The organism is Pontibacter toksunensis (assembly GCF_042686245.1).
Lineage (GTDB): Bacteria > Bacteroidota > Bacteroidia > Cytophagales > Hymenobacteraceae > Pontibacter > Pontibacter toksunensis.
The window spans coordinates 286,321-343,991 of the sequence record NZ_JBHUOX010000006.1; the positions used below are offsets into that span (position 1 = coordinate 286,321).

The 57,671-nt window shown below is 47.6% G+C and carries 52 protein-coding genes (2 of these 52 only partly in view); 38 read left to right on the forward strand and 14 right to left on the reverse strand.

Annotated features, from left to right (window positions below; all coding sequences use genetic code 11):
* Nucleotides 1-706, forward strand: the 3' portion of a protein-coding gene (locus ACFS7Z_RS10760; RefSeq protein ID WP_377484279.1) for a nucleoside phosphorylase. It extends 152 nt beyond the left edge of the window; 706 of the gene's 858 nt are visible here — the last part of the coding sequence; its start codon lies beyond the left edge, outside the window; it ends in the stop codon at nt 704-706.
* 108 nt (nt 707-814) lie between these two features.
* Here the strand turns inward: ACFS7Z_RS10760 and ACFS7Z_RS10765 are convergent, their stop codons facing one another.
* A complete protein-coding gene (locus tag ACFS7Z_RS10765) occupies nt 815-1,825 on the reverse strand; it encodes an acyl-CoA reductase (protein WP_377484281.1) in 1,011 nt (336 codons plus the stop codon).
* Nucleotides 1,826-1,936: 111 nt separating this feature from the next.
* Between ACFS7Z_RS10765 and ACFS7Z_RS10770 the strand changes: the two genes are divergently transcribed.
* Together ACFS7Z_RS10770 and ACFS7Z_RS10775 are read left to right on the forward strand one after the other, a co-directional pair.
* On the forward strand, nt 1,937-2,287 hold the full coding sequence (locus ACFS7Z_RS10770) for a 4Fe-4S dicluster domain-containing protein (protein ID WP_115564494.1): 351 nt from the start codon (nt 1,937-1,939) through the stop codon (nt 2,285-2,287).
* A gap of 243 nt (nt 2,288-2,530) precedes the next feature.
* The gene (locus ACFS7Z_RS10775; protein WP_377484283.1) at nt 2,531-5,164 is read left to right on the forward strand and encodes a valine--tRNA ligase; all 2,634 of its coding nucleotides are present in this window, start codon (nt 2,531-2,533) and stop codon (nt 5,162-5,164) included.
* Between the two features lie 67 nt (nt 5,165-5,231).
* On the opposite strand, the gene ACFS7Z_RS10780 is transcribed toward ACFS7Z_RS10775, so the two are convergent.
* Together ACFS7Z_RS10780 and ACFS7Z_RS10785 are read right to left on the reverse strand one after the other, a co-directional pair.
* A complete protein-coding gene (locus tag ACFS7Z_RS10780) occupies nt 5,232-6,125 on the reverse strand; it encodes an FkbM family methyltransferase (protein WP_377484285.1) in 894 nt (297 codons plus the stop codon).
* A gap of 40 nt (nt 6,126-6,165) precedes the next feature.
* Entirely contained in the window at nt 6,166-6,780 is a 615-nt protein-coding gene (locus ACFS7Z_RS10785; protein WP_377484287.1) for a hypothetical protein, read from the reverse strand.
* A 269-nt stretch (nt 6,781-7,049) separates the two neighbouring features.
* Here ACFS7Z_RS10785 and ACFS7Z_RS10790 point away from each other — a divergent pair, with 269 nt between their 5' ends.
* On the forward strand, nt 7,050-7,781 hold the full coding sequence (locus ACFS7Z_RS10790) for an ROK family protein (protein WP_377484289.1): 732 nt from the start codon (nt 7,050-7,052) through the stop codon (nt 7,779-7,781).
* Nucleotides 7,782-8,151: 370 nt separating this feature from the next.
* Here the strand turns inward: ACFS7Z_RS10790 and ACFS7Z_RS10795 are convergent, their stop codons facing one another.
* The 3 genes from ACFS7Z_RS10795 to ACFS7Z_RS10805 form a co-directional block, all read right to left on the reverse strand.
* Nucleotides 8,152-8,667 (reverse strand): hypothetical protein, encoded by a 516-nt coding sequence (locus tag ACFS7Z_RS10795; RefSeq protein ID WP_377484291.1) that lies wholly within the window; start codon nt 8,665-8,667, stop codon nt 8,152-8,154.
* 180 nt (nt 8,668-8,847) lie between these two features.
* Complete coding sequence (locus ACFS7Z_RS10800; protein WP_377484293.1) at nt 8,848-10,224, reverse strand: dihydrolipoamide acetyltransferase family protein; 1,377 nt, start codon at nt 10,222-10,224, stop codon at nt 8,848-8,850.
* A 157-nt stretch (nt 10,225-10,381) separates the two neighbouring features.
* Entirely contained in the window at nt 10,382-11,641 is a 1,260-nt protein-coding gene (locus ACFS7Z_RS10805; RefSeq protein ID WP_377484295.1) for a competence/damage-inducible protein A, read from the reverse strand.
* 197 nt (nt 11,642-11,838) lie between these two features.
* Here ACFS7Z_RS10805 and ACFS7Z_RS10810 point away from each other — a divergent pair, with 197 nt between their 5' ends.
* Together ACFS7Z_RS10810 and ACFS7Z_RS10815 are read left to right on the forward strand one after the other, a co-directional pair.
* On the forward strand, nt 11,839-12,573 hold the full coding sequence (locus tag ACFS7Z_RS10810; RefSeq protein WP_377484297.1) for a DUF4197 domain-containing protein: 735 nt from the start codon (nt 11,839-11,841) through the stop codon (nt 12,571-12,573).
* Nucleotides 12,574-12,716: 143 nt separating this feature from the next.
* Nucleotides 12,717-13,997: an erythromycin esterase family protein gene (locus tag ACFS7Z_RS10815; protein ID WP_377484299.1), complete on the forward strand. Its 1,281-nt coding sequence runs from the start codon at nt 12,717-12,719 to the stop codon at nt 13,995-13,997.
* A gap of 141 nt (nt 13,998-14,138) precedes the next feature.
* Here ACFS7Z_RS10815 and ACFS7Z_RS10820 read toward each other — a convergent pair whose 3' ends face one another.
* The 7 genes from ACFS7Z_RS10820 to ACFS7Z_RS10850 all read right to left on the reverse strand — a co-directional run bounded on the left by ACFS7Z_RS10820 (nt 14,139) and on the right by ACFS7Z_RS10850 (nt 21,614).
* A complete protein-coding gene (locus tag ACFS7Z_RS10820) occupies nt 14,139-15,107 on the reverse strand; it encodes a calcium/sodium antiporter (RefSeq protein ID WP_377484300.1) in 969 nt (322 codons plus the stop codon).
* Between the two features lie 124 nt (nt 15,108-15,231).
* Nucleotides 15,232-15,939 (reverse strand): YebC/PmpR family DNA-binding transcriptional regulator, encoded by a 708-nt coding sequence (locus tag ACFS7Z_RS10825; protein WP_377484302.1) that lies wholly within the window; start codon nt 15,937-15,939, stop codon nt 15,232-15,234.
* 227 nt (nt 15,940-16,166) lie between these two features.
* Nucleotides 16,167-16,799 (reverse strand): ABC transporter ATP-binding protein, encoded by a 633-nt coding sequence (locus tag ACFS7Z_RS10830; protein ID WP_377484305.1) that lies wholly within the window; start codon nt 16,797-16,799, stop codon nt 16,167-16,169.
* Nucleotides 16,789-17,580 carry an acyl-ACP--UDP-N-acetylglucosamine O-acyltransferase gene (lpxA, locus tag ACFS7Z_RS10835; RefSeq protein WP_377484307.1) on the reverse strand — a complete coding sequence of 264 codons (792 nt, stop codon included), beginning with the start codon at nt 17,578-17,580 and terminating at the stop codon, nt 16,789-16,791. Before lpxA ends, ACFS7Z_RS10830 begins: the two co-directional genes overlap by 11 nt.
* Nucleotides 17,577-18,971 carry a bifunctional UDP-3-O-[3-hydroxymyristoyl] N-acetylglucosamine deacetylase/3-hydroxyacyl-ACP dehydratase gene (locus tag ACFS7Z_RS10840; protein ID WP_377484309.1) on the reverse strand — a complete coding sequence of 465 codons (1,395 nt, stop codon included), beginning with the start codon at nt 18,969-18,971 and terminating at the stop codon, nt 17,577-17,579. Before ACFS7Z_RS10840 ends, lpxA begins: the two co-directional genes overlap by 4 nt.
* Before the next feature lie 163 nt (nt 18,972-19,134).
* Complete coding sequence (gene lpxD, locus ACFS7Z_RS10845; protein WP_377484311.1) at nt 19,135-20,163, reverse strand: UDP-3-O-(3-hydroxymyristoyl)glucosamine N-acyltransferase; 1,029 nt, start codon at nt 20,161-20,163, stop codon at nt 19,135-19,137.
* 218 nt (nt 20,164-20,381) lie between these two features.
* Nucleotides 20,382-21,614: an HD domain-containing protein gene (locus ACFS7Z_RS10850; protein WP_377484313.1), complete on the reverse strand. Its 1,233-nt coding sequence runs from the start codon at nt 21,612-21,614 to the stop codon at nt 20,382-20,384.
* A gap of 184 nt (nt 21,615-21,798) precedes the next feature.
* Here ACFS7Z_RS10850 and porX point away from each other — a divergent pair, with 184 nt between their 5' ends.
* The 3 genes from porX to ACFS7Z_RS10865 are packed head-to-tail and all read left to right on the forward strand — an operon-like array spanning nt 21,799 to nt 25,028.
* Nucleotides 21,799-23,361, forward strand: coding sequence for a T9SS response regulator signal transducer PorX (gene porX / locus ACFS7Z_RS10855; RefSeq protein ID WP_377484316.1), 1,563 nt, complete (start codon nt 21,799-21,801; stop codon nt 23,359-23,361).
* Nucleotides 23,354-23,800 carry a tRNA (adenosine(37)-N6)-threonylcarbamoyltransferase complex ATPase subunit type 1 TsaE gene (tsaE, locus tag ACFS7Z_RS10860; RefSeq protein ID WP_377484318.1) on the forward strand — a complete coding sequence of 149 codons (447 nt, stop codon included), beginning with the start codon at nt 23,354-23,356 and terminating at the stop codon, nt 23,798-23,800. The genes porX and tsaE overlap by 8 nt, the downstream gene beginning before the upstream one ends.
* Before the next feature lies 1 nt (nt 23,801).
* Entirely contained in the window at nt 23,802-25,028 is a 1,227-nt protein-coding gene (locus tag ACFS7Z_RS10865) for an alanine dehydrogenase (protein WP_377484321.1), read from the forward strand.
* Between the two features lie 184 nt (nt 25,029-25,212).
* On the opposite strand, the gene ACFS7Z_RS10870 is transcribed toward ACFS7Z_RS10865, so the two are convergent.
* On the reverse strand, nt 25,213-25,440 hold the full coding sequence (locus ACFS7Z_RS10870; protein WP_377484324.1) for a hypothetical protein: 228 nt from the start codon (nt 25,438-25,440) through the stop codon (nt 25,213-25,215).
* A 405-nt stretch (nt 25,441-25,845) separates the two neighbouring features.
* Between ACFS7Z_RS10870 and ACFS7Z_RS10875 the strand changes: the two genes are divergently transcribed.
* The 29 genes from ACFS7Z_RS10875 to ACFS7Z_RS11015 form a co-directional block, all read left to right on the forward strand.
* The gene (locus tag ACFS7Z_RS10875; protein WP_377484326.1) at nt 25,846-26,640 is read left to right on the forward strand and encodes a polysaccharide biosynthesis/export family protein; all 795 of its coding nucleotides are present in this window, start codon (nt 25,846-25,848) and stop codon (nt 26,638-26,640) included.
* A 53-nt stretch (nt 26,641-26,693) separates the two neighbouring features.
* Nucleotides 26,694-29,036, forward strand: coding sequence for a GumC family protein (locus tag ACFS7Z_RS10880; protein WP_377484327.1), 2,343 nt, complete (start codon nt 26,694-26,696; stop codon nt 29,034-29,036).
* Nucleotides 29,037-29,121: 85 nt separating this feature from the next.
* The gene (locus ACFS7Z_RS10885) at nt 29,122-30,429 is read left to right on the forward strand and encodes a nucleotide sugar dehydrogenase (protein ID WP_377484329.1); all 1,308 of its coding nucleotides are present in this window, start codon (nt 29,122-29,124) and stop codon (nt 30,427-30,429) included.
* A 113-nt stretch (nt 30,430-30,542) separates the two neighbouring features.
* Nucleotides 30,543-31,526, forward strand: a complete 984-nt coding sequence (locus ACFS7Z_RS10890) for an SDR family oxidoreductase (RefSeq protein ID WP_377484331.1) — start codon at nt 30,543-30,545, stop codon at nt 31,524-31,526.
* 319 nt (nt 31,527-31,845) lie between these two features.
* Entirely contained in the window at nt 31,846-32,781 is a 936-nt protein-coding gene (locus ACFS7Z_RS10895; RefSeq protein ID WP_377484334.1) for a glycosyltransferase family 2 protein, read from the forward strand.
* A 376-nt stretch (nt 32,782-33,157) separates the two neighbouring features.
* Nucleotides 33,158-33,943: a 3'(2'),5'-bisphosphate nucleotidase CysQ gene (gene cysQ / locus ACFS7Z_RS10900; RefSeq protein ID WP_377484336.1), complete on the forward strand. Its 786-nt coding sequence runs from the start codon at nt 33,158-33,160 to the stop codon at nt 33,941-33,943.
* Nucleotides 33,943-35,715, forward strand: a complete 1,773-nt coding sequence (locus ACFS7Z_RS10905) for an SLC13 family permease (protein ID WP_377484338.1) — start codon at nt 33,943-33,945, stop codon at nt 35,713-35,715. The genes cysQ and ACFS7Z_RS10905 overlap by 1 nt, the downstream gene beginning before the upstream one ends.
* Nucleotides 35,716-35,719: 4 nt before the next feature.
* Nucleotides 35,720-36,328: an adenylyl-sulfate kinase gene (gene cysC / locus ACFS7Z_RS10910; protein WP_377484340.1), complete on the forward strand. Its 609-nt coding sequence runs from the start codon at nt 35,720-35,722 to the stop codon at nt 36,326-36,328.
* Nucleotides 36,321-37,226: a sulfate adenylyltransferase subunit CysD gene (cysD, locus tag ACFS7Z_RS10915; RefSeq protein WP_377484342.1), complete on the forward strand. Its 906-nt coding sequence runs from the start codon at nt 36,321-36,323 to the stop codon at nt 37,224-37,226. The genes cysC and cysD overlap by 8 nt, the downstream gene beginning before the upstream one ends.
* Before the next feature lie 11 nt (nt 37,227-37,237).
* Nucleotides 37,238-38,479, forward strand: coding sequence for a sulfate adenylyltransferase subunit 1 (locus tag ACFS7Z_RS10920; RefSeq protein ID WP_377484344.1), 1,242 nt, complete (start codon nt 37,238-37,240; stop codon nt 38,477-38,479).
* Between the two features lie 19 nt (nt 38,480-38,498).
* Nucleotides 38,499-39,278 (forward strand): polysaccharide deacetylase family protein, encoded by a 780-nt coding sequence (locus ACFS7Z_RS10925; protein WP_377484346.1) that lies wholly within the window; start codon nt 38,499-38,501, stop codon nt 39,276-39,278.
* Nucleotides 39,268-40,128, forward strand: a complete 861-nt coding sequence (locus ACFS7Z_RS10930; RefSeq protein WP_377484347.1) for a sulfotransferase family protein — start codon at nt 39,268-39,270, stop codon at nt 40,126-40,128. Before ACFS7Z_RS10925 ends, ACFS7Z_RS10930 begins: the two co-directional genes overlap by 11 nt.
* Entirely contained in the window at nt 40,125-41,282 is a 1,158-nt protein-coding gene (locus ACFS7Z_RS10935) for a glycosyltransferase family 4 protein (RefSeq protein WP_377484348.1), read from the forward strand. Before ACFS7Z_RS10930 ends, ACFS7Z_RS10935 begins: the two co-directional genes overlap by 4 nt.
* Nucleotides 41,283-41,423: 141 nt before the next feature.
* Nucleotides 41,424-42,422, forward strand: coding sequence for an NAD-dependent 4,6-dehydratase LegB (locus ACFS7Z_RS10940; RefSeq protein ID WP_377484351.1), 999 nt, complete (start codon nt 41,424-41,426; stop codon nt 42,420-42,422).
* Between the two features lie 33 nt (nt 42,423-42,455).
* The gene (locus tag ACFS7Z_RS10945) at nt 42,456-43,619 is read left to right on the forward strand and encodes a LegC family aminotransferase (protein ID WP_377484353.1); all 1,164 of its coding nucleotides are present in this window, start codon (nt 42,456-42,458) and stop codon (nt 43,617-43,619) included.
* Nucleotides 43,616-44,245 (forward strand): acetyltransferase, encoded by a 630-nt coding sequence (locus ACFS7Z_RS10950; protein ID WP_377484355.1) that lies wholly within the window; start codon nt 43,616-43,618, stop codon nt 44,243-44,245. The genes ACFS7Z_RS10945 and ACFS7Z_RS10950 overlap by 4 nt, the downstream gene beginning before the upstream one ends.
* Entirely contained in the window at nt 44,242-45,267 is a 1,026-nt protein-coding gene (neuB, locus tag ACFS7Z_RS10955; RefSeq protein WP_377484357.1) for an N-acetylneuraminate synthase, read from the forward strand. Before ACFS7Z_RS10950 ends, neuB begins: the two co-directional genes overlap by 4 nt.
* Nucleotides 45,264-46,418, forward strand: coding sequence for a UDP-N-acetylglucosamine 2-epimerase (gene neuC / locus ACFS7Z_RS10960; protein WP_377484359.1), 1,155 nt, complete (start codon nt 45,264-45,266; stop codon nt 46,416-46,418). Before neuB ends, neuC begins: the two co-directional genes overlap by 4 nt.
* Nucleotides 46,415-47,302 carry a formyltransferase family protein gene (locus tag ACFS7Z_RS10965; protein ID WP_377484362.1) on the forward strand — a complete coding sequence of 296 codons (888 nt, stop codon included), beginning with the start codon at nt 46,415-46,417 and terminating at the stop codon, nt 47,300-47,302. The genes neuC and ACFS7Z_RS10965 overlap by 4 nt, the downstream gene beginning before the upstream one ends.
* Nucleotides 47,299-47,973 (forward strand): PIG-L deacetylase family protein, encoded by a 675-nt coding sequence (locus ACFS7Z_RS10970; protein WP_377484364.1) that lies wholly within the window; start codon nt 47,299-47,301, stop codon nt 47,971-47,973. Before ACFS7Z_RS10965 ends, ACFS7Z_RS10970 begins: the two co-directional genes overlap by 4 nt.
* A 1-nt stretch (nt 47,974) precedes the next feature.
* A complete protein-coding gene (locus ACFS7Z_RS10975) occupies nt 47,975-49,021 on the forward strand; it encodes a nucleotidyltransferase family protein (protein WP_377484366.1) in 1,047 nt (348 codons plus the stop codon).
* Entirely contained in the window at nt 49,022-49,708 is a 687-nt protein-coding gene (locus ACFS7Z_RS10980) for an acylneuraminate cytidylyltransferase family protein (RefSeq protein ID WP_377484367.1), read from the forward strand. It abuts the gene before it with no gap.
* Nucleotides 49,701-51,500, forward strand: a complete 1,800-nt coding sequence (locus ACFS7Z_RS10985) for an ABC transporter ATP-binding protein (RefSeq protein WP_377484370.1) — start codon at nt 49,701-49,703, stop codon at nt 51,498-51,500. Before ACFS7Z_RS10980 ends, ACFS7Z_RS10985 begins: the two co-directional genes overlap by 8 nt.
* Before the next feature lie 481 nt (nt 51,501-51,981).
* A complete protein-coding gene (locus tag ACFS7Z_RS10990; RefSeq protein ID WP_377484372.1) occupies nt 51,982-53,139 on the forward strand; it encodes a hypothetical protein in 1,158 nt (385 codons plus the stop codon).
* A 105-nt stretch (nt 53,140-53,244) separates the two neighbouring features.
* The gene (locus tag ACFS7Z_RS10995) at nt 53,245-53,985 is read left to right on the forward strand and encodes an FkbM family methyltransferase (RefSeq protein ID WP_377484373.1); all 741 of its coding nucleotides are present in this window, start codon (nt 53,245-53,247) and stop codon (nt 53,983-53,985) included.
* 164 nt (nt 53,986-54,149) lie between these two features.
* Nucleotides 54,150-55,046, forward strand: a complete 897-nt coding sequence (locus tag ACFS7Z_RS11000; protein WP_377484374.1) for an SP_1767 family glycosyltransferase — start codon at nt 54,150-54,152, stop codon at nt 55,044-55,046.
* A gap of 171 nt (nt 55,047-55,217) precedes the next feature.
* Nucleotides 55,218-56,309: a glycosyltransferase gene (locus ACFS7Z_RS11005; protein ID WP_377484376.1), complete on the forward strand. Its 1,092-nt coding sequence runs from the start codon at nt 55,218-55,220 to the stop codon at nt 56,307-56,309.
* 29 nt (nt 56,310-56,338) lie between these two features.
* Entirely contained in the window at nt 56,339-57,181 is an 843-nt protein-coding gene (locus ACFS7Z_RS11010) for a glycosyltransferase family 2 protein (RefSeq protein ID WP_377484377.1), read from the forward strand.
* Nucleotides 57,135-57,671, forward strand: partial view of a glycosyltransferase gene (locus tag ACFS7Z_RS11015; RefSeq protein WP_377484378.1) — the beginning only. Its footprint extends 579 nt past the window's final position; only the first 537 of its 1,116 coding nucleotides appear in the window; the start codon lies at nt 57,135-57,137; its stop codon lies beyond the right edge, outside the window. Before ACFS7Z_RS11010 ends, ACFS7Z_RS11015 begins: the two co-directional genes overlap by 47 nt.

Here is a 57,671-nt window from a genome sequence, read left to right on the forward strand (position 1 = left end):
GGTGGCCGTGGCGAAGCGCGAGTTTGTAACCCACACCGGGTACTACAAAGGCAAGCGGCTGACTGTTATTTCCACTGGTATGGGCACCGACAATATTGATATCTTCATGAATGAGCTGGATGCGCTGGTGAATATCGATTTTCAGTCGCGGGAGCCCAACGAGGAGAAGATAAAGCTGAACATCATCCGGATAGGGACCTCAGGTGCCTTACAGGAAACGGTGCCTCTGGGAAGTCACCTAGCGTCTCATACGGCAGTAGGCCTTGACACGCTGATGCAGTTTTACCCGTTGGAGCAAAGCGTGGAAGAAGCTGCGCTTGTGCAGGCACTGCAGGATGCGCTGGGCATAGGCTTCAGGCCTTATTGTGTGAATGGCTCTGCAGGCCTGATTAAGAAAATAGCCTATGATATGATTCCGGGAAACACGCTTACCTGCCCGGGCTTTTACGCACCGCAGGGCCGGGTACTGCGGGCCGGGCTGCGTAACCCAGACCTGCTGCAACAATACCACAACTTCCGGCTGAACGATTTTAAGTTCACGAACTTTGAGATGGAAACCGCAGGCTACTATAGTATGGGGCGCCTGCTGGGCCACGAGGTGCTGTCGTTAAACGCCATGGTGGCCAACCGTGTATTACATACCTTTGCTGCCAACGCAGACGAGGTGATTGATGACCTGATTGTGAAAGTGCTGGAAAGAGTGTAGACTTGGTTTCTACTCTACAAAAACAAACAGCCTCGGCAGTTTGAATGCCGGGGCTGTTTGTTTTTATTGTTCTTCTTCTAACAGTAGAAGCAGTTTGAATTTGCGTTGTTACAGTTTCTGCAAAAAAGCAAGCGTATCTACACCATCAGCGTAATTCCACACCATCGGGCGTTGCGCTTCGCCAAAAGGAATGCTTCCTTCCAGCCAGCCATGCGCGGATACTACCACCTGCGTCTTGTCTTTTATGCTCTTTAGCTTCTGCCGTAAGTCAACCAGTGTACTAAAGGTATCATAAAATAGTACGGAAATAGGAGAGACCAGCGCCTCGCTCTGCTGCACCAGCATAAAGCCGTTGTCGAAATGCGGCACGCGATTTACCAGCAGTATAGACTTGTTGTAGTCGTAGTTGTTCTGGTATTTGTGGTGATCCAGCAGGCTCTTGCGTTCGGCGTTTGCCTCAAAAAACTTATCAAAGGTATAGCCTTCCGGCACAAATACTTTGGATACGTTGCGGCAGCCGAGGCCATAGTAGCGGAAAACGTCTTCTCCCAAAGCCTGCAGATCGTCTTTCTCTTCGTGTCCGGTGAGCACGCCAATGCTGCTGCGGTTCTTGCGGATAATGTGCGGGCGCTTCCCAAAGTAGTATTCAAAATAACGGGCGGTATTATCGGAGCCAGTGGCGATGATAGCATCAGCCTCTTTTAAAAGATTTACAAACTCAAATTGATTCGCAAAAGCAGGCTCAATACCTACCAGCATATCAGCAAGGCGCTTGATGAGCGGTTCATCATTGGTACTTAGCTTTGCCAGGAGGTAGTGTCCGCTTAGCAGCACCGCCAAAAAGTCGTGGAAGCCCACCATCGGGATGTTGCCTGCCATCACCACGCCAACCTTTTTTGGTGTAACCTGTTTAAGGTGGTAAGGGTAAAGCCATTCACGGAGGTATTGTTCCTCCAGCATCTGTATGATGCCATTTAAAGCACAGGAAACATTTTCTTCGGTAAACCAGGTATTGCGTGACATGGCCGCCTGCGCCCATGCCTGCCGGTCTTCCGGGGTTAATTTTCGCAACTGTTTCCCAAGTTCTACGAAAGCCTCAATCCTGTTCTCTAAAGTCATGGCAAATACGTGCGTTGAAAATTTATTTGATAGGGATACTTAATGTTCCTAATTTTGTTGTTGAAAAGAATAAGATATACAAAAGTATAAAAAAATACAGGAGATACGACTATGGCGATAATGATAACCGATGAGTGTATAAACTGCGGAGCCTGCGAACCGGAATGCCCAAACACTGCTATCTACGAAGGTGGCATGGATTGGACATGGGGCGGCGGTACCGAACTGAAAGAGGTGGAAATCGACGGAGGCGAAGTCATTCCGGGTGATGCACCACAGCAACCTATTTCGGATGAGTTCTACTACATCGTTTCAGATAAGTGTACAGAGTGTATGGGCTTCCATGAGGAGCCCCAGTGCGCTGCTGTCTGTCCTGTGGACTGTTGTGTCGATGACCCGGACTACCGTGAGACAGAGGAAGAGCTGTTGGCTAAGAAAGACTGGCTGCACCAGGTGGCCTAAGAATTAGCCGCTAAAAGCTGAAAAGCCTGCCTCTCCCGGCAGGCTTTTTTTGTCTGAATCAGGATTTCCAGGATTGGAGAGATGAACAGGATTTGAAATTCCACAATTGAAATCCTTTGTCAACTATACTGACAAAGGATTTCTGTGTATACTCCATATCCGGTAAATCCTAACTCAGACAAGCAACAATTGACACAAATTACCTAATTTTGAATTCCCAAACTCACAGGAAAACTGTATACGATGTCGATTTCAACGAAATATAATCCCAAAGAAATAGAGCAGAAGTGGTACGACAGCTGGATGCAGCATGGCTTCTTCCACTCTGAGCCTAACCCGAACAAGGAGCCTTATACCATCGTGATTCCGCCGCCGAACGTGACCGGTGTGCTGCACATGGGGCACATGCTCAACAACACGATACAGGATGTGCTTATTCGGCGCGCGCGCATGCAGGGAAAAGAGGCCTGCTGGGTACCAGGCACCGACCACGCCTCTATTGCCACAGAGGCAAAGGTGGTGGCGATGCTGCATGAGCGCGGCATCAGCAAAAAAGACCTGACACGGGAGGAGTTTCTCACCTATGCCTGGGAGTGGAAAGAAAAGTACGGCGGCATTATTCTGGAGCAGTTGAAAAAGCTGGGTGCTTCCTGCGATTGGGAACGTACCCGCTTCACGATGGAAGACAGCATGAGTGCTGCCGTGATTGAGGTGTTTGTAGACCTTTACCGCAAGGGCCTCATTTACCGTGGCGTGCGGATGGTAAACTGGGACCCGAAAGGCGGCACAGCGCTGTCTGATGAGGAAGTGCTTCCAAAGGAAACGATGGCGAAGATGTATCATCTGCAGTACGAGGTGGTAAATGGTCCCACCTCGGAACCAATGTATATCACCGTGGCCACATCCCGCCCCGAAACAATTATGGCCGACGTGGCAGTGGCCGTTAACCCGAAAGACCAGCGCTACACACACCTGCACGGCAAGAGCGTACGCATTCCGCTGCTGGGCAAAGAGATTCCGGTTATCCTGGATGAGTATGTTTCCATTGAGTTTGGTACGGGAGCCCTGAAGGTAACGCCTGCCCACGACCTGAACGACTATGAACTGGGGCAGAAGCACCGGCTGCCTATCATTGATATCCTGAACGACGATGGGACGCTAAGTGAACAGGCGCAGCTGTATGTGGGCCAGGACCGTTTTGCCGCCCGCCGCAACATTGTAAAGGACTTGCAGGAGGCAGATTTGCTGGTGAAGATAGAAGAGTACCAGAGCGTGCTGCAGACGTCAGAGCGTACGGGTGCCGTTATTGAGCCGCGCCTGTCTATGCAGTGGTTCTGCAAAATGGACGCCATGGCGAAGCCTGCGCTGGAGGCGGTGATGAACGATGATATTCGCCTGCACCCGCCCAAGTTCAAGAACATGTACCGCTCCTGGATGGAAGGCATCCGTGACTGGTGTATTTCACGCCAGTTATGGTGGGGTCAGCGTATTCCGGCTTACTACCTGCCTAATGGATCGCACGTAGTGGCTACTACCGCGGAGGAAGCACTTGAGCTTGCCCGCAGAGAAAGCGGAGACGAACAGCTACAGTTGACAGACCTGCGTCAGGATGAAGATGTGCTGGATACGTGGTTCTCTTCATGGCTGTGGCCGATTTCGGTGTTTGATGGCTTTAAAGATCCAGACAACAAAGACATCCTGTACTACTACCCAACCAACGACCTGGTAACGGCGCCGGAGATTCTGTTCTTCTGGGTGGCACGTATGATCATGGCCGGTTACGAGTTCCGAAAGGAAATGCCATTCAAGAATGTATACCTGACAGGTATCGTGCGTGATGCTCAGGGCCGTAAAATGTCTAAGTCGCTGGGTAACTCCCCGGACCCGCTGGACCTGATTGAGCAGTTTGGTGCAGATGGTGTGCGCGCCGGTATGCTGTTTAGCTCACCAGCCGGTAACGACCTGCTGTATGATGAGAAACTGGTAGAGCAGGGGCGTAACTTCACAAATAAAATCTGGAATGCTTTCCGGCTTTTAAAAGGCTGGGAGATAGATGATAACCTGCCGTGCCCGAACGATACGGCCATCAGTTGGTTCGAGTCGAGGTTTAACGAGGCCTTTGTGCAGATAGAAGACCACTTCAGCAAGTTCCGTATATCAGATGCCCTGCTGGCGGTATACAAGTTGGTGTGGGACGATTTCTGCTCCAATTACCTGGAGATGATAAAGCCTGCTTATCAGCAGCCAATAGACAGGCAAACAGTAGACGCCACGGTGAGGCTGCTGGAAAATGTATTGAAGGTGCTGCACCCGTTTATGCCTTTTATCACCGAAGAAATCTGGCACGACCTGAAGGAGCGTAAGAAGAAGGAGTTCTTAATTGTATCAGCCTGGCCGAAGAAAAATAAGTTCGATAAGGAGATCATTCAGAAAATGGAGAACGTACTGCATGTGGTAGGTTCGATTCGTAATATCCGGAACTCTAAAAATATCCCGAACAACAAGCAGCTGGATCTCCACATAAAAGTGGCAAATCAGGAAAGCTACAGCGCCTTTATGGCCATTCTGCACAAGCTGGCTAACCTCAACGAAATACATTTTGTTGAAGAACCTCTGGAGGGCGCTATCAGCTTTATCGTGGGCAGCGACGAGTTCTTCATTCCGATGGAGGGAAACATTGATGTGGCCGCCGAGCGTGAGCGCCTGACAAAAGAGCTGGAGTATACAAAAGGCTTCCTGAATTCAGTTGATAAGAAGCTGAGCAACGAACGGTTTGTGAGTGGTGCTCCGGAGGCTGTGATTGCCGGCGAGCGTAAGAAAAAAGCTGACGCAGAAGCCAGAATCAGTGCCATTGAGCAAAGCCTGGCTGCGCTGTAAATTTATGAATAAGTTGAAATCCAGTAAAACAGTAAGGGCCGCTTTTTAAAGTGGCCCTTACTGTTTTCTATATGAGCTTTAGCAATTTTGCTGTTGTTTTTGTGCAAAGTAGATAGTTCATGGCATCAGCACTGCCTTTATAATTAGTTTGCTTTTCCTGTGTAATGCCTGATTTTTCATTTATACAGAAGAACAGGTAGTCCGTGCCGCTGAAAATCCGGTTGATATAATCCGCGATAGTGTCATCTATAACTTCAATCAATATAGTAGGTTTTAGCTGATAGAGGTGCGGTAAAAAGCCCTGCAGAACTTCTGTTTCATGCCGCTCAACGTCTATTTTCATCAGGTCCACAGCGGATATATTGTTTGATTCAACAAAATCAGAAAGTGTGACAGTTTCTACTTCTACAGCTACTGTATTGGTAAGAGCTGTATGAGTTCTGAGATTCAGTGTTGCACTGTACTGATGTTCATGCGGGACATCATAGATAGTAGCCTTGCCTTTATAGTTAGATACTGCCACTCTGTAAGGCACTATATCATAGTTGTTGAGTTTAATGTTCTCCACTAGTTTATCATATACTCTGCTGATTGGCTCAAATGCATAAACAGACGCCTCAGGATTTATACTTTTTGCAATAAGTGAATATATACCTGTATTCGCACCAATATCAACTATCACGCTTGCATTTTTGGAAAGTGTCTCCCAGATTTTGAGCGATTCTTTTTCCCAGCCTCCGTATATGCCTTTCCAAAATATCTCATTTTCCACCAGATACCCGTAATGCATTAGTCTAAACTGTGAATCTGCGTTTAGCTTTACCTCGAAGTATCCTTGAAAGTAAAGATGTTGGTAAATAGAGGCGCCTGGTGTTCCGATATGATCTCTTATATACTGGAACAACTTTTTCTTAAATGGGAGCTTTAAGTACAGTTTTTTTACCTTATTTTTCAGGGGCATTATTAAATGGGTTTTCAGCCTGCAAACTTACGGAGAATGATTACTTTATCTCTGCAGATTTAAGGGAAGTAGTCAAAATTTGCTTTATCTCCTCTCGATACCTAGGCAGTATATCTGCCAGTCCTTCTTTGGTGGCGGCGTATGTTATTTCTACCTGCTTCTTGCCGAGGTGGTAAGACAGCAGGCCTTGGCTTGCCTCGGTCAGGTAATATAGCTTAAGCGGCTCTGTGGCTGTTGAAATGGCATAGCTCCTAAAGGAGAAATCGTTGGTGATGCGCTTTTTGGTGGGGGTGCGGTTGTCTAAGTAACGCTGCGTTACAACTGTGTCTAAATGAACGGCACTTTCTATTTGATACACACTTTTTATATCACCCTCTGTAAACTGCCAGACATCCACCTGATGATTGCCTATGGTATAGCTGCTGTGGCTGGCTTTTGCCAGATCAAGGCTGGCAGCAAGCTGAAAAAGCTGCAGGTCAGCGGCCACCGTTTCTACAGATGGAGATAGCGTGCTGTTGTCACTGATAAAGTAGCGGCTGTCCTTTGTTAGCCGGGCAAGGTCTCGTTCAAGGTCTTGCTGTAGGTGCAAACCCGGTGCCAGGGCAACTGCAAAGGTATAAAGTAGCGGTAGCAGGAGGGACAATGGTGTTGGCATAGCATGAGGTTTGCTTCCTACTACTCAAATGTTGTGCCTATTGTTGTTTTAGCAGCAGTGGCTTCCGGTATGGCCGCAGGCGCAGTTTTTCCAGCCTGTTCTGGGCAGGCAAAGTAATAGGAGCAACCAATTTTACAGCCCACCCAGGATTTAGTTGAGCTAAAGATCAAGCCTTAAGCTATAGTCATCATCTGCAGTTGCAGCGCCTGAAAGCGCAGGGCAACTGCCTTGTTATATCCTTTTCCCTCCCTCTTCCCGTAAGTAAACCTATGAAAGAATTAATGGGCGAATTGAGCATTTTAGCAATAGATATAGGAGGCTCACGCGTAAAAGCAACTGTTCTCAACCAGGCAGGGGAACTCCAGACCAATTATATAAAGACAAACACCCCTTCCCCGGCATCACCGGAAAATGTGCTAGAAGCTATTAAATACCTTGTAAAGAATTTAGCTGATTTTGATAGGGTATCGGTTGGGTTTCCAGGATACGTCAGAGAAGGTGTGGTGATGACTGCCCCTAACCTGGGGACAGACCTGTGGCATTTATTTGACCTGCGACAGAGCCTGGTTGAAGTACTTGACAAGCCTGTAAGGGTGGTGAACGATGCCGACCTGCAGGGCCTAGGAGTTGTGCGGGGAAAGGGGTTTGAAGTTGTGATTACCCTGGGCACCGGCTTTGGTACCGCGCTGTTACATAACGGCTACCTGCTGCCACATTTGGAATTAGCTCATCACCCTATAACCAAGAGCAAAGACTATGACCAGTATATAGGTGACAAAGCGATGAAAAAGATAGGGTTGGAAAAGTGGAATACCCGGATGCAGCATGTGCTGCAGATACTAAAAACAGTTTTCAACTATGACCATCTTTACATCAGCGGCGGTAATGCCGATGAACTCACTTTTAAACTCGATGACAACATCACGGTTGTTTCTAACATAGATGGTATCAAGGGCGGAGCAATGTTGTGGAAGGATGAGTTTGTGGTAGTGAGCCATTAGGTTCTCAACTGCAGGAGGTGCTAACGCTTAATACCAGCAACATATTTGTGCAGTAGGAGTGTTAGCAATCTGTTTTCTTCAACCCGCCTGCAGATTACGCGCCATACCATGTCTCTGATGACTCTTTAATCAGGACACAGCATCATAGACAAGGCACTTGTAATGTTTACCTAACAGCTTCTAAATGGTTTTTTGCCTCGCGGGCTGGGCCTTGCTTTTACCCCACTCGATGAACACTCGGACAATGGGATGTGGTTTTGTGCACCCGTTAAACTTAACGGGTGCTGAGCCTTTGAAGGATATAAAAGAAAGTAATTTGTAATAAGCAAAAGATGCTCGATCAGGCCAGTGCTTCAAAAATAATCTGATTTTAGAGTTTGGAGTTGTCTATCACAGTCCAGTTAATGTTGCCGTTATTAACCGTGTACTTCAGAAGCATGTAGCCGCCGGTATGGCCGTCTTCGTAGTAGGCGAGGGCATAGCGATCGTTCAGAATGCGGCTGTCGCGGATGGCCATGGTGCCACCCAATGATCCTTCGGCAGGAATCAGTCTGCTTTGCTTGCGGTTCAGGTCGTTCATGAGGTCAGTCTCCGGGTTTTGCAGGCCTTTTCCCTTCAGCCGCTGAATGTCCGATTCACTTAAACTACCCAGTTCATCTACAAAAGCAGCACCGCCAGGGGGCACCAGTTTCATAGTGTCAGGGGGGAGCATCATATCATTCAGTGAGTCAGCAGCCTCAGCCTGTTGCGGCAACTCTGAATCAATTTCTCCTACCTGTCTGTCGGCAATAGCCAGGCGGCTTTCTGCCTCATTCTTCTGCCAGTAAAAGTGGATGGCCAGAAACAGGAAAACGGCCATCAGTATCCAGGGAAGTATAGCTTTCATAACTTGATGTATAATGCTGTTCAACAGATGGAAATGTGAAGATAGGCAAATGTGCCAACTGTAAGGTGTAGTGGTGCTGAAATTTGCTTTTGCCTGAAAATACAATCGCCTGCCTCCGCTAAGAGGCAGGCGATTGAGCCTGAATTATAAGTGCTTTAGTCAATATATCTGTTGTCCAGCCTAAATCGCCTGGTCCACATCGAAGTTCTCCAGGTAATCGGCAACGCGGCGTACAAACATGCCTCCCAGTGAGCCGTCTACTACGCGGTGGTCGTAGGAGTGAGACAAAAACATGAAGTGGCGTATACCAATTAAATCACCCTGCGGTGTCTCAATCACGGCGGGTTTCTTTGTGATAGCACCTACGGCCATAATAGCTACCTGCGGCTGCATGATGATGGGCGTACCCATTACGTTGCCAAAAGAGCCAACATTAGATACCGTATAAGTACCGCCAGACAGGTCGTCCGGCGTCAGCTTATTGATGCGGCCACGGTTTGCCAGATCATTCACCTTTTTGGTCAGGCCGTTCAGGTTCAGCTGGTCAGCATTCTTGATGTTTGGCACAATCAGGTTACCGCTTGGTAAAGCCACCGCCATGCCGATGTTGATGTCTTTGTGGCGGATGATCGTATTGCCGTCCACAGAAACATTGATCATCGGGAAATCTTTTATTGCCTTTGCAATAGCATCAATAAAAATTGGCGTGTATGTCAAGTTTTCGCCTTCACGCTTCTTATACTCGTTTTTCCACTTGTTGCGCCAGTTCACGATGTTGGTGACATCGGCCTCCACAAAAGAGGTTACGTGCGGTGAAGTATGCTTGCTTTCCACCATGCGGTCGGCAATCATCTTGCGCATGCGGTCCATCTCTATTATCTCCACGTTTCCGCTATAAGAAGCAGCAGGCTTTACAGCAGCAGGCTGAGCCTGAGGCTGTAAAGGAGCGGTAGGTGCTGCTAACTGAGCCGCAGGAGCCTGTGCCTGAGGAGCAGCCGTAGTGGTTGTCTGTGCAGAGGCTTGCTGTGGTGCGTCAGAACGGTTTTCCACATAGGCCATGATGTCTTTCTTAGATACGCGGCCTTCTTTGCCTGTACCCGGAATATACTCCAGTTCCTGCATAGAAATGCCTTCCTCACGGACTATGTTGAGCACTAGCGGGGAATAAAAACGGCCGGATGCAGGCTGGTCTAATTTTGCTACGGCACCATCTGATTGGGCAGAAGCAGCAACGGCTTGCTGTGGAGCAGTCTCTTCAGAGGTAGCGGCAGGTGCTTCGGTGGCAGCAGGAGCGGCAGAAGAGCCAGTGTCCTCCCCGTTCGTAGAGATAATGGCAATAGGAGCGCCAACGGCTACTACATCTCCTTCCTGTACCAGAATCTCTTTCAGCACTCCACCCTCTAAGGCAGGTACCTCTGTATCCACTTTATCTGTAGCTACTTCCAGCACCGATTCATCCTGCTCTATGGTGTCACCCACGTTTTTAAGCCATTTCAGAACGGTACCTTCCATGATACTCTCACCCATCTTGGGCATCACCATTTCTACAAGTGCCATATGTGTCGTTTGAGTCGTTATTCGTTGTTTGTTATCTGTTATTAAGGGCTGAAGGATAAAAGGCAGCAACAAAGGCTTTTATAGTTTTAAAAGTGAGTCTTCACTTTTATTTGCATGAGCTTTCCTTCAAAACCTGAACAAAGTTAGGAAATTTAGCCTATTCCTCAACGGCACCCGTCAAACTTTGGCGCACCAGGTTCAATAGGGCTGTGGCGGTATACTCTATGTTGAGGAGCCTGTCTTTGTTATAGTTTAACAGTCTTACCACGGTTTTATCTTTGTCAGCGTAGGCAATCCAGATGGTGCCCACCGGTTTTTCTGCTGTTCCACCGTCCGGGCCGGCAATGCCACTGGTGGCCACCCCGATATCAGTCCCGAACTTCTGCCGCACGTTTTCGGCCATTTCCCTTACAGTGGCTTCACTTACGGCGCCGTGCTGCAGAAGGGTTTCCGGCTTCACGTTCAGCTCTTTTATTTTTACCTCGTTGTGGTAAGCAATAACGCTGCCCTGGTAGTAAGCCGAGCTGCCACTGATGCTCGTGATTTTGTGCGCCAGGTAGCCGCCTGTACAGCTTTCGGCAGTGGCAATTGTCAGCCCCCGCTCTTTTAAAAGCTGACCGATGGCTTCTTCTAACTTTACTTCACCAAATGCAAAGATATGGTTTGGAATTAGGTGCGGCAGCTTCTCCACTTCAGTTTGCAACTCCTGCTCAAGCTTTGCGGCATCACTGCCCGTACCTGTCAGGCGCAGGCGAACTCCGCTAAGGTTCGGGAGGTAGGCCAGTTTCAGGTGCTCCGGCAGGTTTGTTTCCCACTCCTCTAGCCTTTCTGCCAGAATGGACTCCGGTATACCCACCGTCTGCACTACTTTATGGATAATTTCAGGTGTTCTAAAGTAGGCTTTCAGGTGGGGGAGCACAGTGTCCGTCATCATGCGCTTCATCTCAAACGGCACCCCCGGCATCGACACAAATACTTTGCCCTCCTGCTCAAACCACATCCCCGGCGCAGTGCCCAGCACATTCCGGACGGCTTTACAAGCCTCCGGCAGAAACGCCTGCTGCCGGTTCAGCTCTGTTACCGCAATGCCGCGCCTGTCAAATATGGCTTTAATGTCTGCCAGTGATGGTTCGTGGAGTTTCAGGGTAGTGTGGAAGTATGTTGCGAGCACGTGCTTCGTCAGGTCGTCTTTAGTAGGGCCGAGGCCGCCCGTTATCAGGATAACGTCTGCTCTTGTTTTGGCATCTTCCAGTGCCTGTACAATATGGTCGGCGCTGTCGGAAATGGAGGTAATCTGCTTCACCCGTATGCCTATCTTTGTTAGCTCTGTGCCCATCCAGGCGGAGTTGGTGTCCACTATCTGGCCGAACAGAATTTCGTCTCCTATGGTGATGATTTCAGCAATAACTGCTTTCATATATATTTTTGGTCTGATTTGTGATTGGTAAGGTGTTAGATACTAGATATTAGACAGTAGATTTGTGCAGAATGCGCTTTAGCATGTTAACTTGATGTTGAGGCGCATCAATAACAAAGAGTCCGGCACCATGTTTATGTTGGTGCTGTAAATGTTTGAAATCCGGTATCCGGCACCTAAATACTAAAATTAATGATATGAAAAAACTACTCTACACTTCTATTGTCGCCCTCTCCCTGGGCGCCTCTGCCTGCACAGTGGCAGATGTACAACGCACCATGGATGGTGTTATAGCAGCTGGCACAGCGGGTGCCCCGGTTACCCAAAATGAAGTAGCCTCCGGCCTGAAACAGGCGCTGGAGGTAGGAATAAAGAAAGGTTCTGACCAGGCGTCGCAAACAGACGGCTACTACAGGAATCCCCTTATCCGCATCCCTTTTCCGGAGGATGTGCAGCGCGTAGAGAATACGTTGCGGCAGGTAGGTTTAGGCGGCGAAGTAGATAAATTTATTCTTCAGCTGAACCGTGGTGCCGAAGATGCTGCCAAGAGCGCGGTTCCTATATTCGTGAACGCTATCAGGCAGCTGACCATTGCGGATGCCTGGGCTATTCTGCGGGGCGATAAGGATGCAGCCACTCAATACCTGAAGCGCACTACCTCACAGCAACTGTATAACACCTTTAATCCTATCATGGTGGCCTCGCTGGAGAAGACGAATGCCACCAGGTACTACACAGACATTGTGAACCAGTACAACAAGATTCCGCTAACGCAAAAGGTGAACCCGGATCTGGATGACTACGCCACTAAAAAAGCTATAGATGGATTGTTTTTGATGGTTGCACAGGAAGAGGCAGAGATACGCGAAAACCCGATTGCACGAACCACGGAACTGCTGCGCAGGGTGTTCGCGAAAGAAAATCAATCATAGGCTAATTTTATTTTAACCTGCTGCAGCACCCGCTCTACAACCTGGTAGGGCGGGTGCTTTTTTTGTGGAACATAAACTCCTCAATAAAAGTACAATACAGCAAACCGCCAGAGATAGACTCCGCTCTTTAAAGCCGATACAAAATGGAAAACAGACTATTTAACTATACCAAACTCACAAAAGAGAAGGACTTAGATGTATTGCTGCAGGAGATAGGGGATGCACGGGTTGTGATGCTAGGGGAAGCCTCCCACGGCACATCAGAGTACTACACGTGGCGCACAGCCATATCAAGAAGGCTGATTCAGGAAAAGGGGTTCAGCTTTATAGCTGTGGAAGGCGACTGGCCGGAATGTTATGCCGTGAACCGCCTCGTAAAAGATTACCCTAATGCGGGCAGCAAGATTGCAGATGTGCTGCAGGTATACAGGCGCTGGCCAACCTGGATGTGGGCCAACTGGGAAGTAGCGGCTTTGGTAGAGTGGCTGCGGGAGCATAACCATTTGAAAAGTGGCAGGGAGAAAGCCGGCTTCTACGGACTTGATGTGTACAGCCTGTGGGAGTCGCTGGACCAGATTATAAATTACCTGGAACGTACCGACGGACAGGCCGCCGAGGCTGCACGCAGTGCCATTAACTGCTTTGAGCCTTTTAACCGCGACCCACAGGAATATGCCCGGGCTACTGCTTTTGTGCCCACAGATTGTGAGAAGGAAGTAATTGAGATGCTGCAGCGGGTGCAGACGCGAAGGATTTATTCAGAGGATCCGGAAAGCGAGTTCAATACAAAGCAGAATGCACTGGTGGCGGTAAATGCGGAGAAGTATTACAGGGCCATGATGCGGGGAGGAGGGAGCTCCTGGAACGTGCGCGACAGCCATATGATGGAGACCCTGGGCCGCTTGCTGGAATTCCATGGGCCGGAGTCGAAGGCCATTGTGTGGGAGCATAACACGCACATCGGAGACGCCAGCTACACGGATATGGCTGACGATGGCATGTACAACATCGGGCAGCTGGCGCGTGAGCGATACGGCCGTGAACAGGTGAAGCTTGTTGGTTTCGGAACTTACGAGGGTACGGTGATTGCTGGCAGGGCCTGGGGCGCACCTATGCAGAAAATGGATGTGCCGCCGGCGGTAGAAGGCAGCTGGGAGGACATGCTCCACCGCATGAGCACCGATGATAAGATTATCCTGTCCAGGGATTTGCGAAACGTGCCGGAGCTCCAGAAGCGGATCGGCCACAGAGCCATAGGCGTAGTGTATGACCCGAAGTACGAGGCGTTTGGCAACTACGTGCCCACCGTTATACCAGAACGCTACGATGCTTTTATTTATTTCGAAGAAACAGAAGCCGTGCACCCGCTCCGCATGAAGTCGGGCGGTGCCAAAGAACCCGACCTGTACCCCTGGAACTATTAGAGCGGCGTAGCCGCTCAATTACCAATTTAAAGTGGGACTTCATAAATGATGCTTCCAAGGGCAGGAGTAGGACAGGGTGCTGTAATCGGCTTCTCTCAAAGCCATAACTCTTAATCAGGAACTCATAACCCGTAATAAAAATTACCCTCTCATCACCAGGAAGGCAATGTAGGAAACGTAGATCACCAGGAAAAAGACACCGTTCCAGCGGTCGATGGCATTTCTCCTGCCAATCGGTAAGGAAACGATAAGCAGCGTGCTGGCAAAAATCATCATGACAATGTCAGAGTTACTGACCACATCAAAAGGGAGTGGTGTAATAAGGGCGCTGATGCCTAATATCCACAGAAGGTTAAAGATGTTAGAACCCACCACATTGCCCACTGCTATGTCGATGTTGCGGCGGAAAGCGGCCATGGCAGAAGTAACGAGCTCAGGTAATGAGGTGCCGATGGCTACTACTGTAAGCCCGATGAATGACTCACTCAGCCCAAAAGACTGGGCAATGTGTACTGCACCGTCCACCACCCATTTCCCTCCCAAGAACAAACCCACTACCCCCAAAAGTATGAGCAGCACCGATTTCCTGATAGACATGGGCGGAGCATCGGGCTCTGCAATTACGACCACCTCGTCTTTGTTTGTCTTGGAGATACTATAGATGTAGACCATAAACAGCACGAAGAAGAACAGCAGAATGCCCCCGTCCAGCCGGCTGATATATAGATCCGAGCGGTTGTCCAGCAGCGTGGCATTGGCAAGAAAGCCAACCAGAAGTGTAGCGATGAGAGAAAAGGGTATTTCCGTGAGAATGGTGTTGCGCCTAATTGGTAAAGGGCAAATGATGGCTGTAATACCCAGAATCAGCAGCAGGTTTGCTACGTTGCTGCCAAACACATTTCCGATGGCTAATTCCGACTGCCCCTGTACACTGGAAAGGATGTTGATGATAAGCTCTGGAAGCGAGGTGCCAAAGGAGACAATTGTCAATCCCACTACCATATCAGAAAGTCCGAACCTTTTGGCGATGGAGGAGGAGCCAGTCACGAGCACATCAGCACCTTTGATGAGTAGGAAGAAACCAACTATGAACAGGACGTATAAAATCATATCGGGGAGTCATGTTTGTGTATCTTTTTACCCTTGCCTGGAAGTGTTCAGGCAAGGGTAAAAAAACAGGGCTGCCCATAGCCTCTGAAGCTTTGGGCAGCCATTTATGCTGATGTACTTATTGTTATTGCATGTTGTGGTAAACCGCCTGTATGTCGTCGTCTTCTTCGAAGCGCTCAATCAGGTTCATTACCTCTTCTTCCTGCTCTTCAGTTAACTCGGTTCTGGTAGTCGGGATACGCTGCACATCGGCGCTGATAACTTCCAGTCCTTTTTCCTCCAGCCCCTTCTGCATGTTGCCAAACTCAGTGAAAGCAGTTTCTATAATAATTTCCCCCTCATGCTCGTAAATTTCCTCGGCACCAAAATCTATCAGCTCCAGCTCCAGGTCTTCCAGGTTAACGCCTTCAGCTGAGATTTTAAAGATGCCTTTGCGCTCGAACAGGAAATCAAGGGAACCGGTTTTACCTAAAGTGCCGCCTCCTTTTGAAAAGTGCATGCGCACGTTAGCCACAGTGCGGTTCAGGTTATCAGTGGCACACTCCACAACCACGGCAATTCCGTGGGGGGCGTACCCCTCGTATACTACTTCTTCATAATCTTTCTCTTCTTTAGAGGAAGCCCGCTTTATAGCTGCCTCAATGCGGTCTTTGGGCATGTTCACGCCTTTGGCGTTCTGGATGGCAGTACGCAGGCGTGAGTTGGTTTCAGGGCTAGGGCCGCTTTCTTTCACAGCCATTACTATCTCTTTGCCGAGGCGCGTGAAGGCCTTCGACATTTTATCCCATCGTTTAAACTTTCGGGCTTTTCGGAATTCAAATGCTCTTCCCATAGTATGAGTTAAGTGTATACTACAAAGTTAGGCAGCTTACGCGTAAAAAGGTAGTAATTTCGTTGTGCGTTATTCGTTTTTGGTTGTTCGTGATAAAGAGGCTAAGCAGGACAACTGTTTGTTTAGCATTCTTCTCTTAGACTGGATGCAGGGAAGATGTGGCAATACGATTAAAGATATAGGACAGAGGCGACACCGAACAACGAATATCAAGCAAGGAACAACAACTACTTCCTGGTAGAAGTGTGATAGTCTGAAATGAGCAGGTGGTGCTGACAGAAGCTGTACTCGTGCTGGATGTTAGAAGCCACGATGATGAGGCGGCCCTCCTGGTTCTGGGCCACATGCTCCTGATACCAGGCCACACCTTCCTGGTCGAGGTTGGTGGTGGGTTCGTCCAGCAGCAGCAGTGCCGAATCAGAGTAGATAGCCAGGCCCAGTTTCAGGCGCTGTTTCATTCCAGACGAAAAATCCTTCACATACTTGTTCCTGGCTCTCTGCAGTTCCATTCGGTCTATGAGCTCGAGGTGGGAGAGGTGGCGGCGCAGGGGCTTAAAGCGGGTGTGGAACTGAAGCATCTCCAGCAGCGTGAACTCTTCCACCAACTCTAGGTAAGGCGCTGTAAGCGACAACTGCCGGTAGGCCTGGTCGGGCTGAAGTGTTTTATTGCCTATGGTATAGGTTATTTCGCCCTCGCTGTGCAGGTTGTACCCGGCAACAGTAGTAAGAAGAGTAGACTTCCCGGACCCGTTACGCCCCAATATGGCATAAGAGTTCCCTGACTCGAAGCTGTAAGTCAGGTTCCGGAAAATCCACTCGTAATTATATCGTTTACCTAATTTGCTTAGGTTAATTTGCATCTTTGGCAAAGTAGCTCTTGATGATACCGCGGCCGGAGTTGCGCACAAAGTTCAGTATCTCATCGCGCTCGTTACTTGGAGCCAGCTCTAATTCAATTTTGTCCAGCGCCTCTGTATAGTTCATGCCACTCATAAACAGGAGCCGGTACACATGCTGGATGTCATTGATTTGCTCGCTCGTAAAGCCCCTGCGGCGCAAGCCGATGGAGTTAATACCAGCGTACGTCAGCGGCTCCCGCGCTGCTTTCACGTAAGGAGGTACATCTTTACGTACCAGAGAACCACCCGAAACCATGGCGTGTGGCCCGATCTTCACGAACTGGTGTGCTGCACTGGAGCCACCGATGATGGCGTAGTCCCCCATTTCCACGTGGCCGCCTAACTGCACGGCATTCACCAGAATACAGTTGTTACCTATAATGCAGTCGTGGGCAATATGGGCGTAAGACATAACCAGGCAGTTGCTGCCTACTACGGTTCTCATCTTGTCGATAGTGCCGCGGCTAACGGTTACACATTCCCGGATAACGGTGTTGTCACCGATAACAGCGGTGGTGTCTTCACCGGCAAACTTCAAATCCTGGGGAACAGAGGAAATAACAGCACCCGGAAATATCTTACAGTTCTTGCCGATGCGGGCTCCCTCCATAATGGTCACGTTAGGGCCTATCCAGGTCCCTTCGCCGATTTCAACGTTTTTGTAGATGGTTGAAAAAGGCTCGACTACTACGTTCTGCGCGATTTTAGCCTCTGGATGTATGTATGCTAATGGCTGGTTCATGCGTCTTTTTTTACTATGCTTGCCGACATTTCGGCTTCCATTACCAGTTGTCCGGCTACGAAAGCCTGGCCAGACATCTTGGCAACACCGCGCTTTATAGGCGCCAGCAGTTCACATTTAAAGATGATAGTATCACCCGGGATTACCTTGCGCTTAAAGCGGCACCTATCTACGCCAAGGAAGTAGGTCCAGTAATCCTCAGGGTTATCTACTGTACTCAGAACGAGAATACCACCCGTCTGGGCCATGGCTTCTATCTGTATAATGCCAGGCAAGACCGGGTTTCCGGGGAAGTGCCCCTGAAAGAAGGGCTCGTTCATGGTGATATTCTTCACTCCCGTAACAGTTGTCTCGTCTAAGTGTATGATTTTATCGATCAGCAGGAAAGGGTACCGGTGTGGAAGGGTTGCCGCAATCTGGTTGATGTCCATCACCGGCTTTTTCTTCGGGTCGTAAGTCGGCACGTTTTTAATGGCCGCCTCCCGTATCATTTTCTTTACTTTTTTTGCGAAGGCAACGTTGGCGGCGTGGCCCGGACGGGCCGCCAGAATCTGCCCTTTAATTGGCCGCCCTATCAGGGCAAGGTCACCCATCAGGTCGAGTAGTTTGTGGCGGGCAGGCTCGTTCTTGAAGCGGAGGTCGGTGTTGTTCAGCACGCCTTCTTCTTTTACCTGCACCTTCGGCTTTTTCAGCAGTTCCGACAGATAAGACAGCTCTTCATCCTTTACAACGCGATCCACAATCACAATGGCATTGTCCAGGTCGCCGCCTTTAATTAAATTCTGCTTGTACAGCGCTTCCAGTTCATGCAGGAAAACAAAGGTGCGGCACGGTGCAATCTCTCCCTCAAACTGGGAAAGGTTGGTGATGGATGCGTGCTGGCTGCCTAAAACAGGTGAGTTATAGTCCACCATAGCTGTCAGACGGTAGTCATCCAGTGGCAGCGCTACTATCTCAACGCCCCTGCTCTCGTCTTTGTAAGTGATGCCCGATGGTATCTCGAAATAGTTACGAAGTGCATTCTGCTCCTGAAGCCCAACGCTACGCAGTGCCTTTACGAACTCTATAGAAGAACCATCCATGATGGGAGGTTCCGGTCCGTCGAGTTCTATCAGTACGTTATCTATCTGAAGGCCAACGAGCGCGGCAAGTGTGTGCTCTACAGTGTTTACGCGTGCACCGTTCTGCTCAATGGTAGTACCCCTGGAGAGGTCTACCACATTGTCAGCATCGGCATCCACCACCGGTTGGTCGGGCAGGTCGATGCGCTGGAACTTATAGCCATGGTTAATAGGAGCAGGCTTGAAGGTCATGTTAGAAACTACGCCTGTATGCAGCCCAATGCCCGATACAGTTACCGGTGCGTTAATAGTATGCTGTTTATCGTTCATTCACGTATCTTAGTCGTGTTAGGTGCTTAAGCTGTAGCCCGTTGCTGCTCCTGATAAATAGCAGGGCAGGACTGTTTACATCCGTTGCCGTTGCAAACTTAAGATTTTATATAAGCTATTACCACTTTTTATTCTGAAAGTAGTAGCCTTTAGGTTGACCCGGCTAATTAGCAGCTTTCTCTTTCAGAAGCTCCAAATCCCGTTGCAACTCTGGTAATTTACGGAACACGGCCATGGCACGCAGGTTCTGCTTGTAATCAAAAGCAGGAGAGCCTTGTATAATAGTTCCTGTCTCCTTCACAGACTTGGATACACCAGACTGTGCCCCGACGGTAGTTTTGTCAGCTATACTAATGTGCCCAACTATACCTACCTGGCCCGCAACAACACAGTAATTTCCTATTTTTACAGAGCCTGAAATGCCGGTCTGTGACGCTATAACAGTGTGGGAGCCAACATCTACGTTGTGGGCAATCTGCACGAGGTTATCTATTTTGGTGCCCTTGCGGATAAATGTAGAACCCATGGTGGCGCAATCTATACTCGTGTTGGCTCCGACTGAAATATCATCTTCGAGCACTACATTCCCTATCTGAGGTATAGCTTTATAAGACCCATCAGGCTGGGGAGCGAAGCCAAAACCATCGCTGCCAACAACGGCTCCAGAATGAATGGTACAGTTGCTCCCTACAATGGTATTTGCGTACAGCTTAGCACCTGCAAACACGGTGGTATTGTCGCCTATATGCACATTATCACCAATGTAGGCTTGCGGGAAGATGCGCACGTTGTTCCCGATTTTGCAGTTGCTGCCAATGTAAGAGAAGGCACCACGGTAGTGATTGTCGCCTATCTGGCTGTCTTTCCCCAGAAAGGAAGGTTCTTCTACGCCGGTTTTAGAGGCAATCAGGGCAGACTGGTAATACTGCAACAAAGAGGAGAAGCTTGAATAAGGATCAGCAACGCGTATGAGGGTGGCAGAAACAGATCTTTTTACTTCCAGCTTATCTGATACAATGACAGCGCTCGCGTTTGTGGAATATAGGAATGGCTCGTATTTGGAGTTTGCTAAAAAAGCAAGAGCGCCCGTATTGGCCTCTTCTATTTTAGCTAATGTGTTGACTTTCGCTGACTTATCTCCTTCTACCGTGCCCTGCAGCAGGTCAGCTATCTGTTGAACAGTAAATTCCATTTTGTAAAATTAGAGCAAAAACTTAAAAAGGCTAATGCTTAGGGTGTGCAAACTTAACAAAAAAACACTCCGGCCTTCATCAGGAAGAGAACATTTATGCTCCGAATGGTTGCAAGTGCAGGATACTATATAGTGTTGCTTTGGTAAAATGCGTGCAGCATAGTATGAGCAGCAGGTTTACCAAATGGCCATTCTGCCTGGAACTGGCGAAAAGGGTGCTATAGCGTCGCCACCTCTTTTGGGTAGCATACGTAGTATTTCTCCACCTTCGTGCTCAGCGCCCGGATGCTGGGCAGGTCAGAGGCGTCGGCTACATCTACCACATACCCTGATTTGGTGAGCACGTTGATAGTCTGGCCCTCTACGTCGTATGCGTTGTTGCTTATCTTGCCTGATATCATCAGATACTTCACTTCTGCCTCGCTCACTCCGAACTTTTCCTGCACCAGTTCGCTTATTCCCAGCAGCATGTCCTCTTCAATGGGCCTGCTCGAGATAATTACTTTAAACAACCTGCGGCTCAGTATGCTGTTCGACAGGAAGGAAAGCACTTTGTCCGGGTGCGCGGCCCACAGCTTTATACCACCCCATACATCGTGGTCGTCCAGGCTCACGAAGCGTTCCAGAATGGAATTGTCCTGCTTAAAATCCAGCATGGTGAGGTCGGAGGCCAGGAAGAACTTCAGGCAGGGGCTTGCCGGCACTTCCACACCCTCTTGCATGAGTTCACGGGCCCGCTGCACTACGCGCAGCACCATATTTTCAGCACTGATAACAGTCTTATGCAGGTACACCTGCCAATACATCAGGCGGCGGCTCACAAGGAAATTCTCTATACTATAGATAGCTTTTTCCTCCACCACCAGTTGGTCATTTGCCACATCCAGCATTTTAATGATTCTGTCGGCTCCGATCTTGCCTTCATACACGCCCGTGTAAAAGCTGTCCCTGTTCAGGTAATCGAGGCGGTCTACGTCCAACTGGCTCGACACGAGTTGGTGAAAGAACTTACGCTCGTATTTTCCTGTAAAAATTTCGATGGCTAAGCTTAACCTGCCTTCAAAAGCCTTGTTCAGCATGTGCATAATGTGCAGCGAGAGGTCTTCGTGGTGCACGTTCTTAAAAATAGCCGTCTCGAGCGCATGCGAAAAAGGACCGTGCCCGATGTCGTGCAGCAGAATGGCTATAAGCGATGCCTCAAGTTCCTTATCGTTTATTTCGTTATTTTTGCTTTTTAATGTTTGCAGAGCTGTGTCCATGAGATGCATGGCACCCAGCGCGTGGTGAAAGCGGGTGTGGAGTGCTCCCGGGTATACCATCTCCGTTAGCCCCAGTTGCTTGATGCGGCGCAGGCGCTGGAAGTAGGGGTGGTTGATGATATCAAAAACAAGGTCGGAGGGAACAGTGATAAAGCCGTAGACCGGATCGTTCAGTATTTTTTTCTTATTCACAAAACAGTGGATCTAAAGTCGAATGTTACAAAGTTGGCATGGCTAATGCAAGAGTGAATAGTGTTGCAACTTAGGACAGGTATAATAAAGTATACCGGAACAGTATATGCTGTTACCTGTTTTCTTACGTTCTAAGTATAAACATTTAACAATTTAGCCATCTAACAATCAACTAAATAAAACTATGCAAAGATACGATATTTTATGGGCTGATGATGAGATTGATTTGCTCAAGCCGCACATTCTGTTCCTGGAAGAACGCGGCTACAACATTACGCCCGTGAACAGTGGCACGGATGCCATTGAGGTGTTTCAGGAGAGAACGTTTGACATTGTTTTCCTCGACGAGAACATGCCCGGCATCAGCGGCCTCGAAACCCTGACGGAACTGAAGAATATCCGCCCAATGGTACCGGTAATCATGATCACCAAGAGCGAGGAGGAGCATATCATGGAAGAGGCCATCGGTTCCCGCATTACGGACTACCTGATTAAACCGCTCAACCCAAACCAGATTCTGCTGTCGGTAAAGAAAGTGCTGGACAACAAGCGGCTTGTGTCGGAGAAGACGAACATGAGCTACCAACGCGATTTCAGGCAGCTGGGTATGGCCTTTGGGGAGCGCCTGAACCCGCAGGAGTGGGCCGATATCTACAAAAAGCTGGTGTACTGGGAGCTGGAGATAGATGAGACCGAGAACAAAAGCATGGCCGACGTTATCAACATGCAGAAGGATGAGGCCAACTCCAACTTCGCCAAGTTCGTGATGGAGAACTATGAAGACTGGATAAACCAGGATTCAGACGATGCCCCGCTGATGTCGCACCAGTTGTTTAAGGAGCGGGTGTTCCCGATGATGAAGCAGACAGATCGCCCGGTGTACTTCCTGCTGATAGACAACCTGCGCTATGACCAGTGGAAGGTGCTGGAGCCGCTCATCTCGGATTATTTCAGCGTGGATCAGGAGGAGATGTTCTATTCCATTCTGCCAACTACTACCGCCTATGCCCGCAATGCCATTTTCTCGGGTATGCTGCCAACGGAGATAGCTAAAAAGTACCCGAACATGTGGGTGGCTGACGATGAGGAAGAAGGCAAAAACCTACACGAAGCTGATTTCCTGGACATCCAGTTTCAGCAGAACAAGATAACTGACAAGCACAGCTACCATAAGATAACGAATGTGGCGGCCGGTCGGGAGCTACTGAATAAGTTCAACAACCTGGACAACAACAAGCTCAACGTTATCGTGTACAACTTTGTGGATATGCTCTCCCATGCCCGTACCGATAGCAACATGGTCCGTGAACTGGCACCGGATGAATCAGCTTACCGTTCCATCACCAAGTCCTGGTTCCTGCACTCGCCGCTGTACGACACCTTGCGTATGATTGCAGAGAAAAAGGGAAAGCTCATCATCACCACCGACCACGGCACGATTCGCGTGAAGCGCCCTTTCAAGATTATCGGAGACCGCAACACGAATACAAACCTGCGCTACAAGCACGGTAAAAACCTGGGCTATACCGACAAAGACGTGTTTACTGTGCGCAAGCCCGAACGATTTTTCTTGCCAAAAGCCAATGTTTCTACTACGTTTGTGTTCGCAATCGGAGATTCTTTCTTCGCGTACCCGAATAACTATAACTACTACGTGAACTTCTACAAAGACACCTTCCAGCATGGCGGCGTGTCGCTGGAGGAGGTCATTATACCTTTTATCACGCTTTCGCCTAAGAATGTATAAAACAGGGACTCATAAAGCACAAATCCGGATGTCGTCGTTGGCTGATTTGCCAGCGGCGGCTTCTGTGCTTATAGAGGCGGCCAAACAGGAGCAAATTATTCTCTTTGAAGGGCCGATGGGAGCAGGCAAAACAACACTGATCAAAGAAATTTGTTCTCAGCTGGGTGTACAAGAGAACGTTAGCAGCCCTACATTTGCACTTGTAAATGAGTATGAGGCCGCTAACGGGAAACTTATTTACCATTTTGATTTTTATAGGATAAATGAGGAGCGTGAGGCGCTGGATATAGGTGCTCTCGAATATTTTGATTCAGGCAGGCTGTGCCTGATTGAGTGGCCCTCCATGATACCCAATTTGTTGCCGGAGCATTATTTGCTCGTAGAGCTGCAACCTGCTGCTGATGGCGAGGTGCGCACAATGACCATAAACAAAGTATAGTATGACGGATAAGTTTGCCGTAGCATTAGAGAAGTTAGCAACCAACCCAGCTCTTTACCCAAAAGAGTCGATGCTGGCAATAGAAGAGAGGCGCCGCAGCTTATTTATCGGCATTCCTAAGGAGTCGTCGTTTCAGGAGAACAGGATTGGTCTTACCCCGGATGCTGTTAAACAACTCTCCGAACAAGGCCACCGCATTTGGGTGGAGACCGGGGCAGGAAGCCCTTCTAAATACTCAGACCACGAATACTCCGAAGCAGGTGCTAAAATTGTCTACTCTACCCTAGAGGTATACGAGGCGAACATTATCCTGAAAATAGCGCCTCCCACCTATGATGAGATTGAGTACCTGCGCCCCGGCCAGACGCTTATCTCAGCCCTTCAGTTCGGAAACCTGACAGCCGATTACATTAACGCGCTGCTGGCCAAGAAAATTAACGCTATTTCTTTTGAACTGATTCGTGACAAGTCTGATGCCAAGCCTGTGGTGCGCGCCATGAGTGAGATTGCAGGCAGCACCGTAATGCTGGTAGCGGCAGAGTACCTCAGCAGCAGTAACGATGGTAAGGGTGTGATTTTAGGGGGAATAACTGGCGTGCCGCCCAGCAAGGTGGTTATACTTGGAGCCGGCACCGTGGCAGAACATGCCGCACGCGCTGCTTTTGGTTTGGGCGCCGAAGTAAAGGTATTCGACAATCATATCTACAAGCTGCGCCGCCTGAAGCAGAACGTAGGCACTCAACTTTTTACGTCAACCCTAGATAAGGCAGTGCTGTATAACGAGATAAAGCAGGCTGATGTGGTGATAGGGGCTCTGGTAGCGGAGGAGGGACGAATTACCTGTATGGTGGAGGAGAGCGTGATCTCCCAGATGAACCCAGGGTCTGTTATCATAGATGTGTGCATTGACCAGGGAGGCTGTTTCGAAACCTCAGAGCTAACCTCCCATTCCCGCCCTATTTACCGGAAATACGATGTGATTCATTATTGCGTACCCAACATACCGTCCAGGGTGCCGCGCACAGCCTCACAGGCGCTGAGCAATATCTTCACACCTATCTTCACAGAGTTCTCGAAGTATGGCGGCATAAACGAAGTGCTGTTTACATACGAACATTACCGAAGCGGAGTCTATATCTACAAAGGCAGCCTGACGAACGGCCACATCGCCAAAAGATTTGGGATGCGCTACAAGGAACTGGGCCTGATGATTGCCGTTAGAAATTAAGCCTCTTAATCCTTAATATTTGATGGCCTGCCTACACCTCCCCAAACAGGTACAGGCAGGCCATCGCTTTTAATGCAGGTTTCATCCTGTAAAGGCTGCTCCACCCGTAACTTAAGCCCCGGCGGCTCCATACCACCTCTCTCAATCAACTGCTCATCTGCCTGCCAACAGCATAAGGTACCTCCTAACACTGAAGCAGAATTGGTTTTGCTTTCAAAGCAATATAAGTCAGGGACACTTTGTAGACAACCTGTGGTAGTATATCATATCCTGTATCCCGGCGTTTTGAAAACGCCATGAACACATACGCCATGGTATAGGCAACCCCTTGTAACAGGTTGCAGCCCGTGAGGTGGTTATTCGACAGGCTATGTGTGAAGTGCGGTGCCTCTACTTCTTCTAAAGCCTTCACCTTTAATGCGTTTTCTATGGGGAAGTAACAAAAGCTATTTAAAGGGAGTAATAAGTGAAGGCATAAGTTTAAGGTGGGAGTGATATACTAAAAGAAGGGAAAGTATTAAACTTGTTAGCCCTGCTGAAGACAAAGGACATTATCTGGAACTGCCTTTGCTGCTGTTTTGTCTCTTTTTTTTAGTAAATCAATGGGGATGTTTTAGAAAACATAAGAGAAAGATAGTTGCCACCGGGCAGAACAACATTTCAGAACAAGCGAATCCTTCAAGCAGCTTGATACAGAAGAACATCATTTGCCACTACAGCCCTCAGCCAAGCTTGGAACGAACACCTTGTATATCTTTTTCGAAAGAAATGCGTCTAATTGTTCTGACATTAACGCCCTTATACAATCCATATATAAATGAGAATTAGTTTCTATTGCATTCTACTTTTGTTCCTTACCGCTTCTTGTAGCTTATTAAGAACAAGAAACATTGTCTATTTCAGCGACTTACCCAAAGATAAACTAATTATTACAGAACCGATAAAGCAGGACAAGGGGCCGGTGATAAAACCAGAGGATGTCCTGGGTATCTCTGTTATGAGTCTTAACCCGGAGTCTAATGTGCTGTTCAATACCGGTGTTCTTCAGCCGGTTGGGGGCATAGGCGGCAACGCAGGCTTAAGGCAGCAGCAGGGAAACAGCGAGGCGACACAGGGTTACCTGGTAGATGACCAGGGATTTATAGAGTTTCCTGTTTTGGGCAGAATAAAAATAGCAGGGCTAACACGGGAGGAGGCAAACAACAAATTAACCGCTGCGCTTGAGGAATATCTGCAGGACCCAATCGTTAAAGTAAGATACCTGAACTTCAGGGTCACTGTGATTGGAGAGGTTGGCAGCCCTTCGGTTATTACCGCTTCCGACGACAACATGAATGTGCTGGAAGCCCTGGGGCAGGTAGGGGATTTAACACTTTACGGTAAAAGAGAAGACGTGCTGGTTATACGGGAAGAAAATGGCATGAGAACAATGGCAAGGCTCAACCTGAACGACAGCAAAGTGTTCGAGTCACCTTACTTCCACCTGCATCAGAACGACGTGATTTATGTAGAACCAGACAAGGCTAAAGTGGCCGGAACGGGCTTTATCCGGCGTAACTGGGGGTTTGCAGTTGGAATCGTTTCAACTATACTCTTTCTGTTTGTCCGTTAAAGTGCTTCATGAAAACTGATTACCAAAGCAAAATTTAAAAAGGACTACTGAAAATGTCTGAATCTGAATTCGAATTCTCGGAAAACGAATCTGAGCCAATCAATATCAAAAATCTAGTGTCTAAATACCTGCGTTACTGGTATTTATTTGTGTTGAGTATCATTCTGTTCTTAACGGCAGCTTTCCTGTACGTGCGCTATACTACCCCTCTGTATAATATTAGCAGCACGTTGCTTGTTAAAGACGACAAGCAGGGGCCATCCATGGCATTGAATGACCTGGGTGTTTTCCAGACCACACCCAGCATCGAGGATGAAATCATCATACTGAAGTCAAAGAGCCTGATGGAAAGGGCCCTGTCGGAGCTGTCTCTGAACGCTACCTATTATGTGGAGGGGCGGGTGAAGACAATAGAGGTTTATGGAGAGGACCTTCCCCTGAAAATCCTTACAAGCCGGTTAGACTCCGCGGCTTACGGAAAATGGATGACAATCCATATTAAAAATAACACCACCTTTGAGCTGGAAGATAACCTGGGGAGTAACACCTATAAATTCGGGCAGGAAATCAGAAAGCCATACGGGACTTTTACCATTGTGGCTCCCCCAAGGAAATCGCGCAATGAAAAAACGGTAACAGTATTGCTGCATGATCTCCAGAATATAGCCAAACAGTACAACAATAAGCTGAACGTGTCGCCCTTTGGTAACAGCGGCCGTGTGCTGCAGTTAAGCATGGTTGATGCTGTGCCAGAGAAAGCCAAAGACATTGTAAACAAAGTAACAGAGGTATACAGCAAGGAAATTGTAGACGACAAGCGGGTGATGGCCAGGAGCACCATCGATTTCATAGACGGCAGGCTGGCCTACCTTACAGACGAAATATCGGAAGTAGAGAAGGACGTCGAAAAATACAAGCGGAAGAATGCAGTGACGGATGTGGCAACTGCCGGCGGTTTGTATGTTGCTAACCAGGATGCATATACAAAGCGACTGGCTGATTTGGCAATAGAGATTGACGTACTGGAATCTATAGATACTTACATGAGTGAGGAGGCGAACCAGTATGAACTGGTACCCACCAGTTTGAGTATAAGCGACCCTACACTAAGTGGATTGATAGCAAACTTTAACCAGCTACAGCTTGAGCGCCAGCGTATTCTGCGTGATACAAAGCCCGGCAACCCAATCGTGACAAGTATAAACGAGCAGTTAGAGAACCTGGAAGCCACTATACTCGAGAACATACGCAATATCAGAAAGGGCCTTTCAATTTCCAGGGAGAATTTACAGGCCAGGGCATCTGAGTCCAGAGCTAACATCCAGCAGGTGCCAACGATGGAGCGGGAACTGTTGGAAATAAACAGGGAGAACAGCATCAAAACAAATGTCTATCTATATCTCCTGCATAAGCGTGAAGAAGCTGCCATTTCTCTTGCTGCCACCGTGTCTAATTCCAGAGTGATAGATCCTGCAACTGCATCAGGGCCGGTACACCCCCAGACACAAATGGTTTACCTGATAGCGCTGCTAGCCGGTATTGCAGTGCCATTCGCTGGAATTACCATCAAGAATTTTATAAACGATAAGGTAGAGCAGACCCGCGACGTAGAGCATGCTACCTCTACGCCAATTCTGGGAGAACTCAACAACAGCGGCACTTACGATACGCTGGTAGTAACACAGGACAGCAGAAGCCCAATAGCAGAGCAGTTCAGGCTGATTCGCTCCAATTTACAGTTCGCAACCGCAGGAAAAGAGAACAAGGTTATTCTTATAACTTCCAGCATGAGTGGTGAGGGTAAGACGTTCTTTAGTATAAATCTGGCATCCAGCCTGGTGCTAACCGGCAAAAAGGTGGTAGTGGTGGGTTTTGACCTCAGGAGACCTGCGCTGACGGAGAGATTGGGTTTGCCGAATGAAGTTGGAATCACTAGTTACCTGATGTCGGACGGATTGACGGTAGAAGATATTCTGCAACCTATGCCGGAGGTGCCGGGGCTGTATGTAATAGGAGTGGGGCCGGTACCGCCAAACCCCGGAGAATTTGTCATGCTGCCGGAAGTAGGGGAGTTGGTCAATGATCTAAAAGACAGATTCGATTTTATCATTATAGACACGGCGCCGGTTGGGCAGGTTGCTGATGCCTTGGCTTTAGCTCCCTACAGCGACTCCTGTATTTACATGGTACGGTACAACTATACCAGCAAGTCGCAGATAGCCATTGTGGATGACCTTTACAAGAGCAAAAAGGTGAAGCACCCGATGATTGTACTCAATGATGCTAAAAAGGAAAACGGCAGCTATGGCTACGGATATGGCTACGGCTACGGCTATGGTGAGGTAGAGAAGAAGCCTGCGTGGCGGAAGAAATTTGCCAAGATGTCTTTGTGGTAAAAGAGTTCGGCTATATTTAATAACTCTTCGTAATTTAGGACCTTTCAAAGAGGACTAATATAAAATATTTAAATTTCATTATAGAATGTTGTCAGGGAAAACCGGAACAGAAGATACTATTATAGCAGTTATTGGTTTGGGGTATGTGGGCTTACCACTTGCTGTTGAGTTTGCAAAGAAATACAAGACTTTCGGCTTTGATATAAATGCTAAACGGGTAGAGGAGCTAACAAGAGGCCTCGATCAGACACTGGAGGTTTCAGAAGAAGAACTTCAGAAAGTAATAACCAGCGACAGTGCTGCAGGTAAAGGATTGCTTTGCACAGACAGGCTGGAGAGAATTGAGAGCGCTAACTTTTATATTATTACAGTGCCTACCCCGGTGGACAAGCATAACCGCCCGGACCTGACACCGCTCTACAAGGCCAGCGAAACGGTGGGGAAAGTGCTGAAGCGCGGCGATATCGTGGTATATGAATCCACTGTTTACCCTGGTGTTACAGAAGAGGAATGTGTGCCTGTGCTGGAGAAAGTATCTGGCCTGACGTTTAACGTTGACTTCTTTGCCGGCTATTCCCCGGAGCGAATCAACCCGGGCGACAAAGAGCATACGGTAGCCAAAATACTGAAAATCACATCAGGCTCTACGCCTGAGTCGGCAGACAAGGTGGATAGCTTGTACAATTCAGTGATTACAGCCGGTACGCACAAAGCAGCATCCATCAAAGTAGCGGAAGCAGCCAAAGTAATTGAGAATGCGCAGCGTGATATCAATATTGCCTTTGTAAACGAACTGGCCAAGATATTTAACCGCCTCGGTATTGACACAGACGAGGTTCTGAAAGCAGCCGGGACCAAATGGAATTTCCTTAAATTCAAGCCAGGCCTGGTTGGTGGCCATTGCATTGGCGTGGATCCGTATTACCTGGCGCAGAAGGCCCAGGAAGTGGGTTACCATCCAGAAATCATTCTGGCTGGCCGCCGTCTTAACGATGGAATGGGTGAGTATGTGGCCCACGAAGTTATCAAATTGATGGTGAAAAAGGATATTCCTGTAAAAGGAGCTAATATCCTGGTGTTAGGTATCACTTTCAAAGAGAACTGCCCTGATGTGCGCAACACCAAAGTTGTGGATATTTTGCGCACGCTTAAAGAATACCAGACTAACATCACCATCTATGATCCATGGGCGGAGCCTTCAGAGGTAAAACATGAGTATGGCTGGGACTCTGTGAGAGAACTGGGCAATGTGTCAGACTGTGATGCCATTGTACTGGCTGTGTCGCATGACGAATTTAAAGACCTTGAACTAAAGAAGCTCTGCAAAGACAACGCTGTGATCTATGATGTGAAAGGAACCTTGCCGAAAGCCATGGCCGACGCAAGATTATAATATAGTTCAGGAGGTTGAGGTGGCTTAGAAGGGTTAGAATAATTAAAAATCTAATCTTTCCAAGCCGCCTCTACTATTTACATTAATTTCTTTTTAAAAATCAAACTTAAAAAGTGTACGAAACAAAACATCACTCAGAAGATCTCCGTCAGTTTTCTTTCCTCGTAACAGGCGGTGCCGGTTTCATTGGGTCTAACCTGGTAGAATATCTGTTGAAGTACGGTGCAAAAAAAGTACGGGTGCTCGATAATTTCTCTACTGGCTCACAGGAAAACATCCGGGCTTTCCAGGAGAATGCCGCTTTTGATTTCATGGAAGGAGACATCAGGGATCTGGAGACCTGCAGGAAAGCGCTTGAAGGGATGGATTTTGTTTCTCACCAGGCAGCACTTGGGTCTGTGCCGCGTTCTATCAATGACCCTATCACCTCCAATGAGGTGAACATAAGTGGCTTTTTGAACATCTTGCTTGTCGCCCGCGACGCTGGTGTGAAACGTATGGTGTATGCCGCAAGCTCAAGCACTTACGGCGACCACCCTGGCCTGCCTAAGGTAGAAGATGAAATCGGCAGCCCACTCTCGCCTTATGCTGTTACAAAATATGTAAATGAGTTATATGCCAGTGTCTTTTCCAGGACCTATGATTTTCATACCATCGGGTTGCGCTATTTTAATGTGTTTGGGCCCAGGCAAAATCCGCAGGGACCTTATGCAGCAGTTATACCCCTGTTCATAGAAGCGGCGTTGCGCAACGAGGCTCCCTATATCAATGGTGATGGCGAAACCAGCCGTGATTTTACTTTTGTAGAAAACGCTGTTCAGGCGAATATAAAAGCGATGCTTACCCCTGCACTGAAGAAGCACGAAGTAATTAACATAGCTTATGGCGAGCGCACTACGCTGAACCAGCTGTGGGGCAAAATATGTAATATTGCTGATGTTGATATAGCGCCTGAGTACCGTGAGGAGCGTAAAGGAGATGTCAAGCACAGCCTGGCAGACATTTCAAAAGCAAAAGAACTTATTGGTTATACTCCGGAATACTCTGCATTGCAGGGCTTACAAATTGCAATTGACTGGTACGGCGAAAGGAAGTAAAGTAGAGAAACAAAGTCACATTGAAGGACTGACCTAGCCACCTTTATTCTTAAGGTGAACCAACTAAATTTACTGTGCCTCATGCAGAGCAGTTCATCCTCTTTGCTTGCGCCAATGGTACCTTTTGCAGGTACCACTGCACGCTTTATTTTTACTTAGGACTGCTTCTAAAACCATTCATGCCAGGGGTGGCTCTAGATACTCCTCCTCCATTCAATCCGGCTGTAGGTATAAAACATTTCATGTTAAGGAACAGTATCCTTGGGTAGTTTATCACTTTCGTTGTACCCTCTTGGTACGCATAAAGAAATTAATGTTTATGGATGTAAAAGTTTCAGTAGTTATCCCCACCTATAACAGGGAAGATTTAATCAGTGAAACTTTAGACTCAGTTAAAGCGCAAACCTTGCCAGACTGGGAATGCATTGTAGTGGATGATGGCTCTGTTGATGGGACCGAAGAAGTCGTACAGCAATACATACAAAATGACGCGCGCTTTCACTATGTAAAGAGGCCGGCCCACAGATTGGGGGGAGGTAACTCCTGCAGGAACATTGGTTTAGAGGCAGCGAAAGGTGAGTTCATCCAGTTTTTAGATTCAGATGATTTACTAGCCCCCACTAAGTTCGAAGAGCAGGTGCGTGCGCTCAGCCAAGTTAAAGGTGATGCTGTGGCAACCTGCAAATGGGGGCGTTTCAGAACTATACAAGACCGTTTAAGTGCCAAGCAGAATGAACCGACCTATATCAGCTCTGATGACTCGTTAAAGCTTTTCGACGTGTTCGGGAAGCATAGTATCTGGCTGCCCACACACGTTTACTTGGCAAGAAAGAGTACCATTGAAAAGGCCGGCCCCTGGAACGAGGATCTGAAAATGAACCAGGACGGTGAGTTTTTTGCCCGTGTATTGTTGAATGCCTCCCAAATCATTTTTGTGCCCTCCACAGAAGTATATTACAGGCGCCATACCGGAGGCAACACGAGTTCATGGAACAAGGAAGACAGGATAAGAAGTGTCATCACAAGCTGGAAGCTGATTGACGCTGCCATGCAAGAGAAGCTCGGGATTGCAAATCACCCTTATGTAAAACAGGGGCGTAACCTGATATATGACAAAATTAAAGATCAGTTCCCAGAAATTGTGAAAGAGGATCAGCCGTTTTTCGACTTGAGGCGATCTAAGCTGGAAGAGCTCACTGTGAAATTAAACTCAAGGCTCCAGCTGCTCTATTTAAGGAAGTTGAAAAGGAGTTAGTGCTTATCAATAACAACCAGACACATATACAGGTAATCCTTCCCTGTATACCTGCCAGAGGTTAGAAACCAATGCGTCATTTCAGGTAGAGCTAATCATGCAGCCTGTAAAGGGAATTTTTTCAGTTTCCCGGGAAAGCTGTTACAAACGATACACTACTGCGCAGTTGAGAGGTCGTGCACAAGTTTTTAGAGTACCTACCAATATGGCTGCTCCAGGTGCTAAACCTGTTAAAAACGAAGGCCTTACCTACAGGCATAAGTGCCAGAAGTCTACCAAGATCCCTGCCATAACAAAACCTAATCCGATAAAGCCATCGTAAGCGAAGGTGGAATCACTGTGTTCTTCTATGAAGTGCACAAACCCTTACTTATAAATGGATTTAACCAACCGCATTGCATTAGCCGCTATTGAAGCTGGCAAAGAGATTTTACATGTTTATGAAAATGAGTTTTCGGTAGCGTATAAATCAGACCAGTCTCCACTCACGCTGGCTGACCAGAAGGCGCATGATGTTATTTCCTATTATCTGAAGCAAACACCTTATCCCATACTAAGCGAAGAAGGAAGAGACGTTCCTTTTGAAAAAAGAGCAAATTGGCCATGCTATTGGCTTGTGGATCCGCTGGACGGAACAAAAGAGTTCGTGAAAAGGAACGGTGAGTTTACTGTGAATATCGCACTCATCAAAGAAGGTATACCCGTGCTGGGTGTGGTGTACGCTCCGGTAAAACAGTGGCTATACATCGGAGAATCAGGAGAAGGTGCCTGGAAACTAGAGCTAAAGGAACACCAGTTTCCAGACAACTGGAAAGAGGCAGGTGAAAGACTGCCATCTAAAGCCGAAGAGGACCGGAAATATACTGTAGTAGGAAGCCGTACCCATGCATCCGAAGAAACAAAAGAATTTATCGCAAAGCTGCAGGAAGCACATGGAGACATCGCCTTCGTGTCGATGGGTAGTTCACTGAAGCTCTGCCTGGTGGCAGAGGGAGTGGCAGACATTTACCCGCGCATGGCTCCTACCATGGAATGGGACACAGCAGCCGGTGACGCCATTGTAAGCAGCGCAGGCTATAGGGTAGTGCAGTATGAGAATGATGCCCCGCTGCAATACAACAAAGAAAACCTGTTGAACCCCTGGTTTGTAGTGAAGCGTTAATGGGTGAGTTGCCAACCGAAAAGTGGGTTACGATAGCTGTGCTGGTTTGGTGCGTAGTGGGTTTGCTACTGGATAAAATACGACCTGCACTTGTCTTCCTTAGCGGCGTCGTTGTACTGATGTTAGGCAAAGTGGTTAAGCCTGCTGATTTCCTTCAAAGCCTGAGCAACGAATCCATCGTCACCATTTTTCTTTTGATATTCATTACCGCTGGTATAAAAAACCACTTTAACCTGATAGGTCTGCTGAACAGGCTGTTCAGGTCAGCCAGAAACCCAAGGGCCTTCCTGATACGGATGACAGCCGGCGTTTCTGTTATCTCCTCTGTTATCAACAACACGCCTGTTGTTGCCCTGATGATTCCGTACGTCTACCAGTGGTCAAAAAGGCACAAAGTAGCGCCTTCCAAACTATTGATTCCCCTCTCGTTCGCTGCTATTATTGGAGGTATGATGACGGTGATAGGCACTTCCACTAACCTGGTGCTGAACGGATTTATACTTTTAAAGGAGCCCCAGGGACTGGGCTTTCTCGACTTCTTCCTGCCGGGTGCGCTGGTGACGGCTGTAGGCCTTACGTTCTTAGCTACTGTTGGCTACAGGCTGTTACCCTCCCGCATCAACCCGATGGATGAATTTAAAACCAATGCCCGTGAATATCTCGTAGAAACGCTTATTGAAGAAGGGTCTCTGCTGGATGGTAAGACGATTGCCGAAGCCAACCTGCGAAACCTGGAGGGTATCTACCTCTTTGAGATAGTCAGAAAGGGGAAAGGTATCAGCCCGGTAACGCCGGGTGAGGTGCTGCAGGTGGGAGACCACCTGTACTTTGCCGGTGATACTGAGAAAGTCGTGGAGCTACTGCAGCAGGACAATGGTTTACAAATACCCCACTCTGGCAGGTTCGGCGTAGCGCAGCATGTAAACCTGGTGGAGACGGTGGTGCCGCGGAACAGCGAACTAACGGGCCGCACTTTAAAGCAAAGCCAGTTCCGGGAGAAGCATGATGCAGCTGTGGTGGCTATACACAGGAACGGGGAGAATTTAAGCGGTAAGATTGGCGCTATTGTGCTGGAGCCAGGCGATTTGTTATTGTTATCAGCAGGGCAGAATTTTCTTTCCCGTAACAAAAATAACAAGGATTTGTACACTGTATCGGTTGTGTCGAGAACGAATGGCACTGCTGCCTGGGAAAAAATAGCCTTTGGTGTTAGTGCCTTCGTGTCGTTAGGGTTGATGGCGGCAGGCGTTTTTAGCCTTTTCTTTAGTCTTTTCCTGGTGAGCGTGTTTATGGCTGTTACCGGGCTCCTGCGGGTGGAGGAGATAAAGAAGCTGCTCGACCTGGATTTGCTGATTGTGCTGGCATGCGCCTTAACCTTGAGCAAGGCGCTGATTGATACAGGAATTGCGAATGAACTGGCAACGCTCTTTATTATGGTCTTCCAGGATTTGGGGAAGTATGGGGTCTTAACAGGCTTGTTTTGTGTCACTGTTTTGCTGACTTCGTTCTTAACCAATGTGGCGGCTGTCTCCATTGCTTTCCCGGTTGCGTATTCCCTAAGCCATGACATGGGGCTCGACCCGACAGGTTTTTATGTCGCAATAGCCTTTGGTGCCTCCGCCAGTTTTCTGACGCCGGTAGGGTACCAGACGAACCTCATGATATATGGGCCGGGGAATTACAAAACAGCTGATTTTTTAAAGATTGGCGTACCGTTTACCTTATTGTATTCTATCACATGTATGACCTACATTATACTGATGTACTTCTAAAACTATGAGTGAAAAGCTACACATAATACCGCACAAGCACCAGATAAACAGGAAGCTGCGAAACAAGATGAAAGGGCACCGTTCTTTGGTTATCTGGTTTACCGGGTTTTCGGGCAGCGGTAAATCTACCCTTGCCAATGCGCTCGAGGAATACCTTTACGAGCAGGGATACCACACTTTTGTGCTGGACGGGGACAACGTCCGAAAAGGACTGAACAGCGACCTTGACTTCTCCGATGAAGCCCGCAAAGAGAACATCCGCAGGATAGGGGAGGTAACTAAGTTGATGGCGGATGCCGGTCTTGTGGTGATGTCAGCTTTCATCTCTCCTTTCAAAGAAGACAGGGAGCGTGTAAGGGAAATAGCAGGGGAGGGCAATTTTATTGAGGTGTTTGTCGACTGCCCGGTGGAGGTGTGTGAGCAGCGCGATACAAAGGGGCTGTATGCCAAAGCGCGGAAAGGAGAAATCAGCAACTTCACTGGTATAAGCGCTCCTTTTGAGGCGCCGGAAAATCCCTCCATTCACATCCAGTCAGATAAGGAACCGCTTGATGTATCTGTACAGAAGCTCATTTCTTACATCGAACCCAAACTGATTTTACCAAATGAGTAATTATTCCTTAAGTCATTTAAAAGAATTAGAGGCAGAGGCCATTTTTGTTATCAGGGAGGTGGTCGCTCAGTTTGAGTGGCCGGCTATTTTGTTTTCGGGCGGTAAAGACTCCATCGTAGTCACCCATTTGGCCCGCAAAGCGTTCTTCCCCGCAAAAATCCCGATGCCGCTTATTCACATAGATACCGGCCATAACTTTCCTGAAACTATCGCATTCAGAGACAACCTTGTAAAGGAACTTGGCGTGCAGCTCATTGTCGGGTCTGTGCAGGATTCAATCGACAAGGGGCTGGTGAAAGAGGAGGCCGGCAGAAACGCCACCAGGAATGCCCTGCAAACAGCTACCCTGCTCGACACCATTGAGCAGAACAGGATTGATGCGGCCATTGGCGGGGCGCGGCGCGACGAAGAAAAGGCAAGAGCCAAGGAACGCTTCTTCTCCCATCGCGACGACTTTGGGCAGTGGGACCCCAAAAATCAGCGACCGGAATTGTGGAACCTGTTTAACGGCCGCAAGAATATGGGCGAGCACTTTCGGATATTCCCCATTAGCAACTGGACCGAAATGGACATCTGGCAATATATAATGACGGAGAACCTATCCATTCCTTCACTCTACTTTGCGCATCAGCGAGATGTCATTTACAGAGATGATGCCTGGCTGCCCATGTCGGAGCACATTAACCTGCGGGATGAGGAAGAGGTGGTACGCAAACATATCCGGTTCAGGACACTGGGTGATATCACCATTACCGGAGGGGTGGAGTCGGATGCCGACACCTTAGATAAAATCATTCTGGAAGTAGCCGCTACACGCCATACGGAGCGCGGCAACCGTGCCGACGATAAACGCTCTGAAACATCTATGGAAGACAGGAAAAAACTCGGCTATTTCTAAAAAGACACACTATGCAATTATTACGATTTACAACAGCCGGAAGTGTTGATGACGGAAAAAGCACCCTTATCGGCCGTTTGCTGTACGACTCTAAGTCTATTTTCGTAGACCAGATGGAGGCCGTCAGGAAGTCCAGTGAAAAAAAGGGCCTGCAGCACGTGGACCTTTCCCTGTTTACAGACGGCCTGAAAGACGAGCGGGAGCAGGGTATTACCATCGATGTGGCCTACCGCTACTTTGCTACTCCCAAACGCAAGTTTATTATTGCTGATACACCCGGCCACATCCAGTATACCCGCAACATGGTAACTGGCGCCTCCACTGCTAACCTCGCGCTCATCCTGCTGGATGCACGCAATGGTGTGGTGGAGCAAACCTGCCGGCATTCCTTTATCGCAACGCTCCTGCAGATTCCGCACATTGTGGTATGTATCAATAAAATGGACTTGGTGGATTACTCGGAAGAGCGGTTTGATGAGTTGGTGGAGGAGTATACCGACTTTGCCGCCAAGCTGAATGTAAAGGACGTTCGCTTTGTGCCTATCAGCGCGCTGCACGGCGACAACGTAGTAAACCGGTCTGAGAAAATGAGTTGGTACCAGGGCGAAACGCTGCTGCACCTATTGGAGACCATCCACATCGGCAATGATAAAAACCTGATTGACTGCCGTTTTCCGGTGCAAACCGTTATCCGGCCGCACAGCGACGAGTACCACGACTACAGGGGCTATGCCGGCCGAATAGCAGGGGGCGTGTTCAAGCCAGGCGATAAGGTCCTGGTGATGCCATCTGGCTTCAGCAGCACCATCAAAAGCATCGACACCTTTGAGGGGCCGGTGAAAGAAGCTTTTCCTCCCATGTCGGTGAGCATGACACTGGAAGATGACATCGACATCAGCCGTGGCGATATGATAGTGCGGGAGAACAACCAGCCAAAAGTAATTCAGGACCTGGATGTGATGCTGTGCTGGCTGCATGAGCAAGGCCCTGGCATGCGGGGGAAGTACATCCTGCGCCACACTACCAATGAGGTACGCACCATGATAAAGGAGGTGCTGTATAAGGTCGATATCAACACGCTGCACCGGATAGAGGACGACAAAGAGATAAAGATGAACGAAATCAGCCGGGTGCGCCTGCGAACGACAAAACCGCTTCTTGCGGATGCCTATAACCGGAACCGCCAGACGGGAAGTATTATCCTGATAGACGAAACAACAAATGAAACAGTGGCGGCCGGTATGATTCTTTAAACCGCTTGCTTCAAATAAAATGAATAACCTGATACAGAACAAAAAAATAGTTACCTACCATAAAATCAATGCGCAGCATAATCTTTCTGCACACTTCGACATTTATCAGGGAAAGGATGTTCTGATTACAGTAGATGATGGTGATGTTTCATTTTACCACCACATGTTTCAGCTGTTAAAACAGTATAAAATGCCGGCCATCCTGTTTGTCATCACAGGGTTGATTGATACCAAAATTCCTTTCTGGTGGGATGAAATCGTGTATTTAATAGGGGAGGAAGAAGGAGAGAAAAAAGTGTGGGAGGTAAAGGCCTGGCCAAACCAGAAAAGGCTGGACTATCTGCAGCAGCTTCGGGAAAAATCAATTAAACCCCCACTAGAGCAGGTGCAGCTCACTACAGCACAATTACAGGAGATGCAGGCGGCAGGCGTAACCATCGCTAATCATTCGCACACCCACCCCATGTTCGACCAGTGTACCGAAGAAGAACTGCGGGAGGAGTTCAGAAAATCAAGGCAGTTTTTTGAGGAGCGGCAGCTGAATGGGTATAACCTGTTTGCTTACCCAAACGGTAATTCCAGCCCTTTGGCGGAAAAAGTTGCGAAAGAAGAGGGTATACAGGCCGCTTTCCTGTTCGACCACAAGCTTCCGGGTAACAGCTTTAACCCTTACCGGATATCCCGGCTGAGTGTGACAGATACAACAGGTGCAGGCAAACTGCACTTTATACTAAGCGGATGGCACACGAAGCTGTTGCCTGTCCGCAAGAAAATTTTCAACATATTACATGGCAGATAAACCACTTTTTCACCGCCTTGTCGGGCGTTTCAGAAAGAACAAAGCGCTTATGTCGTTTCTGGACATAACGGGGAGCGACATCCAAAACAAGAAATGGGTGTTTGTAATTGGCTGCTACAACTCGGGGACCACACTTTTAGAGCAAGTGCTTTCCACGCATCCGGCCATGAGTTCCTTGCTGGATGAAGGAGTGGTGCTGACAGATAAATTACGCCGCCCGGAGGATTTTGCCTGGCGTCGCATGTGGCATGCCTGTGAAGAAGAAATGAAAATAAGGGAAGCGGAAGCCCCAGAAGTTGCCAGAAGAGTGAAAAGGCACTGGTCTCATTTCTATGACCTGAAAAAGCCGGTGTTGCTCGAAAAGTCTATTGCCAACACCACCCGCATAGAATTCTTTAACGACTATTTCAAGGATACTTACTTTGTGCACCTGGTGAGAAACGGCTACGCCGTGGCAGAGGGAATACACCGCAAAGCTGCCATTATGGAAGGGAATCCCATGTTCGGGCAGGAAGAAAGCTATCCTATAGAGCTTTGTGCGCACCAATGGGCCAGAAACCTTGAACTGGTAGAGCAGACGAAAGCAAAGGCGGATCACTTTCTTGAGATAACGTATGAGGATTTTACAGAGGAGCCTGACAAGGTGCTGCGGGAGATAACAGAATTTATTGGAGTGAAGCCTTTCCGGAACAGCTTTAAGAACGAAGTCTTCTCCGTACATAATGTAGAAAGCAGCATCCGGAACATGAATGGAAAAAGCCTCAAAACCCTTTCAGATGAAGATATTTCGCTCATCAATAAAGCTGCTCTTCCTTATTTAGAGAAGTATGGATACCTGATTAAAATATGAAGATACTGTTTGTACAGGATAGCTTGGGTACTGGTGGAGCAGAACGCTCGAACGCGAACCTGTGGTATTATCTTCGGAAACAGGGAGTCGCGCTGATGATTGCAGTGCTGGAGCACCGGAAGGAAGGAATTGAAAAAGAGATTCTAGGCGAAGGTTTCCCTGTGATATTTCTAAAAAAAGGAAGCTTTTTGAGCAACAGCAGGGAAATTGCGGCAATCATAGAGGAATATAAGCCAACAGTAGTGCATTCCACCCTGATACGGTCAAACCTGCGTGTCAGGCTGGCCAAAATGTTTGCCTCCTTTTATCATGTAGAAAGCCTTGTTAACTGCACGTATGACCCCATCAGGTTAAAAGACCCGCGGGTAAGCAAAATCGGTTTTTACCTGTATAAATACATCGATTATTTTTCCCGTTCCGAAGGTGTTGATCACTCAATTGCTATTACCCATGAAGTTGAAAAGCACTATGAGCGTCAGCTAGGGGTGCCCGGGGAGCGACTAAGCGTTATCTACCGGGGGCGCGATGAAAATCCTTATTTAGGGAGCAGCACAGTAAGCCGTATGAAGTTCAGCGCAGAGCTGGGAATTAATCATCATAAGGTGGTGCTGATACACGTGGGCAGGCAGGAGTTTCAGAAAGGGCACCTATATCTCCTGCAGGCCCTGCAGAAGATATATGTTGAGAATGCTACTGCATGGAACAAGCTGGCTGTTGTTTTTTGTGGCAGAAGAGGCAATGCCTCACCCGATATAGACGCTTTCCTGGAAAAGCATCCAGCGCTCCGGTCAGATATTCATTGGCTGGGGCATCGCCATGATGTACCAGAGCTTTTGGCCGCTTCTGATGTGTTTGTATTCCCCTCTTTGTACGAAGGGTTAGGCGGTTCTCTGATTGAAGCGCAGGCAGCTGCGCTTCCGGTGGTATGCTCCGATATACCGGTTTTTCATGAAGTGGTGAACGTGAACGGCAACGCGCTCATGTTTCCTGTTGCAGACGCTGTAGCACTAGCAAACCGGCTGCTTACTCTGATCAATGATGCTGACCTCCGGAAGAGCATGAGTGAAAGCAGCCTGGAGAATTTTAAGCAGAAGTTTACCCTCGACAAAATAAACAGAGAAATGCTGGAATTCTATAAAATGAGAGGTGAATGAGGCTATTACGATCAAATTATCAGGTATAGTGTATTAAGGTATGTGTAAACCTGATGTCCTGGTAACGAACGGAGGAGCAGGTTTTTTTTAGATAAAACAATTAATGAGGTATCCCTTTGAAGCCTCTAAAAACTATTTTCTATGGAATTAAAAGATAAACATGTTCTTGTAACCGGTGCTGATGGTTTTATCGGAAGCCATTTAGTAGAGCGTTTATTAGAAGAAGGCTGCAAGGTCAGAGCATTCGTGTATTACAACTCTTTTAACAGCTGGGGATGGTTGGATAATTTTCCAAAAGAAAAGCTGAAGCAGGTAGAGATATTCTCCGGCGACATCCGGGATCCGAATGGGGTTCGCACGGCCATGAAGGATATAGAAATAGTGTTCCACCTGGCGGCTCTTATCGCCATTCCGTTCAGCTATCACTCCCCCGACAGCTACATCGACACCAACGTGAAAGGCACCCTGAACATCGTGCAGGCAGCAAGGGATATGGGGGTGGAACGTGTGCTGGTAACCTCTACCTCCGAGGTATATGGCACGGCACAATATATCCCCATTGATGAGAAGCATCCGCGGCAGCCACAGTCACCTTACTCAGCTTCTAAAATAGGCGCAGACTGTATAGCAGAGTCTTTCTACAGGAGCTTTAACCTGCCGCTCACCATTGTCCGTCCCTTCAATACCTATGGCCCTCGCCAGTCTGCCAGGGCTGTTATCCCAACCATTATCACACAGTTATTGCAAGGCAAAACCGAGATAAAACTGGGCGACCTGACACCTACACGAGACCTGTTGTTTGTAAAAGACACCGCCAACGGGTTTGTGCAGATCGCAAAGTCAGAGAGCCTAATAGGGGAGGACTGCAACATTGCCACTGAGTCTGAAATCTCTATCGGGGAGCTGGCGCAGAACATTATAGACCAGATTAACCCGGAGGCCAAAATTATACAGGATGAAGTGCGCCTGCGGCCTCAGAAGAGCGAAGTGTTCCGCTTATACGGGGCGAACAGCAAAATCAAGGAGCATACCGATTGGCAGCTGAAGTATAACCTGGAGGAGGGTGTGAGGGAAACCATTGCGTGGTTCAGGGACAAAGAAAACCTGCGCCACTACAAAGCGGAAATTTATAATATCTAAGCTTACTCCAACAAAAAAAGAACTCAAAAACCTATGGGGCAAACGAGCAAGTACAGCCACATTATAGATTTCATCAAAACCCTTTTCCCGGGCCAGGATTTTATCCCGCTGCACGAGCCACGGTTCATCGGGAACGAAAAGAAATATGTTGCCGATGCGATTGATTCTACCTTCGTCTCTTCGGTGGGGGCCTATGTAAACCGCTTCGAGGAGATGATGCAGGACCTGACAGGAGCGAAGTATGCGGTGGCCACGGTAAATGGTACCGCTGCCCTGCACATGGCGCTTCTGGTAGCCGGCGTGAAGCGAGGTGACGAAGTGCTGTCGCAGGACCTGACGTTTATTGCAACGGCCAATGCCATTAGCTATATCGGAGCGCATCCTGTTTTCCTGGATATAGACCGCAGGACGCTGGGCTTGTCGGCCGATAAGTTAGAGGCTTTTCTGCAGGAGTATGGGCAGAAGAGAGATGAAGGCACCGTCAATACCAGCACGGGTAACCGGATAGCTGCCTGTGTGCCCATGCATACGTACGGCTTCCCCTGCGAAATAGAGCGCATAGCCGCCATCTGCCGCGAGTGGAATATTCCGCTTATAGAAGATGCTGCGGAGTCCCTGGGGAGCTACTACAAGGGCAAACATACCGGTACCTCCGGACTAATGGGTGCTTTCAGTTTTAACGGAAACAAAACCGTGACCTGCGGTGGAGGCGGCGCCATTGTAACAGACAACAAGGAGTTGGCCAAGCTTGCCAAACACCTGACCACACAGGCCAAGGTCCCCCACGCCTGGGAGTTCAACCACGATCACATTGGCTATAACTACCGTATGCCTAACCTGAACGCAGCACTGGCCTGTGCCCAACTGGAGCAGCTGCACGCTTTTGTAGAGAACAAGCGAGGTTTGGCAGAAACGTACAAACGCTTCTTCAGCGAGGTAGAAAATTTGACCTACTGCGAGGAAGGGCCGGATGCAAAAGCAAACTACTGGCTGAACGCCCTGCTGCTGGACAGCAAAGAAGAAAGGGATACCTTTTTAACGGAAGCAAACAGCAACGGGGTCATGTCGCGCCCGGCCTGGACGCTGATGCACAAACTGCCCATGTTCCAAAACTGCCAGCACCATGATGTAAGCGTCAGTGAATGGGTGGAGGAACGGCTTGTCAATATTCCAAGTAGCGTAAGGGTGAAGCCATGAAAAAGATAGCACTTTTCGGGTACTCGGGCCATGCCTATGTGGTGGCAGATGCCATAAAGCTGAGCGGATACGAAACAGTAGGATATTTTGAGAGAGCAGAGGCCCATGCGAATCCGTACAGTATTACCTACCTGGGATATGAGCAGGACGAACAGACATTACTGCCTCTGAGGACAGAGGGAATTCCCGGAATTGTGGGAGTCGGTGAAAACAACATCCGGCAAAAAGTTATGTACTTTCTGAAAAGACAGGGAGTAAACTGCACGTCAGTCATACATCCGTCTGGCATTGTTTCCGGTGTGGCTACGATAGGCGAAGGCACTTTTGTGGCTGCCGGCGCTAAAGTGAATCCATTGGCAAAAGTGGGGGCAGGAGTTATTCTCAATACAGGCTGCATTGTAGAACACGAATGCAGTATCGGCGATTTTGCGCACATAGCCCCGGGTGCTGTGCTGGCTGGCAGCGTAAGCGTTGGCGAAGGCAGTTTTGTCGGCGCAAATGCTGTGGTTAAACAAGGAGTACGCATTGGGAGTAAGGTAGTGGTGGGTGCCGGTGCAGTGGTGTTGAAAGACATCCCCGACAATCAAACATGGGTTGGAAACCCAGCTAAAGAAATAAGTAAATGAGCAAAACCATCATTATAGCGGAGGCCGGTGTAAACCACAATGGCGACATGGCCTTAGCAAAACAGCTAATAAATGTGGCGGCTGATGCAAGAGCTGATTATGTCAAGTTCCAGACTTTTAAGGCCGCTAAATTGGTAAGCAAGGAAGCGAAACAGGCCGAGTACCAGGTAAAGAACCAGAGCGGGCAAAACGACGATACGCAGTACGGCATGCTAAAGCGGCTGGAACTATCGGAGCAGGACCATCATGAGCTGCAGGAATATGCCACACAGAAAGGCATTAATTTTCTCTCAACAGGCTTCGACCACGACAGCATCAATTTTCTGGACACGCTGGGAATGGACCTCTTTAAAATTCCATCCGGTGAAATCATTAATAAACCTTACCTGAAGCATGTCGCCAGCAAGGGAAAACCAGTGGTGCTGTCTACCGGCATGGCATCTTTAAAGGAAATAGAAGAGGCCATTGATGTGCTGGAAGAGGCGGGGTTGCAGCGGACAGCCATCACTGTGCTGCACTGCAATACAGAGTATCCTACTCCTATGCAGGATGTGAACCTGAAGGCGATGCTAACCATACAGGAGGCCTTTAAAATAAACGTAGGCTACTCTGACCATACATTAGGCATCGAGGTGCCAGTGGCAGCCGTTGCTTTGGGAGCGACCGTAATTGAGAAACATTTCACCCTCGACAATAGCTTACCCGGACCAGACCACAAAGCCTCTTTGGAACCTGCTGAACTGAAGGCGATGGTGCAGGCTATTCGTAATATTGAGGTGGCCATGAGCGGAGACGGAAGAAAGAAACCAAGTCCTTCCGAAATGAAAAACAAACCGCTGGTCAGGAAGAGCCTGTACTATAATGGTGCTTACCCAGCTGGTACGGTTGTAGAGGAGCACCATTTCATCGCCATGCGGCCTGCCTCCGGCATAAGCCCAATGCAGATAGATGATCTAATCGGCAGAACGCTCAAGAGGGAAGTAAACAAAGGAGAACCTGTAGAACATAAGGACTTTTCATGAAGAAGATATGTGTTGTAACCGGCACCAGAGCAGAATACGGCCTGCTGTACTGGACGATGAAAGCATTAGAGGAAGACCCGGAACTGCAGCTGCAGTTATGTGTTACAGGCATGCACCTTTCTCCTGAGTTTGGACTGACCCATAAACAAATTGAGGCAGATGGGTTTCATATTGACAAAAAAGTTGAAATACTGTTATCGTCAGATTCTACTGTCGGAATCTCTAAAAGCATTGGCTTAGGGGTTATTTCATTTTCCGAAGCGTTTGCCGAACTAAAACCTGACCTGGTCCTGATCTTAGGTGATCGTTTTGAAATTTTTGCTGCAGCTACCGCAGCCATGATCTCTAAAATTCCCATTGCCCATTGCCACGGTGGCGAAGCGACCGAGGGACTGATAGATGAACCTATTCGGCATTCCATCACAAAGATGTCGCATGTGCACTTCACCGCAACGGAAGAATACAGAAAGCGGGTGATACAGCTTGGAGAGCAGCCCAAAAGTGTCTATAACGTCGGGGCGCTCGGAATTGAAAACATAAACAAGCTAGAGCTTCTGGACAGGCAAAGTTTTGAGGAAAGCATCGGGTTTGAGCTTGGGGAAAAGAATGTGTTGGTCACATTTCATCCTGTTACGCTGGAAAATGCAACTGCAGCACATCAGTTTAGAAATTTGCTCCGGGCGCTGGATGAACTGAAAGACACTAAAATTATTTTCACTAAGCCCAATGCCGACACAGATGGCAGGGTCATTATAAACCTCATCGATGAATATGTAAAAGCGCATCCGGAAAAAAGCATTGCCTTTATTTCACTAGGCCAGCTAAGGTACCTGTCTGCCCTGCAATATATGGATGTAGTAGTTGGTAATTCATCAAGCGGCTTGATCGAGGTTCCTAGTTTCAGGATAGCCACCATCGACATAGGCGACAGGCAGCGGGGGCGTATCAAAGCCAACAGTGTTATCTCCTGCAGTCCTGACTATGCATCTATAAAAGAGGCCCTAGAGAATGCTTTTTCAGCTGACTTCACTGCATTATTGAAAGACGTGAAAAACCCTTATGGCGAGAAAGATGCTTCGCAAGAGATAGTAAGGGTCCTGAAGGAGACTGAAGTAGAAAATTTAATAAAGAAAAAGTTCTTTGATCTATGAGGGTTGTATTTATAGGTACCGTAGAATTTTCTAAGCAGGCACTGTTAAAATTAGCAGAACTGCAGGTGAATGTGGTAGGCGTCGTTACGAAAGCAAAATCAGACTTCAATGCAGATTTCGCAAACCTGGAGGAAGTGTGTCAGGAGAAAGACATCCCCTACAAGTTGGTGAACAATATCAACCACCCTAACAATGTGGCCTGGATCAAAGCACAGAACCCGGACATTCTTTTTTGTTTTGGATGGTCCAGTTTACTTAAATCGGATATTCTGTCGCTTGCTCCTATGGGCGTAGTAGGGTATCATCCGGCGCTTTTACCTAACAACAAGGGGCGGCATCCTATTATCTGGGCGCTCGTATTAGGGCTGGAAAAGACCGGTTCCACCTTCTTTTTCATGGATGAAGGAGCTGATACAGGGGATATCCTGAACCAGAAAGAGCTAAAAATAGCACCTGATGATGATGCAGGAACGCTTTATACAAAACTCACCTTGCTTGCTTTAGAGCAGATAGAAGAGTTTATTCCGCAGCTACAGGCAGAAAACTATCCCAAAGTACCGCAGGTAGGTGAAGGAAACGCATGGAGAAAGCGGGGCCGGAAAGACGGGGAGATTGACTGGCGCATGAGCAGCGAAAGCATCCGGAACTTAGTCAGAGCCCTCACCCGGCCCTATGTAGGTGCCCACTTCATGTACAAGGAGGGCGAGTGCAAGGTATGGCGTTGTGCTATGGAAGACGGGATAGTAGATAAGAACATTGAGCCGGGGAAAGTGATAGGAGCAAGCGAAGCGGGTAACCTGCTGGTGAAAACAGGTGATGCCGCCATCTGGCTGACAGATTTTGATTTAAAAGAAGAAATAGAAGTTGGAGAATATCTGATATGAGTAAAAATGTATTGGTAGTTGCTGCGCATCCGGACGATGAGGTGCTAGGTGCCGGAGGAACCATTCTAAAACACAAGGCGAATGGTGACACCATCTATTGGTTGATAGTGACGAACATATTTGAAAAAGATGGGTTCTCGGCTGAGCGTGTCAAAAGTCGTCAGCAGGAGATAGAAGAGGTGGCGGAACGTCTTGGTGTGAAGAAAACTTTCAAGCTGGACTACCCAACCATGACCTTGTCAAGTTCCAGCCTTATAAAAATGATACCAGAGGTATCTGCTGTTTTCCAGAAAGTTGAGCCTGAAATCGTGTACTGCCTGAACCGGTCTGACGCTCACTCAGACCACCGTTTTATTTTCGATGCAGTTATGGCCTGCACCAAGTCTTTCCGATACCCGTATGTAAAGCAGGTGCTGATGTACGAGTGCATTTCTGAAACAGAGTTTGCGCCTGTACTGCCCGAAAAGGCCTTCCTGCCCAACTACTACGTAGACATCTCAGATTACATGGAGCAGAAGCTAGGCATCATGAAAATCTATGCATCAGAGTTAGGAGAGCATCCGTTTCCCCGCTCTCTGGACAACATCAGGGCTTTAGCACATTATAGGGGAGCTAGCGTCGGCGTAAGGTATGCCGAGGCCTATCAACTTGTTAAATATATCGACAAATAGCATGAACGACTATCACAGGCACATCATCAAAAGTTATTCACCTTTAAAGCAGGCGCTTGCGCAGTTGAACGAACTGGCCGCTGATGCCATCCTCTTTGTAGTTGACAAGGACGAAAAACTGATTGGCTCTTTAACAGATGGCGATGTGAGAAGGGGATTTCTGAGAGGACTTTCCTTAGATGATGTTGTGGATGCGTTTATTCAACCCAAACCAAAATTCCTTCAGAAAGGTGATTATACCATAGATGAGGTAATAAACTACAGGAAAAACCATTTCAGAATCCTTCCTGTGCTCGACAAAGAAAACAGGATTGTAAATGTCATAAACTTCAGGTTCCTGAAGTCGTACCTTCCCGTTGATGCCGTACTGATGGCCGGTGGCAGGGGGCAAAGGCTACGGCCTTTAACAGATACAACACCTAAGCCTCTGCTGAAAGTAGGGGATAAACCCATTATAGAGCACAACCTGGACAGGTTGATAAGCTTCGGGATTGACGACATCTGGATGTCAGTACGGTACCTGGGAGAACAGCTGGAAGAGTATTTTGGCGACGGCAGTTCCAAGTACGTGAACATAAAATATGTGTGGGAAGATGAGCCGCTGGGCACCCTGGGAGCAGTAAGTAAGGTAGAGAGCTTCCAGCATGACTGCGTTTTGGTCACTAACTCAGACCTGCTCACAAACCTGGATTACGAAGACTTCTTCCTGGACTTCAAGGCCAAAGACGCTGCCCTTTCTGTGGTAACCATACCCTACACCGTTAACATACCTTATGCCGTTTTAGAGACGGAGGAAACAAGTATCAAGAGTTTTAAAGAAAAGCCCACTTATACTTACTACTCTAACGGTGGCATTTACCTGATAAAAAAGGAGGTGCTGAAGTACATTCCGAAAGACAGTTTCTACAACACAACTGACCTGATGGAGCTGCTTATCCAGAAAGGCTTAAAAGTGAATTCCTATCCATTGAGAGGCTATTGGCTAGATATCGGAAAGCCTGAGGATTTTAAAAAGGCACAGGAAGACATCAAACACATAAAATTTTAGATGGACTTTCTCTTTTTAATACCAGCACGCGGCGGATCCAAAGGACTGCCCGGTAAAAACGTTAAACCTGTAAAGGGGAAACCGCTCATCCTGTACACGCTAGATGCAGCAAGAGCTGTGAGTGGCCCTCAGCACATCTGCGTCTCCACCGATGATGCAGCCATCGCTGCCATTGTGCAGGACTATGGCATTCCGGTACCTTTTATACGCCCTGAAGAGTTCGCCACAGATACTGCTACCACCGAGCAGGTGCTGCTTCATGCTCTTCAGTTTTATGAAAGCCTGGGGGTGAACTATAAGTACGTCGTTATACTGCAGCCTACTTCTCCTTTGCGGAATGGGAAGCATATTCAGGAGGCTTTGAGTCTTATTGCGCCTGAAACCGAGATGCTTGTTTCTGTAAAGGAAACCGCTTCAAACCCTTACTATGTGCTATTTGAGGAAGATCAGGAGGGGATACTTCAAAAGTCGAAGGAGGGGCACTTTACCAGGAGGCAGGATTGCCCGAAGGTATATGAACTGAATGGAGCCATCTACATCATCAACGTAGATAAGCTAAAACAGAAGGGCCTTTCTCATTTAGATAAGCAGAAATACGTAATGGATAAAAAGGCTTCGATTGATGTGGATGATGAAATTGATTTCAGCCTTGTTGAATTAGTTATTTCTAAAGAAACGCGTGAATAAATTAAAGCATATACTATTTGAATACTTTGAGAATTTTGCCTACTTCTACCGTTATCTGGGCTACAAGATATTTATATCTGTAGGTCTGAGCATTCTGGTGGGGGTGTTGGATGGCTTTGGCCTGGCTATGTTCCTGCCGTTACTGCAAATGATAGACAGCACGAGCGGGACAGTAGATGCCGAGCAGATGGGAAATCTATCCTTCCTGATAGAGGGCCTGCAGGCTTCCGGTATTGCGCTCACGTTACAGACAGTGCTGTTTGTGATGCTGACGTTTTTTTCCCTGAAGGGAGTGGTTAAGTTTTTTGAAGGCTACTATAAGGTTATTTTACAGCAACGGTTTATCAGGCAAATTCGCTTTTCAAACATCGACCTGCTCTCCGGTTACCGGTTTTCAGATTTTGTGAACAGTGATTCCGGTAAAATTCAAAATACATTCAGTGGGGAAGTAGACAGGGTAAACCAAGCTTACCAGGCTTACTTTAAAGCATACCAGTATGGGGTTATGGTGCTGGTGTACATGACGTTTGCTTTGCTGGCGAATGCCCAGTTTGCCATTTTTGTAGCCATAGGTGGCGTGCTGACGAACTTTGTGTTTAATTTTTTTTATAAAAAGTCGAAGTTGCTATCGAAGAAATTCACGACTCAGGCACACTCTTTTCAGGGCCTGTTAATTCAGATGGTGGCAAATTTCAAATACCTCAAATCATCTGGTTTGATTTACCAGTTTGGCACAAAGCTTAAAAACTCGATCGGAAGGATAGAGTTGATTCAGCGAAGATTAGGAACTTTAGCCGCCGCCCTTGCTGCCATACGGGAGCCCATCGTACTGCTGGTCGTGGTTGTTGTTATACTGGTGCAGGTGAACCTGCTTGGGCAGGATTTGGGCTTAATCATCATGAGTTTGCTTTTCTTTTACCGGGCCCTTAATTACCTGATGTCTGTTCAAAATTACTGGAATACGTTTCTGGGCGTTTCCGGCTCCCTAGATAACATGACAGAATTCACGGAAGAACTGGCAAGGCATCAGGAAAAGCAGGGGGAAAAGGTGTTCGGAAGATTAGAGCAGGAACTCGAGATCAGAAACCTCAACTTCTCCTACGACTCCACACAAGTATTGAAGGATGTCTCTCTTAAAATCAGAAGAAAAGAAACTGTAGCCTTGGTAGGGGAAAGCGGATCAGGGAAAACAACTTTGATGAATGTGCTCAGCGGATTGCTGCAGGTGGAAAGAGGAACCTATCTTATTGATGGTGTCGAAATACAAACCTATGACGTACAGTCTTTCCAGAGAAGGATCGGCTATATTACGCAGGAGCCCGTTATCTTCAACGATACCATCTTCAACAACATCACCTTTTGGGATGAGCCTACAGAGGATAATTTAGCCCGTTTCCACAGAGCGCTCAAAATGGCTTCTATCTATGATTTTGTCATGAGCCTGCCTGAAAAGGAGCATGCTCCTCTGGGGAACAATGGGATCATGGTGAGCGGAGGACAAAAGCAACGCTTGTCCATTGCCCGGGAACTGTACAAGGAAGTTGACCTGCTGCTGATGGATGAAGCTACTTCTGCCCTTGACTCTGAAACTGAAAAAAGCATACAGGAAAACATCGATCAGCTACGGGGCCAATATACCATCATCATCATAGCACATCGCTTGTCTACTGTAAAGAATGCTGACAAGATAATTTACCTCAAGAACGGTGAAATTGAAAATGCCGGAAGCTTCAATGACCTGAAAGAATCCTCGAATAGGTTTAAGCGGATGATTGAGATGAATAACTTATAGTAGCTGCCTGTGGTACATCAAATCCTAAGTGTACACGCATAAAGGCTGGTGCTCACCATTTGAAAGAAGCAGCAGCGCCACTATCACCCAATTACTCTGTTTATGCAGACGGCTTTAACCTGTGTCCCGGGTTGGATTCATTTCTGAGTTGCGTTCTGCAGTTGATTTCCCGTCCATCAGTTGATGTTGCTTCCCTTAAAGGGCCTCAGCGCCAGATTAAAACTAAAACCCATAAGACAGAGTATATTTCAGGCGGGATGAGGATGGCTTCAGTTACTCATTCAAAGGAATTGAGGACATCTTAAGTACATTCCCAAAAGAACGGGAAACCATAGTCAAAGCCTCTTGTTCTGGCAAGCATCCTGTGCTTCAGGAGCGAAGGTCCTCTATAGAATTAGTTCTGACAACCCATCATTTGTAAACGCATACCAGCTATATGAGCAAAATTGTTTTTCTGGAATTACGTCTTTTTCGAAACAGCATGATAGAATCATATCAGATCAATCAACTCCGGGAGGCGGGGCATGAGGTTGAAATCTGGTATTTAGGTAACCTCTTTGGGGTTAGCAACAATGTTGTTTTGAATGCTCCGGCCATACAGGAGTACCTTGTTATGGTAAGCAGTTTCGAAATTTTGAAAGAAAGGGTGAACAGGCTGGAAAAGAACTCGGTTCTGTTCTCGATGCTAGGGTTGCTTTATTATTATCCGATTCTCTATCGTGTCATAAAGTCTCGCGAAGATTTAATCTGGATTGGCAGGATAACAAAGAAGCTTCCAGCATCCAAAACGAAACGTCAGAACCCTCTCAATGCGATGCTGGGAAGCGTGCTTTTCTACAAACTGTACCGCCCTTACAGCAACCTCATTTTGTATGTCTCCCAAAAGGTAATCAGGAAGTATGGGAATATAGCAGGTATAAAAGCCTACCAGCCGGACTACCTGATGGTCACCAATGTAAAGCAGGTTCCGCCGCACTATCCGAAAGAAAAAGTGATTGTAACGCATGCCGATGATTATAATGTTCACTTACTGAACAGGGAAACTGCCGTTGACGCTTCGCTGCAGAATGCTATCGTTTTTTTGGACCAGATGATCTATTTCCATCCAGACTTCAGAAAACTAGGGGAGAGCATGACAGATGTGGACACCTATTACCATAAACTTAACCAGGCGTTAGACCGTCTTTCTGAGAGGTACAGTAAACCAGTTGTGATAGCAGGACACCCGGAAGCTGAAAAGCAACCAGGCTATGCCAAGAGGTTTAAGGGCAAGCACTTTGTGATAGGAAAGAGCGTAAGCCTGGTCAGGCATGCTTACCTGGTGGTAAGCCACTACAGTACCGCTGTGAATTTCGCTGCCATATATAATAAGCCTCTTTTACTATTGACGACGAATAATTTCGAGACATTCGAGAAAGTCAAGCGTCCGATACAGGTGCTATCCAAAGCCTTGAATGTGACAGTTATCAACATAGATAAAGATGACTCCCAAACCGTTCCACTTGACTTAAATCCGAATTATAAGCTGTACAGAAACAACTATATCAAGTCTGATGATACACCAGAGGAACTTTCGTATCCTTATGCAGTGAACTACGTTCTGAGTCGTATTGAAAGTGACCAGGTAAAAGCAAAGTGAAAGCTATTTGTTGAAATGGTGTAGAGGAGCAACTATTGCTGTTAAGTGGCCATCCTGAAAGGGAACAAATTTAACCGTACTACAACACGCTCAAGAGATAAAGCCATGAGTTTTAATGATAATGCCAAACAACTTTTTAAAAAATGGACAGGGCTGTCAGTTTATAAAAGCCTTCCTATAGGACTAGATGCACTGGAAAACGTCAGAAGGAAATTGCCGCACTATAAATTCAAGACTTTTTTAGATGTAGGGGCCAATGTTGGCCAGTCTGCCACATACATCAGACATCATTTTCCGGAGTCCCATATTTACTGCGTTGAGCCGATAAAGGATACTTTTCATACGCTCCAGCAGAACACAAAAGGACTAAATCTGTCTTATCACAATATAGCGCTTGGTTCAGCAAATGAAGAGGTGGAGGTACAAGTTGATGTAGACAATCTCAAATCTGACAGAAATTCACTTCTTGGAAATCATACCCAACATGCAGGCTCCGCCACTATCAAAACAGAAACGGTGCAGGTGCAAACGCTTCAGCAGTTCAGTAAGGCCAACGGTATCAATTTCATCGATTATTTAAAAATCGACACAGAGGGCTATGATTTAGAGGTGTTGAAAGGCGCGGTGGAGATGCTTGAAAGTGCTTCTATCGCGTTTGTTGAAGCCGAAGTAAGCATGAACCCTCACAACACTTTTCATGTAGATTTTATAGATGTGAAGCGGTTTCTGGAGAAATATAACTACATGCTTTTTGGTATCTATGAGCAGATCCAGGAAAGAAGGGAAATGGTGCCGGTATTAAGAAGAGCGAATGTGTTATTTATATCCGGAAAACTGATGGCTTAGCTTTTATGAATATCATATTGTTTCCCAGGAAAGGAAGTTCATGTTATAAAGACCACACTAGCCAACGAGCTTAACCAGGTACATGCATTGCAACTGCCTGGTTAGCCTTTAGCTCATTTCTGATTAACATCCTCATACATAAGACAGTCCCTGTAATGAAACAAATGGCATACAAAGTATATAAGCATGTGAATCGTGCATATTCGTACTTCATGCATGCCTCCTTGAACTTCTACATTAACAGCAGAGGCTCAAGGCCTCCGAAGGTTTTGACCATCGATGAAACTATTCGAGAGGTCATAAAAACGAAATGCTCAGTCAGCCGATTTGGTGATGGAGAAATGAGACTGATAACCAAGGAGTCAATAGAGTTTCAGGAATACACACCCGAACTGGGAGCCAGGTTGCAAGAAGTTCTGACCTCAAACCTTAATGGTCATATAGTTTGCCTGCCAGCAATATTCGAAACTTTAGAGCCATACAAACGCAATACGCGCTTTTTCTGGAGAAGGCATCTAAGCAGTCACCTTTTGTCCTGGATAAAGAATACCCGAAAAGATAAGGTATACTACAATACAGCCATGACCAGGCCGTACTACTCCTTTAACGATTATGATAATAGTAGGGCGTGGTTCAGCAGCCTGAAACAAATCTGGAATGGCAGAGACATAGTGTTTATAGAAGGCAGCAAGAGCAGGTTGGGTGTAGGAAATGATCTGTTTGATAATGCTACATCTGTTGAAAGAATTTTATGTCCCTCTAAGAATGCTTTTGCCAGGTACTCAGAGATTATAGCAGAAGCTAATAAGGTAAAAAAGTCAAAATTAGTATTGATAGCACTTGGCCCAACAGCCACTTTATTAGCCTACGACTTACATCGGCGTGGCTACCAGGCTATCGACGTTGGGCATGTTGACATTGAGTATGAGTGGTTTCTGATGAAGGCGAAGTCTAAAGTCAACATTGCCCATAAACACACAAATGAAGTGGCCGGGAATAATGCACCGGATAGTATTTCTGATGGAAAGTATAATTCTGAAATTATCTCCAGCATAGTATAGCCTACAGAAGCAGAGCGGCTTATCTGGCTGTTAAAGATGAAGTACAGTACATGCCTGTTAAGCCTGCTATAACTGTACAGAAATGTGCTATCACTATAAAAAAATGCGTAACCAATTTTAACAGTTGCCACACTTTACTTCGCTAAGCGTGAAGGGTACAAACAGATTTGAATGAAAATTCTTCAGTTAATTCATAAACCACAGCCTCGGGGCGCCGAGATTTTTGCAGCGCAATTATCAGATAATCTGGAGAGATTAGGACACAGCTCATCACTGCTGGCCATCTATGACAGCAGTGATGAGGCGAAGTATAATAGGACCTACCTTTCCATTCATGCCAACCCAAAAGGCAGCCTCTGGGATATTGCCGGCTGGAGAGCCCTCGCTAACGTAATAGCCGCAGAAGAACCGGACATAGTGCAGGCAAATGCTGGTGATACTTTAAAGTATGCGGTGTTCTCAAAACTGTTTTTTAGGTGGCGTCAGCCACTTGTGTTCCGTAACGCCAGCACCTTAAGCTCGTATCTAAAGAGGCCGCTTCAGAAACTATATACCAGGTTCCTTTTTAGCCGTGTTGATGCGGTAGCTTCTGTAAGTGATTTTTCAAGAAGAGATTTAATCGGCCTTTTCCCAGCACTGAATTCTAAGGCGCAAGTAATCCCTATTGGGTTAGAAAGGAAAATGGATGTCAGCAATCCCTTTCCGGCTGGTGTTCCTGAACAGGTAAACCTGGTGCATGTAGGTGGCTTATCGTTTGAGAAAAATCACCGGGGGCTCCTTCGCATATTCAAACACACGTTAGCGCATTTATCCGATGCGCATCTGTGGCTGGTCGGGGATGGACCGCTTAGAGCAAAAACAGAGGCACTGGTGCAGGAGATGGAGCTAAAGGAGCGGGTGCATTTTACCGGTTTTGTTCAAAACCCGTTAGACTACATAGCGCACGGTCAGGCACTGCTTCTGCCAAGCATTATAGAAGGTTTGCCGGGAGTTATTTTAGAAGCCATGCTCTACGAAACGCCAGTGGTGGCCTATAAAGTAGGTGGTATCAGTGAAGTGGTAGCCGCTGGTAAAACAGGTTGGTTACTGGCGGCAGGCGACGAAAAAGGTTTTGCCCAAGCCATAGCAGATGCAGTGAACAAGCGCGAAAAAGCAACTGACATAGTTGCAAACGCATATCAGCAGGTGAACAGGCAGTATATGAATGAAGGCGTAGCACAAGCTTTTGTCAATTTATACCAGGGTTTACTAAAGAAAACTTAAACGAAGAGGAACAGACACAGACAGACCGTATGAAGCCAAAAGTAGGAGTTGTTATACTGACGTGCAATCGCTTAAAGCTCCTGAAGATTACCATTTGCAAAGTATTAGCTCAAACGCATGAGGCGAGTGAGGTGCTGGTAGTGGATAACAACTCCATGGATGGGACGAGAGAATACTTGGATACAGTACCCGAGGTAAAGAAACTCTACCTGGACGAGAACCTGGGGCCTGCCGGTGGTTTTCATGAAGGTGTGAAGTACTTTGCTGAGAATTCGGATGTGGATTACGTGTGGCTGATGGATGACGATTTTTTCCCCTTTAAAGACTGCCTGGCTATACTTGTTAACTCCTCCAACAAAGAAACCGTAGTATTTCCCTATATCCGGGAGAAGGATTTTGCATCCCGCAGAATGCCCGGTTGGTGGGGCGTTTTAATTCCCATGCCCGTGATAAAGAAGGTAGGTTACCCGAGGGCAGATTTTTTCTTCTGGTCTGAGGACACCGAGTACTTGCAGGATAGAATAAGGGACAAGTTCAACTATCCCTGCAAATGGATACCAGCTGCCAAGGGTGTGCATTTCACAAAAAGAGTAACCAATTACCGGCAACCCTGGCGCTATTACTACGAGGTCCGGAACATGCTGTACATGCGCCTGTACGTGAAAGAACGTACGGCCTTAAGGGCTTACAAACTTGTCAGGAGCTGGGTGAAGCTTTTTGGTGCCATTGTGATAAAAGAAGACAACAAGCTTGAAAAGATGGAATGGTTCATGCGCGGAACTGTCCATGGCATCTCCAGAAAAATAGGTAAAACCATAGACCCTCATGTCGGAAAAGGTAAAAGTTCTACACATTATAAAGTCACTCGGTAGAGGCGGGGCAGAAATGCTGTTGCCCGAAACCCTGAAGTACCACGATAAAGATAAATTTGAGTTTCATTACATCTATTTTCTTCCCTGGAAAGACCAGGTGGTGAAGCCCATTGAGCGCAATGGCGGTAAAGTTACCTGCCTCTCGACATCAAACAATATAGGTATATCCTTAAAGGTGCCTGCGCTTGTTTCCTACATTCGCCGCCACAATATTCAACTGGTACACTGCCACCTTGCCTGGGCAGGTATCGCCGGGAGAGTAGCAGCCAGGTTAGCAGGAGTGCCTGTCATTTACACGGAGCATAATAATTTCTCCAGCTATCATATCCTAACAAAGGTAATGAGCAGGCTAACCCTGCCGCTGAATGATCTGACGATAGCCGTATCCGCAGATGCCGAGCAGGCGTCGAAGCAGGTGGTGGCGCACCATAAACTGCAGTTAGTTTTGAATGGAGTCGATACCGTTGCTTTCCAGAGAGGTACCCATGCT

Bases quoted from the DNA above. Each gene is read 5' to 3' on its own strand.
- ACFS7Z_RS10865 (WP_377484321.1), top strand. From the start codon at position 23,802: ATGACGGATAAGTTTGCCGTAGCATTAGAGAAGTTAGCAACCAACCCA.
- ACFS7Z_RS10940 (WP_377484351.1), top strand. From the start codon at position 41,424: ATGGAATTAAAAGATAAACATGTTCTTGTAACCGGTGCTGATGGTTTT.
- ACFS7Z_RS10785 (WP_377484287.1), bottom strand. From the start codon at position 6,780: ATGCCAACACCATTGTCCCTCCTGCTACCGCTACTTTATACCTTTGCA.
- ACFS7Z_RS10990 (WP_377484372.1), top strand. From the start codon at position 51,982: ATGATAGAATCATATCAGATCAATCAACTCCGGGAGGCGGGGCATGAG.
- ACFS7Z_RS10885 (WP_377484329.1), top strand. From the start codon at position 29,122: ATGTTGTCAGGGAAAACCGGAACAGAAGATACTATTATAGCAGTTATT.
- neuB (WP_377484357.1), top strand. From the start codon at position 44,242: ATGAGCAAAACCATCATTATAGCGGAGGCCGGTGTAAACCACAATGGC.
- ACFS7Z_RS10970 (WP_377484364.1), top strand. From the start codon at position 47,299: ATGAGTAAAAATGTATTGGTAGTTGCTGCGCATCCGGACGATGAGGTG.
- ACFS7Z_RS10965 (WP_377484362.1), top strand. From the start codon at position 46,415: ATGAGGGTTGTATTTATAGGTACCGTAGAATTTTCTAAGCAGGCACTG.
- ACFS7Z_RS10935 (WP_377484348.1), top strand. From the start codon at position 40,125: ATGAAGATACTGTTTGTACAGGATAGCTTGGGTACTGGTGGAGCAGAA.
- ACFS7Z_RS10840 (WP_377484309.1), bottom strand. From the start codon at position 18,971: ATGAACGATAAACAGCATACTATTAACGCACCGGTAACTGTATCGGGC.
- ACFS7Z_RS10925 (WP_377484346.1), top strand. From the start codon at position 38,499: ATGAATAACCTGATACAGAACAAAAAAATAGTTACCTACCATAAAATC.
- cysQ (WP_377484336.1), top strand. From the start codon at position 33,158: ATGGATTTAACCAACCGCATTGCATTAGCCGCTATTGAAGCTGGCAAA.
- neuC (WP_377484359.1), top strand. From the start codon at position 45,264: ATGAAGAAGATATGTGTTGTAACCGGCACCAGAGCAGAATACGGCCTG.
- ACFS7Z_RS11010 (WP_377484377.1), top strand. From the start codon at position 56,339: ATGAAGCCAAAAGTAGGAGTTGTTATACTGACGTGCAATCGCTTAAAG.
- lpxA (WP_377484307.1), bottom strand. From the start codon at position 17,580: ATGAACCAGCCATTAGCATACATACATCCAGAGGCTAAAATCGCGCAG.
- ACFS7Z_RS10895 (WP_377484334.1), top strand. From the start codon at position 31,846: ATGGATGTAAAAGTTTCAGTAGTTATCCCCACCTATAACAGGGAAGAT.
- ACFS7Z_RS10780 (WP_377484285.1), bottom strand. From the start codon at position 6,125: ATGCCCCTGAAAAATAAGGTAAAAAAACTGTACTTAAAGCTCCCATTT.
- tsaE (WP_377484318.1), top strand. From the start codon at position 23,354: ATGTATAAAACAGGGACTCATAAAGCACAAATCCGGATGTCGTCGTTG.
- ACFS7Z_RS10880 (WP_377484327.1), top strand. From the start codon at position 26,694: ATGTCTGAATCTGAATTCGAATTCTCGGAAAACGAATCTGAGCCAATC.
- cysC (WP_377484340.1), top strand. From the start codon at position 35,720: ATGAGTGAAAAGCTACACATAATACCGCACAAGCACCAGATAAACAGG.
- ACFS7Z_RS10945 (WP_377484353.1), top strand. From the start codon at position 42,456: ATGGGGCAAACGAGCAAGTACAGCCACATTATAGATTTCATCAAAACC.
- ACFS7Z_RS10905 (WP_377484338.1), top strand. From the start codon at position 33,943: ATGGGTGAGTTGCCAACCGAAAAGTGGGTTACGATAGCTGTGCTGGTT.
- ACFS7Z_RS10775 (WP_377484283.1), top strand. From the start codon at position 2,531: ATGTCGATTTCAACGAAATATAATCCCAAAGAAATAGAGCAGAAGTGG.
- porX (WP_377484316.1), top strand. From the start codon at position 21,799: ATGCAAAGATACGATATTTTATGGGCTGATGATGAGATTGATTTGCTC.
- ACFS7Z_RS10830 (WP_377484305.1), bottom strand. From the start codon at position 16,799: ATGCAAATTAACCTAAGCAAATTAGGTAAACGATATAATTACGAGTGG.
- ACFS7Z_RS10790 (WP_377484289.1), top strand. From the start codon at position 7,050: ATGAAAGAATTAATGGGCGAATTGAGCATTTTAGCAATAGATATAGGA.
- ACFS7Z_RS10810 (WP_377484297.1), top strand. From the start codon at position 11,839: ATGAAAAAACTACTCTACACTTCTATTGTCGCCCTCTCCCTGGGCGCC.
- ACFS7Z_RS10995 (WP_377484373.1), top strand. From the start codon at position 53,245: ATGAGTTTTAATGATAATGCCAAACAACTTTTTAAAAAATGGACAGGG.
- ACFS7Z_RS10920 (WP_377484344.1), top strand. From the start codon at position 37,238: ATGCAATTATTACGATTTACAACAGCCGGAAGTGTTGATGACGGAAAA.
- ACFS7Z_RS10800 (WP_377484293.1), bottom strand. From the start codon at position 10,224: ATGGCACTTGTAGAAATGGTGATGCCCAAGATGGGTGAGAGTATCATG.
- ACFS7Z_RS11000 (WP_377484374.1), top strand. From the start codon at position 54,150: ATGGCATACAAAGTATATAAGCATGTGAATCGTGCATATTCGTACTTC.
- ACFS7Z_RS10950 (WP_377484355.1), top strand. From the start codon at position 43,616: ATGAAAAAGATAGCACTTTTCGGGTACTCGGGCCATGCCTATGTGGTG.
- ACFS7Z_RS10875 (WP_377484326.1), top strand. From the start codon at position 25,846: ATGAGAATTAGTTTCTATTGCATTCTACTTTTGTTCCTTACCGCTTCT.
- ACFS7Z_RS11005 (WP_377484376.1), top strand. From the start codon at position 55,218: ATGAAAATTCTTCAGTTAATTCATAAACCACAGCCTCGGGGCGCCGAG.
- ACFS7Z_RS10770 (WP_115564494.1), top strand. From the start codon at position 1,937: ATGGCGATAATGATAACCGATGAGTGTATAAACTGCGGAGCCTGCGAA.
- cysD (WP_377484342.1), top strand. From the start codon at position 36,321: ATGAGTAATTATTCCTTAAGTCATTTAAAAGAATTAGAGGCAGAGGCC.
- lpxD (WP_377484311.1), bottom strand. From the start codon at position 20,163: ATGGAATTTACTGTTCAACAGATAGCTGACCTGCTGCAGGGCACGGTA.
- ACFS7Z_RS10765 (WP_377484281.1), bottom strand. From the start codon at position 1,825: ATGACTTTAGAGAACAGGATTGAGGCTTTCGTAGAACTTGGGAAACAG.
- ACFS7Z_RS10805 (WP_377484295.1), bottom strand. From the start codon at position 11,641: ATGAAAGCAGTTATTGCTGAAATCATCACCATAGGAGACGAAATTCTG.
- ACFS7Z_RS10930 (WP_377484347.1), top strand. From the start codon at position 39,268: ATGGCAGATAAACCACTTTTTCACCGCCTTGTCGGGCGTTTCAGAAAG.
- ACFS7Z_RS10795 (WP_377484291.1), bottom strand. From the start codon at position 8,667: ATGAAAGCTATACTTCCCTGGATACTGATGGCCGTTTTCCTGTTTCTG.
- ACFS7Z_RS10815 (WP_377484299.1), top strand. From the start codon at position 12,717: ATGGAAAACAGACTATTTAACTATACCAAACTCACAAAAGAGAAGGAC.
- ACFS7Z_RS10820 (WP_377484300.1), bottom strand. From the start codon at position 15,107: ATGATTTTATACGTCCTGTTCATAGTTGGTTTCTTCCTACTCATCAAA.
- ACFS7Z_RS10825 (WP_377484302.1), bottom strand. From the start codon at position 15,939: ATGGGAAGAGCATTTGAATTCCGAAAAGCCCGAAAGTTTAAACGATGG.
- ACFS7Z_RS10975 (WP_377484366.1), top strand. From the start codon at position 47,975: ATGAACGACTATCACAGGCACATCATCAAAAGTTATTCACCTTTAAAG.
- ACFS7Z_RS10980 (WP_377484367.1), top strand. From the start codon at position 49,022: ATGGACTTTCTCTTTTTAATACCAGCACGCGGCGGATCCAAAGGACTG.